Origin of the sequence: Streptomyces sp. NPDC091282 (assembly GCF_044757385.1) — a bacterium.
Lineage (GTDB): Bacteria > Actinomycetota > Actinomycetes > Streptomycetales > Streptomycetaceae > Streptomyces > Streptomyces gramineus.
In genome coordinates this window covers 1-56,368 of the sequence record NZ_JBIVUX010000013.1, presented here as the reverse complement: position 1 = coordinate 56,368, position 56,368 = coordinate 1, and the positions used below count along the sequence as shown (strand labels likewise).

52 protein-coding genes and 1 pseudogene (1 of these 53 cut by a window edge) are annotated in these 56,368 nt (G+C 68.3%); 24 read left to right on the top strand and 29 right to left on the bottom strand.

The window, feature by feature from the left end:
- From ACIQOE_RS38895 to ACIQOE_RS38885, 3 genes are all read right to left on the bottom strand, one after another.
- Positions 1–780 carry the 5' portion of a mercuric reductase gene (locus ACIQOE_RS38895; protein ID WP_401416776.1) on the bottom strand. Its footprint begins 618 nt before the window's first position, so 780 of the gene's 1,398 nt are visible here — the first part of the coding sequence; it begins with the start codon at positions 778–780; the stop codon falls past the left edge of the window.
- A gap of 165 nt (positions 781–945) precedes the next feature.
- The gene (locus ACIQOE_RS38890; protein ID WP_401416775.1) at positions 946–1,830 is read right to left on the bottom strand and encodes an MBL fold metallo-hydrolase; all 885 of its coding nucleotides are present in this window, start codon (positions 1,828–1,830) and stop codon (positions 946–948) included.
- A gap of 94 nt (positions 1,831–1,924) precedes the next feature.
- A complete protein-coding gene (locus ACIQOE_RS38885) occupies positions 1,925–2,467 on the bottom strand; it encodes a carboxymuconolactone decarboxylase family protein (RefSeq protein WP_351327062.1) in 543 nt (180 codons plus the stop codon).
- Here ACIQOE_RS38885 and ACIQOE_RS38880 point away from each other — a divergent pair.
- The 9 genes from ACIQOE_RS38880 (at position 2,454) to ACIQOE_RS38840 (ending at position 12,043) form a co-directional block, all read left to right on the top strand.
- Positions 2,454–3,644: a cupin domain-containing protein gene (locus tag ACIQOE_RS38880; RefSeq protein ID WP_401416774.1), complete on the top strand. Its 1,191-nt coding sequence runs from the start codon at positions 2,454–2,456 to the stop codon at positions 3,642–3,644. The genes ACIQOE_RS38885 and ACIQOE_RS38880 overlap by 14 nt on opposite strands.
- 463 nt (positions 3,645–4,107) lie before the next feature.
- On the top strand, positions 4,108–4,848 hold the full coding sequence (locus ACIQOE_RS38875; protein WP_365573238.1) for a DUF1684 domain-containing protein: 741 nt from the start codon (positions 4,108–4,110) through the stop codon (positions 4,846–4,848).
- A gap of 49 nt (positions 4,849–4,897) precedes the next feature.
- The gene (locus tag ACIQOE_RS38870; RefSeq protein ID WP_401416773.1) at positions 4,898–6,412 is read left to right on the top strand and encodes an ABC transporter substrate-binding protein; all 1,515 of its coding nucleotides are present in this window, start codon (positions 4,898–4,900) and stop codon (positions 6,410–6,412) included.
- Positions 6,412–7,377: an ABC transporter permease gene (locus tag ACIQOE_RS38865; protein ID WP_401416772.1), complete on the top strand. Its 966-nt coding sequence runs from the start codon at positions 6,412–6,414 to the stop codon at positions 7,375–7,377. The genes ACIQOE_RS38870 and ACIQOE_RS38865 overlap by 1 nt, the downstream gene beginning before the upstream one ends.
- Positions 7,374–8,243, top strand: a complete 870-nt coding sequence (locus ACIQOE_RS38860; RefSeq protein ID WP_401416771.1) for an ABC transporter permease — start codon at positions 7,374–7,376, stop codon at positions 8,241–8,243. The genes ACIQOE_RS38865 and ACIQOE_RS38860 overlap by 4 nt, the downstream gene beginning before the upstream one ends.
- Positions 8,240–9,040, top strand: coding sequence for an ATP-binding cassette domain-containing protein (locus ACIQOE_RS38855; RefSeq protein ID WP_401416770.1), 801 nt, complete (start codon positions 8,240–8,242; stop codon positions 9,038–9,040). The genes ACIQOE_RS38860 and ACIQOE_RS38855 overlap by 4 nt, the downstream gene beginning before the upstream one ends.
- Positions 9,037–9,801 carry an ABC transporter ATP-binding protein gene (locus ACIQOE_RS38850; protein ID WP_365555696.1) on the top strand — a complete coding sequence of 255 codons (765 nt, stop codon included), beginning with the start codon at positions 9,037–9,039 and terminating at the stop codon, positions 9,799–9,801. The genes ACIQOE_RS38855 and ACIQOE_RS38850 overlap by 4 nt, the downstream gene beginning before the upstream one ends.
- A 152-nt stretch (positions 9,802–9,953) precedes the next feature.
- A complete protein-coding gene (locus tag ACIQOE_RS38845; RefSeq protein ID WP_401416769.1) occupies positions 9,954–11,219 on the top strand; it encodes a glycosyltransferase family 4 protein in 1,266 nt (421 codons plus the stop codon).
- Positions 11,216–12,043 (top strand): transferase, encoded by an 828-nt coding sequence (locus ACIQOE_RS38840; RefSeq protein ID WP_401416768.1) that lies wholly within the window; start codon positions 11,216–11,218, stop codon positions 12,041–12,043. The genes ACIQOE_RS38845 and ACIQOE_RS38840 overlap by 4 nt, the downstream gene beginning before the upstream one ends.
- 21 nt (positions 12,044–12,064) lie before the next feature.
- On the opposite strand, the gene ACIQOE_RS38835 is transcribed toward ACIQOE_RS38840, so the two are convergent.
- On the bottom strand, positions 12,065–13,579 hold the full coding sequence (locus ACIQOE_RS38835) for a multicopper oxidase family protein (protein ID WP_401416767.1): 1,515 nt from the start codon (positions 13,577–13,579) through the stop codon (positions 12,065–12,067).
- A gap of 802 nt (positions 13,580–14,381) precedes the next feature.
- On the opposite strand from ACIQOE_RS38835, the gene ACIQOE_RS38830 reads away from it, so the two are divergent.
- Positions 14,382–14,954 carry a GNAT family N-acetyltransferase gene (locus ACIQOE_RS38830; protein WP_401416766.1) on the top strand — a complete coding sequence of 191 codons (573 nt, stop codon included), beginning with the start codon at positions 14,382–14,384 and terminating at the stop codon, positions 14,952–14,954.
- 217 nt (positions 14,955–15,171) lie between these two features.
- Here ACIQOE_RS38830 and ACIQOE_RS38825 read toward each other — a convergent pair whose 3' ends face one another.
- Entirely contained in the window at positions 15,172–17,190 is a 2,019-nt protein-coding gene (locus ACIQOE_RS38825; protein WP_401416765.1) for an RICIN domain-containing protein, read from the bottom strand.
- Between the two features lie 815 nt (positions 17,191–18,005).
- Between ACIQOE_RS38825 and ACIQOE_RS38820 the strand changes: the two genes are divergently transcribed.
- Positions 18,006–18,683, top strand: coding sequence for a formylglycine-generating enzyme family protein (locus ACIQOE_RS38820; protein ID WP_401416764.1), 678 nt, complete (start codon positions 18,006–18,008; stop codon positions 18,681–18,683).
- A gap of 125 nt (positions 18,684–18,808) precedes the next feature.
- Here the strand turns inward: ACIQOE_RS38820 and ACIQOE_RS38815 are convergent, their stop codons facing one another.
- Positions 18,809–19,855 (bottom strand): copper resistance D family protein, encoded by a 1,047-nt coding sequence (locus ACIQOE_RS38815; protein WP_401416763.1) that lies wholly within the window; start codon positions 19,853–19,855, stop codon positions 18,809–18,811.
- A gap of 250 nt (positions 19,856–20,105) precedes the next feature.
- Between ACIQOE_RS38815 and ACIQOE_RS38810 the strand changes: the two genes are divergently transcribed.
- A complete protein-coding gene (locus ACIQOE_RS38810; RefSeq protein WP_401416762.1) occupies positions 20,106–20,243 on the top strand; it encodes a hypothetical protein in 138 nt (45 codons plus the stop codon).
- Between the two features lie 731 nt (positions 20,244–20,974).
- Here the strand turns inward: ACIQOE_RS38810 and ACIQOE_RS38805 are convergent.
- Together ACIQOE_RS38805 and ACIQOE_RS38800 are read right to left on the bottom strand one after the other, a co-directional pair.
- Positions 20,975–21,130 carry a hypothetical protein gene (locus ACIQOE_RS38805; protein ID WP_401416761.1) on the bottom strand — a complete coding sequence of 52 codons (156 nt, stop codon included), beginning with the start codon at positions 21,128–21,130 and terminating at the stop codon, positions 20,975–20,977.
- Positions 21,131–22,355: 1,225 nt separating this feature from the next.
- A complete protein-coding gene (locus ACIQOE_RS38800; protein ID WP_401416760.1) occupies positions 22,356–22,544 on the bottom strand; it encodes a hypothetical protein in 189 nt (62 codons plus the stop codon).
- Between the two features lie 258 nt (positions 22,545–22,802).
- Here ACIQOE_RS38800 and ACIQOE_RS38795 point away from each other — a divergent pair, with 258 nt between their 5' ends.
- A complete protein-coding gene (locus tag ACIQOE_RS38795; RefSeq protein ID WP_401416759.1) occupies positions 22,803–23,123 on the top strand; it encodes a hypothetical protein in 321 nt (106 codons plus the stop codon).
- Positions 23,124–24,526: 1,403 nt separating this feature from the next.
- Positions 24,527–24,670 (top strand): hypothetical protein, encoded by a 144-nt coding sequence (locus ACIQOE_RS38790; RefSeq protein WP_401416757.1) that lies wholly within the window; start codon positions 24,527–24,529, stop codon positions 24,668–24,670.
- Between the two features lie 272 nt (positions 24,671–24,942).
- Here ACIQOE_RS38790 and ACIQOE_RS38785 read toward each other — a convergent pair whose 3' ends face one another.
- From ACIQOE_RS38785 to ACIQOE_RS38770, 4 genes are read right to left on the bottom strand one after another with little or no spacing between them, the layout of a single operon-like run.
- Positions 24,943–26,211, bottom strand: coding sequence for a M15 family metallopeptidase (locus ACIQOE_RS38785; protein WP_401416755.1), 1,269 nt, complete (start codon positions 26,209–26,211; stop codon positions 24,943–24,945).
- Complete coding sequence (locus ACIQOE_RS38780; RefSeq protein WP_401416753.1) at positions 26,208–27,689, bottom strand: NUDIX domain-containing protein; 1,482 nt, start codon at positions 27,687–27,689, stop codon at positions 26,208–26,210. The genes ACIQOE_RS38785 and ACIQOE_RS38780 overlap by 4 nt, the downstream gene beginning before the upstream one ends.
- 54 nt (positions 27,690–27,743) lie before the next feature.
- Positions 27,744–28,880: an NUDIX hydrolase gene (locus ACIQOE_RS38775; protein WP_401416752.1), complete on the bottom strand. Its 1,137-nt coding sequence runs from the start codon at positions 28,878–28,880 to the stop codon at positions 27,744–27,746.
- 59 nt (positions 28,881–28,939) lie between these two features.
- Entirely contained in the window at positions 28,940–30,883 is a 1,944-nt protein-coding gene (locus ACIQOE_RS38770) for an ATP-binding cassette domain-containing protein (RefSeq protein ID WP_401416750.1), read from the bottom strand.
- A gap of 317 nt (positions 30,884–31,200) precedes the next feature.
- Here ACIQOE_RS38770 and ACIQOE_RS38765 point away from each other — a divergent pair.
- A pseudogene (locus ACIQOE_RS38765) lies at positions 31,201–31,446 on the top strand (hypothetical protein); the annotation flags it as partial.
- Positions 31,447–31,798: 352 nt separating this feature from the next.
- Here ACIQOE_RS38765 and ACIQOE_RS38760 read toward each other — a convergent pair.
- Entirely contained in the window at positions 31,799–32,803 is a 1,005-nt protein-coding gene (locus tag ACIQOE_RS38760) for a YdcF family protein (protein ID WP_401416749.1), read from the bottom strand.
- 81 nt (positions 32,804–32,884) lie between these two features.
- Here ACIQOE_RS38760 and ACIQOE_RS38755 point away from each other — a divergent pair, with 81 nt between their 5' ends.
- Entirely contained in the window at positions 32,885–33,079 is a 195-nt protein-coding gene (locus tag ACIQOE_RS38755) for a zinc-binding dehydrogenase (RefSeq protein WP_401416747.1), read from the top strand.
- A 388-nt stretch (positions 33,080–33,467) separates the two neighbouring features.
- Here the strand turns inward: ACIQOE_RS38755 and ACIQOE_RS38750 are convergent, their stop codons facing one another.
- The 3 genes from ACIQOE_RS38750 to ACIQOE_RS38740 all read right to left on the bottom strand — a co-directional run bounded on the left by ACIQOE_RS38750 (position 33,468) and on the right by ACIQOE_RS38740 (position 35,679).
- Entirely contained in the window at positions 33,468–34,529 is a 1,062-nt protein-coding gene (locus ACIQOE_RS38750; protein ID WP_401416745.1) for an NAD(P)H-dependent glycerol-3-phosphate dehydrogenase, read from the bottom strand.
- A gap of 453 nt (positions 34,530–34,982) precedes the next feature.
- Positions 34,983–35,198, bottom strand: a complete 216-nt coding sequence (locus ACIQOE_RS38745; protein ID WP_401416743.1) for an e9imm peptide — start codon at positions 35,196–35,198, stop codon at positions 34,983–34,985.
- A 49-nt stretch (positions 35,199–35,247) separates the two neighbouring features.
- Positions 35,248–35,679 (bottom strand): helix-turn-helix domain-containing protein, encoded by a 432-nt coding sequence (locus tag ACIQOE_RS38740; protein ID WP_351327029.1) that lies wholly within the window; start codon positions 35,677–35,679, stop codon positions 35,248–35,250.
- Positions 35,680–35,780: 101 nt separating this feature from the next.
- Here ACIQOE_RS38740 and ACIQOE_RS38735 point away from each other — a divergent pair, with 101 nt between their 5' ends.
- The gene (locus ACIQOE_RS38735) at positions 35,781–36,632 is read left to right on the top strand and encodes an alpha/beta fold hydrolase (protein WP_401416742.1); all 852 of its coding nucleotides are present in this window, start codon (positions 35,781–35,783) and stop codon (positions 36,630–36,632) included.
- 48 nt (positions 36,633–36,680) lie between these two features.
- On the opposite strand, the gene ACIQOE_RS38730 is transcribed toward ACIQOE_RS38735, so the two are convergent.
- Positions 36,681–37,235 carry a hypothetical protein gene (locus ACIQOE_RS38730; RefSeq protein WP_401416740.1) on the bottom strand — a complete coding sequence of 185 codons (555 nt, stop codon included), beginning with the start codon at positions 37,233–37,235 and terminating at the stop codon, positions 36,681–36,683.
- A 641-nt stretch (positions 37,236–37,876) separates the two neighbouring features.
- Entirely contained in the window at positions 37,877–38,794 is a 918-nt protein-coding gene (locus ACIQOE_RS38725) for an endo-beta-N-acetylglucosaminidase H (RefSeq protein WP_401416738.1), read from the bottom strand.
- A gap of 324 nt (positions 38,795–39,118) precedes the next feature.
- On the opposite strand from ACIQOE_RS38725, the gene ACIQOE_RS38720 reads away from it, so the two are divergent.
- Entirely contained in the window at positions 39,119–39,424 is a 306-nt protein-coding gene (locus ACIQOE_RS38720; protein ID WP_401416736.1) for an NUDIX domain-containing protein, read from the top strand.
- Positions 39,425–39,702: 278 nt separating this feature from the next.
- Here ACIQOE_RS38720 and ACIQOE_RS38715 read toward each other — a convergent pair whose 3' ends face one another.
- Both ACIQOE_RS38715 and ACIQOE_RS38710 read right to left on the bottom strand, forming a co-directional pair.
- Positions 39,703–40,032: a DUF6924 domain-containing protein gene (locus tag ACIQOE_RS38715; protein WP_401416735.1), complete on the bottom strand. Its 330-nt coding sequence runs from the start codon at positions 40,030–40,032 to the stop codon at positions 39,703–39,705.
- Positions 40,033–40,110: 78 nt separating this feature from the next.
- On the bottom strand, positions 40,111–40,665 hold the full coding sequence (locus tag ACIQOE_RS38710) for a TetR/AcrR family transcriptional regulator (protein ID WP_401416734.1): 555 nt from the start codon (positions 40,663–40,665) through the stop codon (positions 40,111–40,113).
- A 212-nt stretch (positions 40,666–40,877) separates the two neighbouring features.
- Between ACIQOE_RS38710 and ACIQOE_RS38705 the strand changes: the two genes are divergently transcribed.
- Positions 40,878–42,074: an FAD-dependent monooxygenase gene (locus ACIQOE_RS38705; RefSeq protein ID WP_401416732.1), complete on the top strand. Its 1,197-nt coding sequence runs from the start codon at positions 40,878–40,880 to the stop codon at positions 42,072–42,074.
- A 747-nt stretch (positions 42,075–42,821) separates the two neighbouring features.
- Here the strand turns inward: ACIQOE_RS38705 and ACIQOE_RS38700 are convergent.
- From ACIQOE_RS38700 to ACIQOE_RS38680, 5 genes are all read right to left on the bottom strand, one after another.
- On the bottom strand, positions 42,822–43,472 hold the full coding sequence (locus tag ACIQOE_RS38700) for a class I SAM-dependent methyltransferase (RefSeq protein WP_401416730.1): 651 nt from the start codon (positions 43,470–43,472) through the stop codon (positions 42,822–42,824).
- Between the two features lie 512 nt (positions 43,473–43,984).
- Complete coding sequence (locus tag ACIQOE_RS38695; protein ID WP_401416729.1) at positions 43,985–44,599, bottom strand: TetR/AcrR family transcriptional regulator; 615 nt, start codon at positions 44,597–44,599, stop codon at positions 43,985–43,987.
- Entirely contained in the window at positions 44,599–45,447 is an 849-nt protein-coding gene (locus ACIQOE_RS38690) for an oxidoreductase (RefSeq protein WP_401416727.1), read from the bottom strand. Before ACIQOE_RS38690 ends, ACIQOE_RS38695 begins: the two co-directional genes overlap by 1 nt.
- A 288-nt stretch (positions 45,448–45,735) precedes the next feature.
- Positions 45,736–46,449, bottom strand: a complete 714-nt coding sequence (locus tag ACIQOE_RS38685; protein ID WP_401416726.1) for an SDR family NAD(P)-dependent oxidoreductase — start codon at positions 46,447–46,449, stop codon at positions 45,736–45,738.
- Between the two features lie 133 nt (positions 46,450–46,582).
- Positions 46,583–47,515, bottom strand: coding sequence for an NADP-dependent oxidoreductase (locus ACIQOE_RS38680; protein ID WP_401416724.1), 933 nt, complete (start codon positions 47,513–47,515; stop codon positions 46,583–46,585).
- Between the two features lie 119 nt (positions 47,516–47,634).
- Here ACIQOE_RS38680 and ACIQOE_RS38675 point away from each other — a divergent pair, with 119 nt between their 5' ends.
- A complete protein-coding gene (locus tag ACIQOE_RS38675) occupies positions 47,635–48,201 on the top strand; it encodes a TetR family transcriptional regulator (protein ID WP_401416723.1) in 567 nt (188 codons plus the stop codon).
- 397 nt (positions 48,202–48,598) lie between these two features.
- Here ACIQOE_RS38675 and ACIQOE_RS38670 read toward each other — a convergent pair whose 3' ends face one another.
- Positions 48,599–49,297 carry a TMEM175 family protein gene (locus tag ACIQOE_RS38670; RefSeq protein ID WP_401416722.1) on the bottom strand — a complete coding sequence of 233 codons (699 nt, stop codon included), beginning with the start codon at positions 49,295–49,297 and terminating at the stop codon, positions 48,599–48,601.
- Between the two features lie 280 nt (positions 49,298–49,577).
- Positions 49,578–50,987, bottom strand: a complete 1,410-nt coding sequence (locus ACIQOE_RS38665; protein ID WP_401416721.1) for an FAD-dependent oxidoreductase — start codon at positions 50,985–50,987, stop codon at positions 49,578–49,580.
- A gap of 270 nt (positions 50,988–51,257) precedes the next feature.
- Here ACIQOE_RS38665 and ACIQOE_RS38660 point away from each other — a divergent pair, with 270 nt between their 5' ends.
- Positions 51,258–52,247 carry a helix-turn-helix domain-containing protein gene (locus ACIQOE_RS38660; RefSeq protein ID WP_401416719.1) on the top strand — a complete coding sequence of 330 codons (990 nt, stop codon included), beginning with the start codon at positions 51,258–51,260 and terminating at the stop codon, positions 52,245–52,247.
- A 201-nt stretch (positions 52,248–52,448) separates the two neighbouring features.
- On the opposite strand, the gene ACIQOE_RS38655 is transcribed toward ACIQOE_RS38660, so the two are convergent.
- On the bottom strand, positions 52,449–52,730 hold the full coding sequence (locus tag ACIQOE_RS38655; protein WP_401416718.1) for a hypothetical protein: 282 nt from the start codon (positions 52,728–52,730) through the stop codon (positions 52,449–52,451).
- Positions 52,731–52,894: 164 nt separating this feature from the next.
- Between ACIQOE_RS38655 and ACIQOE_RS38650 the strand changes: the two genes are divergently transcribed.
- On the top strand, positions 52,895–53,227 hold the full coding sequence (locus ACIQOE_RS38650; RefSeq protein WP_401416717.1) for a hypothetical protein: 333 nt from the start codon (positions 52,895–52,897) through the stop codon (positions 53,225–53,227).
- Between the two features lie 464 nt (positions 53,228–53,691).
- Positions 53,692–54,237: a hypothetical protein gene (locus ACIQOE_RS38645; RefSeq protein ID WP_401416715.1), complete on the top strand. Its 546-nt coding sequence runs from the start codon at positions 53,692–53,694 to the stop codon at positions 54,235–54,237.
- A gap of 104 nt (positions 54,238–54,341) precedes the next feature.
- Here the strand turns inward: ACIQOE_RS38645 and ACIQOE_RS38640 are convergent, their stop codons facing one another.
- Complete coding sequence (locus ACIQOE_RS38640; RefSeq protein ID WP_401416714.1) at positions 54,342–54,785, bottom strand: hypothetical protein; 444 nt, start codon at positions 54,783–54,785, stop codon at positions 54,342–54,344.
- Between the two features lie 116 nt (positions 54,786–54,901).
- Here ACIQOE_RS38640 and ACIQOE_RS38635 point away from each other — a divergent pair, with 116 nt between their 5' ends.
- On the top strand, positions 54,902–56,194 hold the full coding sequence (locus tag ACIQOE_RS38635) for an IS256 family transposase (RefSeq protein ID WP_401416713.1): 1,293 nt from the start codon (positions 54,902–54,904) through the stop codon (positions 56,192–56,194).
- The last annotated feature ends 174 nt before the right edge of the window (positions 56,195–56,368 follow it).

Below are 56,368 nucleotides of genomic sequence, written 5' to 3'. Positions count from 1 at the left end.
TTCCTCACCGTTCGGTCCGAGGACGGTCAGGCGTACCCGGCCGTCGTCGGTTTCTTCTACTCGGTCGGGCGCCACGGACGTGAGGACCGTGATGCCCTCGTCTCTCAAAACAGCGGCGACCTCGGCCGAGACGTCGTCGTCCTCGCGTGTCAGCAGGCGCGGACCCGTGTGAACGATGGTGACCTCGCTGCCGAAGCGGCGGAACATCTGCCCGAATTCCAACCCGATGTAGCCTCCTCCGAGGATGATCAGATGCTCGGGGAGTTCGCCCAGTTCCATGATGGACGTGGAGTCGAGAAGGCGGACATTCTCAGAGCCGTTCAACGCGAGCGGCTTGGGCCTGGTGCCGGTGTCGATGACGATCACAGGCGCGGAGAGATTCCGGATGCCGCCGCCGTTCAACGCGACCTGTACCGCATGGGGCCCGGTGAAGCGCGCCTCGCCTTCGATCAGTTGGAGTCCGTCCTGGGAGAGACGGCTCGTGTAGTTGTCCCGGGCCCCGGCCACCATGGCCCTTTTGCGCTCGCGCACGGCGGCCAGGTCAACGGAGACAGGCCCTGTGCGCACGCCGTACTCGGCACCCCGCCTCGCCTGATAGGCCAGACGCGCGCTGGCCACCATGGTCTTGGTCGGCGTGCAGCCCGTGTTGACGCAGACACCTCCCAGGTGACCGCGTTCGACGAGGGCTACTCTCTTGCCGGCCTTCGCCAGATCGAGAGGCAGGAATCGGCCGCCTTGGCTGGTGCCGATAACAATCGCGTCGAAGTTCTCGTCCGTCATGCGGCACAGCATGATCTCGTTGGTTGTCGAAGTCCATCACCGCGGGATGCATGGCGATCCTTCAAGATGGGCCGACGACTCAGGCCACGAAAGGCTCCCACGTTCTGTGCGAACGCCAGGAGTTCACGGCAGAAGGCGGGATTTTGCGCGTACCGTGTCATGGGGTCATTCCGCCAGGGCCGCGGGAATGTTGACGTTGAAGTGAATGAAGTCGTACATGCTGTAGTCGCTGTATTCCTTCATCGCCAGCGCCTCTCGGATCCGCTCTTGCGACATCCCCTGGTCCTTCGCGTCCCTGGCTAGGCTCGTGAGACGTTCGATGTACGAGATCGAGTGCAGAATGTCCGAGCGGTGCATGGTCCCACCGTGGCCTGGAACAATCAGGGTGTCGTCGTCGAGCATCTCGTACAGGCGCCGATAAGTGGCGAGCGAGTCGGCTACTCGACCGTCGAGCAACCACGGGAACGCGGGCGGCGGAGCCTGCAGGGCATTGCCGACGAAAATGACGTTGTCTTCCCGGACACGGACGACGAGATCGCCCTCTGTCTGACAGAAGCCGATATAGGCGATGTCCACATGCTTGCCGCCCAAGTCGACAGAGCATGATTCGGTCACCGTGACGTCCGCCGAGCGGGGCACCACCTCCTCGATGCCCTCCTTCGCGCCGAGCAGACCGATCATGAATTCCCGGTCCTGCTCGAATCGTTCCTCGATGGTGCGCTTCGTCGCTTCGTGGTGGATGATCACCGTCTGGGACGGGAAGGCGAAATTACCGAAGCAGTGATCGCCGTGGAAACTGGTGTTCACCAGGAACCGGATGGGCGCGGGGGTGATCTTGCGCACCTCGCCGATCACCTGTGAGGCCAGGCGTCCGTTGCTCAGCGACTCGATCACCAGAACACCCGATTCGCCGACGACGAATCCGGCATTCGTCGCCGTGTGGTCGGTCTCGTCGACGTCCGCGGCCATGACGGCGTACACGCTCTCGCCGATTTCCCGCGCACGCATGGTGACGTCAGCCAGTTCGAAGGGCTTGCTCTTCTGCTGCATTATCTCTCCGATGATATGGCGAATGGCCTTAAAGGGCTGGGGCCACGCCGCCAGGCTATTTCATACGTGAGTCCCGTGAGGGTAAGGAGGCTTCCTACCGTGGCGTGACGAGCTCGGGGTACTCGTTGGGGGTGTCGTTGAACCGATTGAAGTAGTTGGTCAGGGTATTGAGCGCGATATTGCCGATCACCTCGGCTATCTGCGCGTCCGTGACACCGGCGTCCCGGGCCTCCCGGAGGTCCTCGTCGGCGACCGACCCGCGGCCGCGGGAGATGGCGTCGGAGAGTTTGAGGATGGCGTCCGTGTGAGGTTCGCTGGAAGCGGCATCCCGGGCCATCGAGATTTCGGCCTCGTCCATCTTGGCGACGTTCTTCGCGAGGAAGCTGTGGGCCGACAGGCAGTAGGTGCACCGGTTGTACTCGGCACTGCTCAGGGCCAGTCGCTCGCGGACGGCCGGCGGCAGCACACCCTCCTTGAGCGCTCCGGCCAGCGCGAGCCATGCCTTGAGCACCGCAGGGTTGACGGCCATGTACTGGGCCATGTTCGGGACGGCGCCGATGGTCTTCCGCATCTGGGTGTAGAGGTCCGCGACCTCGTCGGCTGCCTCGTCCGGTGTGACCGGCGTGAGCGTGGTCATCGTTGCTCCTTCTGTGCTTCAGGGGCGGCATCAAGCCTTGCTGAGTCGAGTCTGCGCGGACCAGAATGCGACAGACAGGCTGCTCAGGATCAACTTTCGGCTCGAACGTCTCACAGCACGTACGCGACGGCCGCGCGCCGATGGCCCCGCAGCGGACAAGATCACCACTCAGGACACCGCCTCACACACCGCCTCAACACACCGCCTCGCACTCCGAAAGACACACACGATGGATCCGGTAAGTCACCTCCTTCGCCTGGCAAAGGTCACCGCGACGCTCGACAGGCGTTGCCTGCTGGGCGCAGCCACCAGGATGGACGTGGGCGAGCGGCAATTCCTTGAAGCGCAGTTCCATGTACTTCTGGAGGGCGAGTGCCAGCTGCTCGTGTCCAACATGGTGGTGGACATGAAGCCGGGCGATTTCGTGTTGATTCCCGGCGGGGCGGCACATCGGGTCATTACGCCAGGGAAATATCCTGAGGTTCCGACGGCTGAGGTGGAGGAAGAGTCGTTCATCACCACACACAGTGCGGATGGCGGAAGTCCCGTGATCGACTTGTTCTGTGGGCACTATGCGTTCGATCCCGGAGCCGGCGCCGTGTTGTTCCGTACGCTCCCGGATCCCGTTCATGTTTCCTTCGGTGATTCCGTTGAAACTGACACAATGCTGCGAACCCTCAGCGAACTCATGCGTAGCGAGGCCGGAAACAGAGGGCCGGGGACATCGGTGATCCTCTCCGCCTTTTCCACGGTGCTTCTTGCGATGGTTCTGCGCTCTGCCCGGGGCTCCGCGACCGGAGAAGCCCTCTGGACGGCCTCGTCGGATCCTCGCATCGCGGAAGTCGTGCAGGCGGTCCTGGAAGAACCGGGAAATGATTGGTCCATCTCGCGGCTCGCGCAACTGGCAGCCATGTCGCGGGCAACCTTCCTGCGACATTTCACGCGGGAAACTGGAATGACGGTCGGTGTCTTTCTCGCACGCTCGCGCGTGATGGCGGCGGCGGAGATTCTTTCATCGACGGGAGATACGGTCGCCACCGTCGCCGGCCTGGTCGGATACGGTTCGGAGTCCGCGTTCTCTCGCGTCTTCCGGTCGGAAGTCGGTATGTCTCCCGCCGAGTTCCGGCGTGATCAGGTTCGGCGAGAGAGGAATCTCCGCGGAATCAGGACCAAGTGAAGTGATCGCTGCTTCGCAACAGGTATCCATCACTTCTCGGCCCCCATACCGGCAGCCGATCTCGGGCTCCATGGGGGTGAGGCTGCGGTTACGGCTGCCGCGCCCCTCCTGGGACTTGCCCTCCCGCGTGCACCAGGAGGGCAAGCCGCATCGACGTAGTGCAACCGGACGCACTACACACTGAGAATTCGCAGTGGCGGGGCAGTACGGATGCGGCCACGCGGAGCCGGACCTCCGAAGTCGAGCGACTACGTAGAGTGCCGGGATCTCGCCGACTGTGAGCGTGAACCTCGAATGGCTTCACCCCGAACACCCGTGTCCGTGGCGCGACCAGCCGTGACCTGGTCCATCACCCGTCTCAATGGTCGAGACGGGTGTTTGACATTAGGCGATCTTATGGCGGATAAAGTACTTGCTTTGGCCACGTTGTGACTTTCCGTGGCGGTCCAGCCCTGCTAGCCGAATGAGTACCGACGTGTCCGTCTCCTCCGCCTCCCCGGCCCCCGTCGACCCGCGACAGGAGTGGGACGCCTGGTGTGCCGGGCGCCGTCGTGCGCTCACCTCGCCGACCGGCAACCTCGCCCTCGTCGAGACCCGGTGGCTCCCGGCGGGGGAGGAGGCCGACGCCGACGCCGCCCGCGCCGGGCAGCCCGACACCGTGACGGTCACCACGCTGAGCCGCACCGACCTCGTCACCGGCGAGCCCGAGCACGGCCTGCGCTTCTGGGACGCCGACGCGCCCGCCATCCGCCACTTCGAGGGCGTGGACACCTTCCCGTACGACCCCGCCTGGGTCCTGGAGGCCGCCTTCACCCCGGTCCCGGGCGCCCGCCGGATCGCCTTCGAACACATCCGGGACAACGGCGGCAGTCGCGACCTCGTCGTCCCCGGCGACATCACGCTCACCGTCGACGGCCGCGAGTACACCCTCAGCGCCTTCGACGACGACGGCACCCTCCTGCTCGTCTTCGGCGACCCGACCAACGGGGACACCACCTACGGCGCCGGCCGCTTCCTGTTCGTCGAGCGCACCGCCGACGACAGCCGGGTGGTCCTCGACTTCAACCGGGCCTTCGTGCCGCCCTGCGGCTTCTCCGATCAGTACAACTGTCCGATGCCGCCGCGGCAGAACCGCTTCCACCTGCCCGTCGAGGCCGGCGAGAAGCACCCCGTCTTCCGCGACGGCTTCGCCGCACAGCACTGATCGCCCGACGCCCCCTCCCCGTACCGCAGCACGAAAGCGCACGCACGCCATGAGACTGAACAAGCCCGCCCTGTACGCCGCCGCGACCACCGCATCCCTCGCGCTCGTCCTCACCGCCTGCGGTGGTTCCGCGACCAGCGCCTCCGGCGGCACCTGGGACAAGAACGCCACCGTCAACATCGGCTCCCTGTACGAGCCGCAGAACCTCGACAACACCGCGGGCGGCGGCCAGGGCGTCACCGAGGCGCTCAACGGCAACGTCTACGAAGGGCTCTTCCGTCTCACCGACGACGGCAAGGTCGACAAGCTCCTCGCGAAGGACTACAAGGCCAGCGCCGACGGCCTCACCTACACCTTCACCCTGCGCGACGGCGTGAAGTTCCACAGCGGCAAGGAACTCACCAGCGCCGACGTCAAGTACAGCCTGGAGAAGGTCCTCGCCGACGACTCGCAGTCCGCCCGCAAGAGCAACCTCGAAGTCGTCAAGGACATCGCCACCCCCGACGCGCACACCGTCAAGGTCACGCTGTCCCAGCGGTCGATCTCCTTCGTCTACAACCTCTCCTACGTCTGGATCATCAACTCCCAGGCGAAGAACCTCAAGACCGGCGAGGACGGCACCGGCCCGTACACGCTGGACAAGTGGACGCGCGGCTCCGCCCTGAGCCTGAACCCCTTCGGCGGCTACTGGGGCGACGCGGCCGCCAACAAGCAGGTCGTCTTCCACTACTTCAAGGACGCCACCGCCCTCAACAACGCCCTGCTGACCAACGCCGTCGACGTGGTCACCAGCGAACAGTCCCCGGACGCCTTGGACCAGTTCAAGAGCAACCAGAACTACAAGGTCAACGACGGCAACTCCACCACCAAGCTGCTCCTCGCCTTCAACGACAAGGCCAAGCCCTTCACGGACGTCAAGGTGCGGCAGGCCGTCTCCGCCGCCATCGACGACAAGAAGCTCCTGGAGTCGGTCTGGGGCGGCTACGGCAAGCTCATCGGCTCCATGGTGCCGCCCACCGACCCCTGGTACGAGGACCTCACCAAGGTCAACGCCTACGACGTCACCAAGGCCAAGCAGCTGCTCGCCGAGGCCGGCTACGCCAAGGGCTTCTCCTTCACCCTGGACACCCCCAACTACGACCCGCACCCCACGGCCGCGACCTTCATCAAGGCGCAGCTCGCCAAGGTCGGCATCGACGTCAAGATCAACACGATCACGCCCGACGAGTGGTACACCAAGGTCTACAAGAACCACGACTTCACGGCGACGCTCCAGGAGCACGTCAACGACCGCGACCTGGTCTGGTACGGCAACCCCGACTTCTACTGGGGCTACGACAACAAGCAGGTCACGAAGTGGGTCGCGCAGGCCGAGGAGGCCACCACGACCGCGCAGCAGACCGACCTGCTGAAGAAGGTCAACCGCCAGACCGCCGAGGACGCGGCCAGCGACTGGCTCTACCTGTACCCGCAGATCGTGGTCGCGAGCACCAAGCTCTCCGGCTACCCGCTCAACGGCCTGAACTCCCAGTTCTACGCCTTCGACATCAAGAAGAAGGACTGATGGGGCGCTACCTCCTCAGACGCCTCGCCTTCCTGGTGGTGTCGCTGGCGATGGCGAGCGTGGTGCTCTTCGTCCTGCTCCGCCTGCTGCCCGGCGACCCGGCCAACGCGCTCACCTCGGTGGGCGCCGGCCCGGAGCAGATCGCGGCGGCCCGCCACTCGATCGGCTCCGACCGGCCGCTGCCCGAGCAGTTCACCCACTGGCTCGGGCAGTTGGCCGGCGGCGACCTCGGCACCTCCTTCGTCAGCTCGCTGCCGGTCGGCCCCGAGGTGACCGCCCGCCTGAACGTCACCGTCCCCCTGACGCTGGCCGCGTTCGTGCTGGCCGTCCTCGTCGCCGTACCCGTCGGCTTCGTCGCCGCCCACAAGCGGCACACCTGGTACGGCGCCCTGCTCAGCGGAGTCTCCCAACTGGGCATGGCGGTACCGGTGTTCTGGCTCGGCATGATCCTCATCGCGGTGTTCGCACTGAACGCGGGCTGGCTGCCCTCCGGCGGCTTCCCGCAGGACGGCTGGGCCGCGCCCGCCGACGCCGTCCGCTCCCTGGTCCTGCCGGTCGTGACCATCGCCCTGGTGATGAGCGCCTCCCTGATCCGCTACGTCCGCTCGGCCACCCTCGACGTCCTCGGCAGCGACCACCTGCGCACCGCCCGCGCCCTCGGCGCGTCCTTCCCCACCGCCATGTGGCGGCACGGCCTGCGCAACGCCTCCGTACCGGTGATCTCCGTGCTCGGCATCGAACTCGCCTCCACCCTGCTCGGCGCCGTCGTCGTGGAGTCCGTGTACGCCCTGCCCGGCCTCGGCTCGCTGCTCGCCACCGGCATCGCCCAGCACGACTACCCGGTGATCCAGGGCGTCCTGTTCGTCTCCACTCTCGCCGTCCTGCTGATCGGGTTCGTCGCCGACCTCGTGCAGCGGATCATCGACCCGCGGCTGCGCGGCCGGCTGTCGGGAGGCGCCCGATGACCACGACCGACGTCCTGGACCAGGCCCCGGCCGCCGCACCCGCCCGCGGCCGCCGCCGCTCGGTGACCCTGCTCGCCGGCTGCACCCTCACCGGCCTGATCGCGCTGCTCGCGCTCGTCTCGCTGGTCTGGCTGCCCTACGCCACCGACGACACCTCCGGCGGCCGGCTCGCCGGTCCCGGCGACGGACACCTGCTCGGCACCGACAAGCTGGGCCGGGACCTGTTCACCCAGCTGATGACGGGCTCGCGGATCGCCGTCGAGGCCGGTCTCGGCTCGGTGCTGATCGCCGCGCTGATCGGCGTCACCCTCGGGGTGCTCGCCGCGTTCGCGCAAGGATGGCTCGACGACACCCTCGCCGCCTTCCTCGACATCCTGATCGCCTTCCCGACCCTGCTGCTGGCGATGCTCGTCGTCGCCGCCCGCTCGGCCACCCTCGGCTCCGCCGTCCTGGCCATCGGCCTGGCCCAGAGCTCCGTCGTCGCCCGGCTGGTGCGGATCCTGGTCAAGCGGGTCCTCGCGCAGGACTACGTCACCGCCGCCCGTACCTCGGGCACCTCCTGGCCCCGCACCGTCGCCGGGCACGTGCTGCCCAACATCTGGCCCACCCTCGTGGTCAACCTCGCCCTCCAGTTCGGCCTCGCCGTGCTGGCCGAGGCCGGCCTGTCCTACCTCGGTCTCGGCGCGCCGCCGCCCAACGCCTCCTGGGGCCGCATGCTCCAGGAGGCCCAGGCCACCTTCACCACCGCCCCGGCGGGCGCGCTGGCCCCCGGCGTCCTGCTGGTCCTGCTGGTCGTCGGCGTCAACCTGATCGCCGACGGACTGCGCGACACCCTCGACCCGGCGACCCGACAGAGGCGGTCATGACCCTCCTCGACGTAGACGGCCTGACCGTGCACACCGCCGACGGCCGCACCCTGGTCGACGACCTCTCCTTCCGGATCGACGCGGGCGAACGGCTCGGCCTGATCGGCGAGTCCGGCTCCGGCAAGTCCCTGACCACGCTCGCCCTGCTGGGCCTGCTGCCCGACGGGATGCGTGCCGAGGGGAGCGTGACACTGGCCGGCACGCAGGTCGTCGGCGCCACCGAGAAGCAGCTCACGGCCGTCCGCGGACGCCGGGCGGCCGTGGTCTTCCAGGAACCGCTGACCGCCCTCGATCCGCTGATGCGGGTGGGCCGGCAGATCGCCGAGCCGCTCGCCCGCCGCACCGGCCTCAAGGGCAGGCAGCTGCAGGCCGCCGTGGGGGAGGCCCTGGACCGGGTCCGGCTGCCCGAACCCGGCCGGATCGCCCGCGCCTTCCCGCACGAGATCTCCGGCGGCCAGCGCCAGCGCGTCGCGCTCGCCATGGCCCTCGCCTGCGAGCCCGACCTGCTCATCGCCGACGAACCCACCACCGCCCTCGACGTGTCCGTGCAGGCCGAGGTGCTCGACCTGCTCGACACCCTGGTGCGCGAACGCGGGATGGCCGTGCTGTTCGTCAGCCACGACCTCGCCGTCGTCGCGAAGATCGCCGACCGCGCCCTCGTCCTCAAGGACGGCCGGGCCGTCGAGGAGGGGCCGGTCCTCGACGTGATCGGCACGCCGACCGCCGAGTACACCAGGACGCTCGTCGCCGGAGCCCGCAAGCTGGAGGCCGCCCTGGACCTGAGGAGCGCCCGATGACCCCCGTACTCGAACTCGACGACGTGGCCGTCCGCTACCGGGGCGCCGCCGCCGACGTCGTCCAGGGCGTGTCCCTCGCCGTCGAACCGGGACAGTCGCTCGCGCTGGTCGGCGAGTCCGGCGCCGGCAAGACCACCCTGCTCCGTCTCCTGCTCGGCCTCGCCCGCCCCACCCGCGGCACCGTCCGCTTCGACGGCGACCCCCTCGCCCCGCGCGACCGCCGGCAGCTGCGCCGCTTCCGGCGGGGCGTGCAGTGCGTCTTCCAGGACCCGTACTCCTCCCTGGACCCGCGCCGCCGCGTGGCCGCCATCGTCGCCGAACCGCTGCGCTCCCTCGGCCTGGACAGCCGTACGACCGCCGCGCCGAAGGTGGCCGCCGCCCTGGAGCGGGTAGGGCTGCCCGCCGACGCGGCCGACCGCTACCCGCACGAGTTCTCGGGCGGCCAGCGGCAGCGCATCGCCATCGCCCGCGCCATCGTCTGCGACCCACGCGTGCTGCTCGCCGACGAACCGGTCAGTGCGCTCGACCTCACGACCCGCGTGAAGGTCGTCGACCTGCTCGCCGAACTGAAGCAGGAGCGCGACCTCACCCTGGTCATGGTCAGCCACGACCTGTCGGTGGTCGCCTCCCTGTGCGAGCGCACCGCGGTGCTGGAACGCGGCCGCTTGGTCGAACAGGGCCCCACCGACCGGGTGCTGGGCGCCCCGGAGCACCCGTACACCCGCCGGCTGATCGACAGCGTGCCCCGCCTGCCCGCCTGAGTCAGGCGGCCGGGATCGAGTAAATCCCGGCGAACGTCGGACAGTTCGCCGGGAGAGAGGCCCGCTGTCTCGTCTGGCCGGCACGTGGCCTGCACGGCAACGGACCGGTAACGGCAGGCAACGAAGCGGACTCCGGTGTGGTCTACTCCGCCATGAAGGTCTCATTCCTGCTCCACAACGCCTATGGGATCGGCGGCACGATCACCACCACCTTCAACCTGGCCCAGGCGCTCGCCGACCGGCACGAGGTGGAGATCGTCTCCGTACTGCGACACCGCGAACGCCCGACCTTCGCCCTGGACCCACGCGTATCGTTAAGGCCCCTGGTGGACTTGAGACATGAGAAGGAACATCCACTGCGTCTCAAACCGGCGCGGGTGTTCCCCGCCGCCGAGTACCGCTACCGGCAGTACAGCGAACTGACCGACCTGCGGATCGGCGAGTGGCTGGCACAGACCGCCGCCGAGGTCGTCATCGGCACCCGGCCGGGACTCAACGTGCACCTCGCGCGCCAGGCGCCGGAGCACATCGTCCGCATCGGGCAGGAGCACCTCACCCTCGACAGCCACTCGCCCCGGCTGCGCACCACGCTGCGCCGGGCCTACCGCAGGCTCGACGCATTGACCACGGTCACCGAGGCGGACGCCGCCTCCTACCGACGCAAGATGCGCCTGCCCGGCGTCCGGGTGAAGGCGCTCCCGAACAGCGTCCCCGACCCGGTGCTGCCCGAGGCGGACGGCACCGCGAAGCTGATCGTCGCCGCCGGCCGACTGGTCCCGGTGAAGCGCTACGACCTCCTCGTCGAGGCGTTCGCCCCGGTCGCCGCCGCCCACCCGGACTGGCGGCTGCGGATCTACGGCAGGGGCCAGGAACAGGCCCGGTTGCGGCAGCTCATCGAGGACCTCGGCCTGAGCGACCACGCCTTCTTGATGGGAGCGGCCGCGCCCATGGAGGCGGAGTGGGTCAAGGGTTCGATCGGTGCGACCGCGGCCGACTTCGAACCGTTCGGCATGACCATCGTGGAGGCGATGCGCTGCGGTCTGCCGGTCGTCAGCACCGACTGCCCGTACGGACCCGGCGAGATCATCGAGGACGGCGCCGACGGCCTGCTCGTCCCCGTCGGAGACCGCGAGGCGCTGACCGCCGCCCTGCTGGAACTCGTACAGGACGACGAGCGACGCCGGCACATGGGCCGCAGAGCACTGCAGAACGCCCGACGGTTCGGCCCCGTACCGGTCGTGGAGCAGGCCGAGTGCCTGATCGACGAGGCGGTGGCCGCGCGCGGGTCCGGGCGACGGGTGGCGGCGGAACCCGGACGGCTGCAACGCGCCCTGGTCAGCGAGGGCTTCGCCGTACGTGACGTGACGAGAGCCGTGGCGTCCCGCGCGTTGCACACGGTACGGAGGGGAAGGCGATGACCACCGGACACGGCACGACGACCGTCGCCGACCTCCGAACCGACTGCACGGCCGACGCGGACGGCCGCCTCACCTTCGTGCTGCGGGCACCGTCGGCCACGGGCCGTCTGCTGCTACGACTCCGCCCGAAGAAAGGGCAACCCGAGAAGATCCTCCATGCCCTGGACCTGAAACCGACGGCGGACGGCCGATCGTGCGCCGTCCTGGAGCCGGATCCAGCGCTCGCCGAGGGCCGGTGGGACGTCTACCTGATCCCCGAACCCGGCGCGCCACGGCAACGACTGGGCCCCGGATTCCGAGACCTTCGCACCCTCCTCGACGGCCACCTGCGCGAGCGGCCGTCACCGGTGGCCGTACGTGTCCCGTACGTCACCAGGGACGGCCATCTGGCGGTCCGGACGTGGCTGCGCACCGCCCACGCGGAGGTCGAGGCCGTCCATGTCACGGACCGCTCGATGACCGTCAGGGCACGGCTGCACGGCGCCACCCTCGGCGCGGCTCCGGCCGTGCGGCTGCGCGTGCGGGGCGGCGGCGGCACCGAGCGGACCGTCGTGCCGGCGACAGAGAAGGACGGCCGTGGGTTCTCCTTCACCGTGGACTACGGGGAGTTGGCCGGTGACACCGGTGCCGCCAACCGTGTCTGGGACCTGTCCGTCACGATCGGCGGCAAGACCTCGGTCCGGATCGGCCGCCTCCTCGACGATGTCGCGGAGCGTAAGGACATCTTCGTTCTCCCCACGGCCGCGATCGGCGGCGCGGTCGTTCGGCCCTACTACACGGTCGACAACGATCTCTCCATCCTCACGGAAAGGACCCGACCGTAAGCCCTCACAGTGAGGGCGTTGCTATTCGGCTGCCGGTGCGGGGTCTTGGACGTAGGCGACGGTCTGCATCATGCCGAGGTCCTCATGGTGGAGCTGGTGGCAGTGGGCGAGGGCGCGGCCGGTGAAGTCCTCGTACGCGACGAGGAAGGTGGCGGCGGACTGGCCGGGTGTTCCGCCGGTCAGTCCGATGGTGTCGTGCCAGACGGGCGGGTCGAGTCGCCGGCCGTTCTTGTGGGTGAGGAGAAACTGGTTGGTGTGCAGGTGGAAGGGGTGGTTGAACGTCGGCATGGTCTCGTCGCTGCGGACGGTCCATCGTTCGACGGTGCCCAGGCGCAGGGTGTGATTGGTGTAGCCGGGGTCGAACAGACCGTAGGCCGGGTCGTGGGCGAGGTCGCCGTTCGGGTCTGCCGGCGGGGTCGCCTGGGTACCGAGCATCCGGAAGGCGTTGGGGAACGCTCCTGTGAAGGCGCCGGGGTCGGCGTGGAAGACAACTTCCCGGTCCGCCACAGGATGTGAGATGTCCCGCTCGTCGAGGAAGGGTCTGCCCGGTGGGAGTGAGGCCGGCAGTGTCATCGGCGGGTCGAGCGCCTCACCCGTCACCCGGACCGTCATGAGAGGCCCGGGCACTCCCGTCGCGCGCAGTGTGTAGGAGCCGGGCTCGCCGCCTCGTACGAGGATGTCGGCGCGGTTGCCCATGGCGAGTTCGACCTCTGTCAGGGTGACCGGCTTGGCGAAGGCGACGCCGTCCTGGGCGATCTGGTGCACAGGCAGGTGGCCGTGGTCGTGGATGATCGTGAGCTGGAGGGCGGTGAAGGCGGTTGCGGCGACGACTCTCCACCGCTGGACCTCTCCGGGGCGCAGCGTGATCGTCGGGTTGACCGTGCCGTTGACGGTGAACACGGAAGGGATGTCGGTCATCCAACTGCCCGAGGTGAAGGCGGGGACCTTGCCGTCCTGGAGTTTGAGTTCGTTGATGCAGACGATGATGTCGGCGGCCGCCTTGATCTCGGGCACCTCGTCGATGTCGCCCTCGACGACGATGACCCCGGCCATTCCTCCGGCGATCTGTTCGGCCGTGGATCCGTGCAGGTGAGGGTGGTACCAGTAGGTGCCGGCGGGATGCCCGACCGGAACGTCGATGACCGTCAGGTACCGCGGCTCCGCGGCGCCGGCAGCGACCTGGGCCGCGGTCCGCGGTGCGAACTCGCGCAGGACGTTGTCGGCGTGCCCGGACGGAGAGACGTGCATGCCGTGGGTGTGCAGGTTGAAGCTGTTGGCGTGGTGCGGCCTGTTGTGACCCCCGCTGTGGGGCGAGTTGGGCGGCAGACCGTTGATCTGCGTCAACCGCAGCACGTCCCCGCCGCGCACCCGCAGGGTCGGTCCCGGAATCGTCCCGTTGTAGGTGCGCGTGGTGAGGGGGCCGTACCCGGGGACGGTGACGGTGGTGAATCGAACGTCGAGGATCTGGTCGAGCACCGACGAGAGCCGACCGGGCACCGACCGCGAGGCGACCACGACCGGCTGTGGGAACGACACGGACGGCGCCGTGGGCTGTCTGGCGGGAAGGCCACCTGTGAGCGTTGAGAGGCCCGCAGGAATGGCCTTGAGCACCGACCGACGGCTGATCCCACTGCTTTCTCGCACAAAGCGCAACCTATCGGTACATACTGGATCTCCCTGCGAGGCTCCAGCAGGGAATGAAGACCGCGATGACCTTCGCCGGGGTCGTGACGGCCGACGTCGCCAGCAGGACGGACAGCTCATCGACATGAGCGACAAGGCAACCGCCAAGGGAATGCCGAGCCGGCCAGTCGCGTTACAGGCAGTGTGGTGGTGAAGGGGACAGTGTCCCCGGGCCTCACCAATTGCCCATGAGGACGATCGTTCGGCTGAAGCCTCATGGAGCCTTTCGCCGCGTAGGCGACCGTCTTTCACCACTACACGCTGTCGATGGCCCGCTCCGTGACAGGGGGCGGGCCATCCGCATACGTTCCGGGACCAGCGCGTGCCGGGCTGATCGAGTGCCGCCTGGCGGCGCCGGTCAGCCGCAACACGGCCAGCTGGCGGACCCGGTCGGAGGTCGCCGTGACCATCCCGCGCGCCCCGCGTCGAGCTTGTACGGAGCAAAGGCGGCCGTGGACCAGGGGGGCCCACGAGATCGGAGGGTGCACCCCTGGCTGCACGGCGAACGAATGGTCCTCCACCACGGCACGCGGCTGGGTGAGTTCTCGAGCGGGCCAAGGCGGCAGTTCTGCGCCAGGTCACCGTGCCACGCAGCGCCCGACAGTCCGGGTAAATGGATGGTCGGGGGCGATCGTTGGGCGACAGGATGCTCCACATGACACTGCTCACCCCCGAGCTGCACACCGCCCGCCTGCGACTGCGGCCGTTCACCGATACCGATGCGGCTCCGCTCTACGCACTGCACAGCAACGCCCAGGTGCTGCGGTACTGGGACTCGCCGCCCTGGACCGAACCGGTCCGTGCCCAGCGCTTCATTGCGATCTGCCGGACGATCGAGGAGGAAGGCACGGGAGCGCGGCTGGCCGTCGACCGCGTCTCTGACGGTGCGTTCATCGGCTGGTGTGGCCTGACCCGGTGGAACCCGGACTTCCGCAGTGCGTCCCTGGGTTACGTCTTTGAAGCCGCCGCGTGGGGCCACGGCTATGCCACGGAGACCGCACACGCCGTCCTGGGCTGGGCGTTCGACACCCTGGACGTCAACCGCGTCCAGGCCGAGACCGACACGCGCAACTTGGCGTCGGCCCGGGTCCTGGAGAAGCTCGGCTTCGTCCGCGAAGGCACACTCCGCGAGGACTGCATCGTCAACGGCGACGTTTCCGACTCCTGGGTCTTCGGCCTCCTCCGCCGAGAGTGGCACCCGACAGGCACGCCGACGGTCGGCCGATAAGACCAGATTCCCGCTGTCAGCACCGCTGGAGCTTGGAGCGGCAACATCGTCTCAGGCCTTGGTCGACTCCCGGGGGAGTAGGTGAGCTCCTGGTAGGTGAACGCGGCGCTGGAGCGTGCCGCCGCACCCTGCCCGACCGGCGGTCCCCTTTCCGGGCGGCGCTGCCCCGCGTCCCGCGGCACCGCGGGTGCCGAACGCCGGGCAGCGCCGATCCGGCCTACTGAGCGGTGAGCGTGAAGGACTGGGCGGCACCGCCGGAGCAGCTCCACTGCTGGAGCCGGGCGCCGTCGGCGGTGGAGACGTCGGTGACGTCCAGGCACTGGGCGGGATTGCTGCGTGGCGTCAGGGTGTACGTGCCGCCTGCCCCAGGCACCGGCTTCCACTGCTGGTTGGTACCGCCACCGTAGGCCCAGAGCTGGATCTTCGCTCCGTTGCCGGCGCCCGTCCCGCCGGTGACGTCCCAGACGGCGTTGGTCGCGTTGCGGCTGACGACCTTGTAGTAGCCGCTGTCGGTGGCCTGGAACTGCCACTGCTGGTTGGTGCTGCCGGGCACGCAGGTCCACTGCTGTACGGCGGCGCCGTTGGCGGTCGAACCAGCCGTGTCGTCGACGCACTTGCCGCTGTTGGTGTTGGTGACCGTGTACCACTTCGCGGGGTCGATGGGCCCCGTGCTGCCTGCGCCGACGTCGGGCCAGATGTACGTCGCCACCGTCTTGGCGGGCAGCGTGCTGCTGATCTGCTGGCCGTTGGCGCGCAGCGTGACGGGCTGGTTGGAGGCCGTCTGGTTGACCACGACGGTCACCAGGCTGCCGTCCGGATTGAGGAAGGCGACGTTGGTGACACTGCCGCTGGTCCCGTTGTTCGTCTGGACCCGGGTGGCGCCCCGTGCGATGAACTTCGAGAACTGGCCGACGATGTAGTACTCGGGCAGTGCCCAGTACGTGTCCGGGTTGCTCGGCGACTGGATGAACATGGTCGGGTCGGGTGCCCCGGACCACTGCTCAGGGCTGCGGTTCTGGTCGAGCATGGTGACCCAGTCCTGGTACATGATCGACTGGTTGCGGAAGTACTGGACGATCCGGTCCGCGCCGGCGGTGCCCCACACGGCACGCTCGGTCATGGCCACGTCCTTGGTCGGGTAGCTCGACTTGACCTGGCCCATGGAGGTCGGATCCCCGCCGTAGTCGTGGAAGGCGATGCCGTCGACCGAGTTGAACGCGCTGCTGGGCGAGCCGGGACTGCCGAGGACCCCGGCGGTGTAGGTCGGGCCGTCGCCGAAGTTGTGGTCGAAGGCCCAGATCTTGGTCGCCGACGCTCCGTTGCTGTTCAGCTCGGTGCGCAACGCGGTGGCGATCCTGCGTTCCTGATCGGCGGTGAGCGTCATGCCCGGGTAGTCCGGTGGGGAGAACAGCGGTTCGTTCTGCATCGTGACGGCGTACAGCGGCAGGCCCTGTCCCGCGTAGGCGGTGACGGCCTTGCGCAGGTAGGTCGCGAGTACGGGGATGTTCCCGTCGGGAAGCGTGCCGCCGATCAGGCTGCTGTTGTTCTTCATCCAGGCCGGCGGGCTCCACACGCTGCCGAACAACAGCAGGTTGGGGTTGATCGCCTTCGCTTCCTTGAGGACCGAGATGATGTTGTAGTCGATGTCCTTCTGGATGGAGAACCGCGACAGGCTCGGGTCGGCCGCGCCGTCGTCGTAGGTGTAGAACTGCCGCGAGGTGAAGTCGCTCGAACCCAGCGGGATCCGGGCGATGTTGAACCCGGCGCCGTTGACCGGGTCGACGAGCTTGCGCAGCGCCGCGGTACGCGCGGACGCGCTCATCCGGGACAGGTTGTAGATCGTGGACTCCTCCAGTGAGGAGCCGACGCCGAGGACGGACTGGTAACGGGTGCCCGTGTCGGCGGTGATGGTGGCCGTGCCCGAGGCGGAGACCGCGGTGAGGTCGGACTGCCGCGACAACTGGTACCGGGTCGAGGCCAGCCCCGTCGCCGGGTTGGTGAACCAGTTCGCGTTGGCCGGCCCGAATCCCGACGCGGTCGACTCCGAGCTGAAGTACACCTGAACGGGAGCGCCGGCCGCCTGGGCCGACGGCGCGTTCACTGCGGTCAGAGCGACGGGTGCGAGCAGCGCGCCGACCGCCGTCGCGGTCAGGGCGAGCGTGGCCCGACGGCCGCGCACCACGGGACCGGAGGTCCGGGAGCGCGGTCGCCACCAGTGGGGGTGTCTCAGAGGCACGGGAACTCCTGATCGGGTGGGGGATGTCGCCTGCCGCTCGGTGTGAGCCGGTGAGGCCCGCTCGTCCGACGCCGGGCGGGGGTGCGGGTGCTGGATCGGGCGGGTCGTTCCGACGGCGGGTGGCTGATGCGACTGTGGTGGACGATCAGTGCGGTGAAACAAGGGGTTCACAACTTTTTACAAGTCGTGAACTTAGAGGCGGCGTAGAAGTACCGTCAACCCGCTTGCCTCAACGGCGCCTTCCCCCCAGTGCTTCACCAACGATCCCACCCGGCCTGGCCGGTGCTGGAGATCCAGTCCTCGTTGCTGCGATGGTGGTCCAGCCTCACGGCCTCGAACTCGTCCTCGCCCAGGCCCCTTCGGGCGCCCAGCCGCTGCAGGGCCTGGGAGATGGGGCTGACCGCCCGAGAGAACCACTTCTCGATCGCCTTATCCAGCGGACTCAGCGCCAGTGCACCGTCAGCCCAGACAGCGGCTCGTCAATCGCCGACTCCACCGAAGTACTCGGCCTCCACATAGGCGATCGGACCCGCGGCAGACCACTGAGCCTGCCGAGTGTCGAAGCCGCCCGGCAGCCGCCACCTGGAGCCTCATCCTGCCTGACACATCACGCACGAACCCGCGAGCCTCCCCACTCCGGCGTCCAGCAGGTCACCAATCGCTCACGCTCCCCTCCTGGTCGCCGTCTTCCTCCGTGACGCCCGACTGCTAGCGTCCGCACCATGTGGGCGCAAGAGATCGTGGCAGGCCGGCCGGCTTGGCGGCACACGCCGTCCGGGGTTGTATTTCGAGCCGTACCCGGTGGGACGTTCCGGATGGGCTTGTCCGACGCGGAACTGGACGCCGTTCGCGCCATCGAGCGGGCCGGCGGTGCTAATGACGACCTCGAACCGTTCTTCGCCGGTGCCGACCAGGCCCGGCCGGTGCGGGACGTGCGGCTCGAACCGTTCCTGATCGCCCGGCATCCGCTCACCGTGGCGCAAGTACGGCACTGGCTGCCCGAGTACGAGGACAGCTTCGCCCCCTCGGATACGAGCACGGCCCGCCTTGAGGATGAATTGGACGACCTGCTGCGCATGTTGCCGTTCCGGCTGCCCAGCGAGGCGGAATGGGAGTACGCGGCCCGGGCCGGTACGACCACCCTGAACTTCCGCGGGGACGACAGGCCGGACGAGGACCAGATTCTCGACGACTTCGCCGACGAGCAAGGCACCTCCGCGGCCGAGAACGCCTTCGGGCTGGCGGCGATGGGGTCGGCCAATGAAATCTGCGCCGACGTATGGATCCCGCACTTCAAGGACGCGCCGGTGGACGCACGCCCCCGCACCGGGGACGGACCGCGGGTCGTGCGCGGAGGGGCCAGCGACCTCTCCCCGTGGCAGGGCTGCGGCGAATGGCTGCTGCTGCTCTCCGCCACCCGCTACGCGTCCCATGACTTCACCGCAGTCCGCCCAGTGGCACCCGTACCAACCAGTCAGGGACAGCCGAGGTAGACAAGAGCTGCGCCTTGAGAACTCCGGAACGGCGACAGGCCCCCAGCCGACGCGAGCACCGCGGACAGGGGCCTGTGGGCACGGGCCTAATTCTTCCCTTCCGGGATCTCGGTCCTCCGGGGAATTCAGGCTTCGACGAGACCCCCTCTGGTGGGCTCGTGTTCGGAAGCAGCAGCGGTGCGTCGCCTGGCCAGCACTCCCGAGTACCAGTATCCGCCGATCATCAAGGCGATGAGGACGAGTGTCTCGGTGCTTCCCAGCACCCAGGTGGAGGTGCTGACGGCCTTGTCGGCGAGCCTCGGCAGATCTTCCGGAGAGATCACGGTCGCGGAGTGCTTCGCCGTTTCGGCCTGGAACGCCTGGTTGCGCGCCGAGCCGTGCAGGAAGGGCGCGACGAAGAGGAGCGCCATGCCCAGGAGGGTCTCGACGGTGACCACCGCGGGGAACTGGCGTAGCAGGATGGTGCGCAGCGGGCGTTCGTCACCGCCGGCCCGCAGTGCGTCGATCCTCGGGTGCAGCCAGAACTGGTTGAAGACGCCGAGCAGGAGCAGGGTTCCGAAGATGAGGATCTTCACGCCCAGGACACGACCGTACATGGTGGTGAACAGCTGTGAGGGGCCGTCGACGTGCTCCCAGTACAGGAACAGCCCGGACAGGGTGATGGCGGTGACGCAGCCCATGGCGGCGGCTGAGAAGCGGCGAATGGTGGTGGACCAGAAGGCCGCGCGCTCGGCGGGCGGTACGGCACCGGGAAGGGCCAGCAGGGCCAGTCCCGCCAATCCGCCCAACCAGACGGCTCCGCCGAACAGATGAAGCATCCACGTGGCTGTCTCGAAGACGGTGCGACCCCAGTCGTCGGGTGCCGCGTCCGGGAATTTGGTGGTGCCCAGGGCGATCAGTCCCGTGCCCAGGCCTGCCGTGAGCAGACTCGTGCGCACTCGGCCAACTGCCGCCGCACGGAGGGCGAGTGGGGCGGTGAGTGCCGCGCTGACGAGCAGCATCGTCACCTCCAGCCCGGACAGTCGGCCCGCGTTGGTGCCGTCGTAGAGCAGGTTCCATGCGTCCCGGTAGTGAAATCCGCCGGCCTCTCCGGAGTGAGCGAGGTCGGTAAGCACCGCGACGACCGCCAGTAGGGCCAGGACGACGGCTGTGCGGGCGAGACGGGTCGTCACCGCGCTAAGGGTGTCGGCACCGATTCGACGTGCAGCTGGTCCTGCGGCTGTCAGGGCCAGCGCCGTCACCCCGACCGTTCCCATCAGGGTCACCCACGCCGCCCACGCCACGGCGCTGTCCTCGAACGGGCCGAGCGGGGTCGACGGTGCCGGCGCCGCAAACAGCAGCGAACCGGACGACGGATTCGGCAGGGGCATGACTGGCCACCTCTTGAGAGCGGGGGGATGACAAGAGCGACTTAGGTTAGGCATGCCTTACTTGAAGCGTCAACTGGTTGGGTCGTACGAGTCCGACACGTCGGTGGGGTCGGTGGACTGCGACGAGTTCGCGATGGCCTCGACGCACGAGTCCCGCGGTTTCCCCCACAGCGTGAACCTGGTGACGTAGGGGAGTAAGTGTGCACAGTTGGGCATACTCGCAGACGCCCGTACGGCCACGAACGGGCCGGCCAGTACGGAGCGGTGTGGACGTGCGGCCCTTCCAAGCGTGCTGAAACGGAGGGCATTCACCGGCTTTCCCACTCCCTCGTAGCGCATGCTGGATCGTGACGGCTTCTTCGTGACCCTTCCTGGCTTCGAGCACTGCACGTCGATCGCGACCACCTGCACAGGGAGCAAGATCAGCTGACGTACCCGCGCCCCGACATATGAGGCATGAGAAAGAGGGGGCATACGAACCGGCCCTCTCTCACACCGGAGGTCAACTGGTCAGCGGTTGCCACCGTTCTTCGTACGCCGGGTCCAATCCGCTGCCCCACACCAGCCTCCGCCCACCAGACCGGGTGATCCTGACCGCCGCCGCACGCTGCCGCGAGGATTCCTGACCTGCTCCCATCGGGGCCACCCGACCGGAACGATCGAACGCGAGCCGACGCCGATCACGCCCTGGCCACGGAGCTGCCCCCCCGGGCCCGGGACGCTGGCTTCATTGCTGCATGATTCACGGGTGACGAGATCTACGGCAGCGACCTCCACCTGAGCGCCGAAGTGGAGTGCCGTCAGATCGGCTGGGCGGTTTCGTTTGGATCAATGCGGGGGTGAGTGACGGTGGCGGGTCCCGCCGACCAGCCTGGGGCGATGCGATCTGGAATTGGCGGCACCGAGAATCGCCTGCGTCATCTACTCAATGAGTGGGATCCGATCGGCGTCGCCGACGATGTACAGGACGAGTACGACTGCATGCTCGTCCCCCTTCTTCGCCAGCTCCGGGATGGCGCCGGCCAGACGGAGATCGGTGAGTTCCTGCGGCACGAGCTGGAGGACCACTTCGGACATCCGGGCCCGGACCCGAGGCCCTCGGTGACCCGACCGGCCGCTCGTCCGTGACGGGCAGCGGGGCCAGGGCGTCCCGGACCGGCGGGGTGATCGTCGCACCGGGCGTCCGGTGCAGGGAGGTTGCGCGGCTGCGGGTAATGCCGTGTGGCGTGGGCGGTGATGAGGCTGAGCAGGGCGAGGTGCGCGAACAGCGTTGTGATCAGGACGGGTCGGGTGGGGCAAGGCGCACGGCCGGCGCTCTCGACGTGCTGCGTGGGTTCGTGGAGGCGTCCTTTCACAGGCGAGGATCTGTCGGGTGGCGGCAAGGTTGGGGTCCACTGGTCATTCCCGAGCACCGCACTGGCATCGTCGGGTCGGTTTGTCATTTCGACGAGGTTCGAAACGATGGTTTCTATTTCCAGGAGGTCTCTAACCTGCACGCATCCGCTGTCGGAGCATCATGTGTGTGGAAGGGTGTCATGGGTCTTAACAGAAAGCTCGGCCTCGGAGTCGCATCGAGTCTCCTGGCCGCAGGGGCGACGCTGGGCATTCCGCAGGTCTCCGAAGCCGCGCCCGCGACCATCTCCTGCGCCTACGGGCACGTCTGTGGCGTGGACTGGAACGGTCTTCGGTTCGACTTCTACAAGTGCGGAGTAAACGAGCCCATCGGACTCTCCGGGCCCGGAGAGTTCTACAACCATCAGACCCCCGGAACCGCGGTGAAATGGTTGCGGGCCAATGGACAGCCCTGGGGCGTCGCCAGCTCGGGATCTTCGGGATACATTGACTGGACTGACATCTGGTTCGTGAGAGCCTGTTGATCCAGCTCGCTGACGGGCCCTCAGGCGAGGCCTCCTCAACCCGTGACGGTCACTAGCGCATGTTGAGCGCATGCAGGTCAGTGCGACGTTCCGGGCTCAACGTGCCGGCCCTGCGGCAGCTGTCGACCACGAAGGCGCCCAGCTTCACCACCACCGCTTAGCCGTTGATGCCGTATGCGCCCATTCACACGGTGATCGTCTCGATGTGTGTGGGGGGCCCAGAGATGGCTTCGCATGCGTGGTAGTGGAGGGAGGCGGCGGCGAGGTCGGCATCCCACCGCGTGTTCCGCGATGGGCCGGTACCGGACCATGTCGGGCGTCTCCAACTGCCCCACGTGCGGGCCGCGAAGGTACGGGCTGCGTAATGCCGGGGCTGCTGGTCGGCGACTCAGGCCTCCAACGGATGCCCGCCTGCTCCGGCGGTGTCAGTGACTCAGGAGGCTGGCCGCCGAGAGCCAGAGCGGCGTGCGGTTGAGGTGGTCGGGGTAGAGACGCACCATTTCCTCGAAGAAGGCGGCCGGTTCGTGCTTGGACTCTAGTAGGCGGATGGCATTCTGCAGATAGCCGCGGGTCTCGCCGATGGTCGCGGGCTCGTCGGGCAGTGCGCGGGCCATCCCGCCGAGGTCGCATCGGCCCGCGGCGGCCGCGCGGTGCCCGGTGCACCGGCGGGCCGGTGCGGCGGGGTATATCCGCTGCCAGACCTCGACTGGCGTCGGATCTGGGCCGCCCCCGGCTTTGGTACAGCGGTATCGCGATCGGGGGCAGCTCGTCTACGAGACCGCTCGCCGCGCGGAGATGAGCCGTCCGGAGTACGGACGCACTCCTCGCCGTGATTTGGGGTAGGCGGTGTGGCACCCGACGGAAGGATCCTCATGACCACTTACGTGATCACCGTGCCCGGCACCTTCACCGCAGGCGTTGACGACGCGGCACGGCAGCGGCTTGGGCGGGCGCTGCGGCCCGCAGATCCGCACGGCACCAAATTGGGCAGCGCCGAGGACCTGGACGTGCTCGCCGTCAACGACGACAACACCTTCGCCCTCAGGCTCACCGTGGAGGCGGACACCAGCGCCGACGCGGAACGCGAGGCGCGGCGGCTCGCGGACACCGCGCTGCGGGACGCCGGGCTCGACACGGAGGGAGTGCCACTCGGCCCCGCAGTGATCACCGGCATCGACTCCGAGATCGCCTGACCTGCTGCGGACTGGCCAGACCGCCGCGCGCCCTTGGAAACCTGGGCCGGTGCAGGCACGGCGAGCCGTAGGGGCTGCGCGGTACGGCCAGGAGCAGGAACCCGGTGCCGGGGGCCCTGAGGCTCGGGACGGGGATGGCCCCGTAGGAGATCCGCAGGACGGTGTCGCGGGACCGGCCTGTGTTGAGGTCTCTCGGGCTGTTGTCTGTAGGTGGGCTTCATCCGACTGCCGGTGCGCGCCCGCCCGTGGGCGTGCCGGCCGTAAGCCTGACCTGCAAAAGGGCTTCCCTGGTGGCCGCCGACCCGGACTGCTCGTAGGACTTCGCCTCGGCGACGCGGACGAGACTGTCGTGCGCTGTGGAGGTGAGAGCCGCCGCAGGGTGTCCGTCGGACTCATAGTGAATCCGTAAGCGTCCTACGGGTCGGACAGCAGGTGCCCCGACCGCGGACACTCGCCGGCCTCCTCGTAGGTGCAGTCGGCCAGGAGGACTTTCATCCGGGCACCTGTTTCCGGACCAGCATGCTGTTGCGAGCGTGCGAGCTGTCTGATAAGGGCTCCTTTCGGGAGCGGTTGATTGGTGTCGAGGTCGACCTTGTGCTGACCGAGGGCTCGGCGTCCGTGGGGCTGCGGGAAATGGCCCGTCGGACGGGGGTGTCGCACGGGGCGCGCCGCGTCGGTACTTCCCCACGAAGACTCCGAGTCGGTGCAGTCCTGGACAGCTCCGATACACCGGAGTTCCTCGTCATGATCAAGCCCAGCGATCAGTGACAACGCTTGTGATCAATACAGCTGGGGCGCTCTGGCGGTATCGAGGGGCAACCCGGGAATCGATTATCAGAGTCCGTCGACCAACCGGTTGAGGGACTGGCAGGCGAGGTCACAGTCGACCGTTTCGGGTCGTCGCTGAACATCTCCGCAGGACGGGAAGCGCGGCGTTCGCATCGGGGATCGACCCCAGCAAGACGCGTTCCGGTGACGTCCGTGAAGAACTGGGGTGGACCTTGGCGCGAGTTGCGCCAGAAAATGGGTTGTCCGGGAAATCAAAACTTCTCAGACCCTTCGGGCCGTTCCGCTGAACCCGCTTTTTTCGAGTTCTGAGGAGAATTCCGAAGGGCTGCGTCAGTAAAAAGTACGGGGAGGGAAAATGTTCGACATACTGATCATTATTTGGCCGGACTGGTGACACCGGTCAGCCTACTTCGATAGTTGGGGCCGGGGTCCATTGATGCAAGTGCGGTTTCTATCGCCATGCCCAACGGGCCTCGGTGCCCGATTCCTTGAAGGGGGTCGACGCCTAACCCTGGAGCTCGCGGGATGGCCGGAATTCTCGGTTCCCCGCCCACCGGCGGGCGTCAGTCCCTTGCACGGCGGGAGGGCTGCCGCTGCGGGATTAGTGGGCCACTGTGAAAGAGCTCACTCAGGGCCTTCTTCGCCATCTCCCGGACGCGGTCACTGGCGGTCAGGGCGGCGACCTGCCCGACATCGAGCGAACCGCACTGCATCAGGACATCATCAACCGCTACACCTGCCACGAGCCCATCCCCTGACTGGCTTTGTCCCCGGAAACGGGCTCCGACGGCTTGGCAACCGCAATAGGAAGCGGGTCTTCTCTCATACCGGCCCGCCGGAGAGACAGGTCCACCCGCCGCCCGTGGGGCAGTCGTGCCAGCCGCGATGCTACTACGAAGCCCCGCAATCGTGCCTCCCTTCGATGTCGTTCCGTCTGCTGCGGTCTTGGGATCGCGACCAAGCCGTGGGCACGCCCTCGTGCTTCCAAGTCGCAGTGGGTGGCGATGGAGTGGACGGGAGCGCCGGTGGGTCAGGCCAGTTCGATGGGCCCGTAACTCGCGTGCGGCTCCCTCCGTATCAGCGCGTCGTACCGGTCTGCTGCCGAGAAGTGCCAGAACTCCGTTCCGTAATTGGTGAAGCCCGCGCTCTCCATGGCGTTGAGCAGCAGCGCGCGGTGGTGACGCGCCTCATTGCCGAGGTCCGGGGCGTATGTGAAGCAGGCCCCGTCGCTCTCCTCGGGGGAGGCGTTGACGCGGGTGCCGAGGTCGAGTTCGTGGCCGTCCTGGTCGACGAGGGTGACGTCCACGGCTGCGCCCGCGGAGTGGGGTGCGATCTCCGGCGGCGACACGTAACGGCTGGCCGCCTCGTGCAGCCGTTCAACTGTCCAGCCGGGCTGGGCGACGGCCAGCCCGTCGCGGTATTCGGTGAAGTAGCGCCGCTGGAGGGAGGGCGGCCGGTAGCCCTCGACGAACAGCAGATCGATGCCGGCGGGCAGGAGCGAGCGGGCGTGATGCAGTCGGGCCAGGACGCCCTCGCGGACGTGGGCGAATGCACCTGCCGGATCTTGCTTGCGGGGATCGACACGGAAGTCGTGGTCCCGGACGTCGACGAGCGGTTCCCCGCACTCGCGCACGGGGATCGCAGCGACCCGCGGATCGGACATCAACACCAGAGGGGGCGTCGGGGCTCCGTGTGACGGCCTGCATTGCGGCGGCGGGACGGGGGCGGCAGGGGTCAGATCTGTTTCGCGCACGATCCGCGCGATGGTGTCCTGAAGTGTGCTGTCGGCCTGGATCACGGTCTCCAGACCGCCGGGCAACAGGTCCAGTTCGCGATACCAGGAGGCGAGGTGGGTGCCGGTGACCTGTTCCAGGTAGGCGGCATCTGCCTTCGACGCGTGCCGGATCAGGGTGGTTTCCAGCGGCACGTTCAGGTAGTAGCAGCTGGAGACGCCGCGGTGGTCCCGTACCAGGGACGTGATCATGTGGCCGTAACGGTCGGCGTACATGATCCCTTCGAGCACGACGTGGAAGCCGGCGTTCAGGGCGTCACGCGCGATTCTGCCCAACAGAGCGATGTTGGCGCCGCGCGCGGTGTCGTGTTCCCTGAGAACGTTCCTGCGGATCACGTCCTGGCTCACGATCGCGATACCGCGGCCGTGGTGGTCTCGCAAACCCTGGGCCACGCTTGACTTGCCGGACGCCGAGTTTCCGCGGATCACCACAAGGCGGGTGTCCGGACGTCCGGCCGAGGTGGGAGCGGACACGCGACCGGGTGCGTCGCCGGGTGTGCCGGTCATGCCGGCCAGCCCGTCTCGCTGTACAGCTGCCCGTTCAGGATGTTTCCGATGGCCACCCGGGTGTAGGGGACGAGGTTGTCGGGCAGCGCGGCCGGGTCCCAGAATCTCCACTGGGTGCACTTGTCCGGCTCACGCAGCTCCGGCTCGCCGCTCCAGGCTCGAGCGCGGAAGAACAAGCCCATGCGCGGCCGGTCCCCGGCTCCGTCGATGTGGTGGACGACGTGCACCAGGTCGACGTCCTGGCGCTCGATGTGCAGGCCCGCCTCCTCCCAGGCCTCCCTGATCAGGCAGGCGACGGCGTTCTCCTGCTCGCAGTGACCGGCCAGGACGTGCCAGGTGGACGGAGCGAACGCTGAGTCGGGGTGGCGTAGCCCGAGAAGCACCGTTCCGTCGGGCCGCTCCAGGTAGAGATGGACGCCGATGACATTGAGGACCGTGCCGTGCGGCGAAGCTCCGTGCTCCTCGCGCGGTGCGAGCCCTCCTTTCGCCGCTGTGCTGGCCGAGGAGCCGGCCGCGTGGCGCCGTACGAGGTCGCTGGTGGTGTCTGCGATACGGAGACGGTGCAGGTCATCGGGCGGAAACCAGGCCAGCATCACCCCTTCTGTCAGGCGGAGGTCTCGCGGGTCGCCGTTCCAGCGCCCGGCGTAAATGGCGATGGGCAGGGTCGCGCCTGCGTCGTCGGTGGCGTACTCGGTTCCGAACGGGGTCAGATCGGCGAGGTCGAGGCCGGCTTCCTCGGCCAGTTCCCGCCGCACGGTGTGCTCCAGCGTGGTGTCCTGGGGCTCCCGGCCGCCGCCCAGCAGGGACCACATGCCCGGCTCCCAGATCCGGCCGGGGAAGTAGTCGCGCAGGTGGAGCAGGTACTCGCCGCGGTCGTTGTAGATCAAGGCCGAGGCGTTGGCCGTCTCCGGTTCGGCTTCCGTCGGAAGCTTGAGCAGCTTCTCGCGCAGGGTCGGAGAGGTCACCCGGTCCACGGTCCGCCACTCGATGCCGCCGACCTCTTCCTCGCGCGCCACGACCGGTGCCTCGGGCGTGGTGCGCAGGCGAAAGAGGAACCGGAGGGCGAAGTGTTGAGGGTTGGCTTCGTCATTGCCGGAGCGGGCGTCGATGTCGATGTCGATGTCGAACGGTACGGCCTCGTAGCCGGGCCATGGCGTGACGGACCCGGACGGGATCCCGGTCTTCTCATGGAGCTCTCGAAGTGCGGTCGCTGCCAGGGAGTCGTCGGAAGGCCCGGTGCGTCCGCCCGGGATGAGGACTTTCCCGCTCGCCAGGTGCACTACGTGCAGGACGCGGCCGAGCTGGTCGACGACGACCGCGCCACAAGTGACGTGTCCGGTGAAGCTGGAGCGGTTGGCGATGCCGTCCCTGGTCCGCTCCAGGACTTCCAGGAAGGCGCCGAGCGGCTCGCTCTCGTGAGGGTGGCGAACGAGATATCGGTCGACGGAGGCGCGGATGTGGTCGTACGACAGTGGCATGGGGCTACCTCACAGGGTGTGCGGCGGGAGGAATCGAGGTCGGGCGGGGTCGCGTCAGCTCAGCCGCATCCCCTCTGCGGGGATCTCCTCGACGGCAGCGGCGCGGGCGGCGGGCAGGCCCCACCGCTCACGTGCCGCCTCCATCGCGAGCCGGGCTTGGCGCACGCCGGGCGGGCCCCAGCCCAGCAGGGCGGCAGCCTGGGCGGGGGCCGTGAGGAGGCGGGCGAAGGGGCGGTCGGTGGCGGGGTCGACGGCGGCCGGCCCGATGGCAGTGACCCGTGCTGCCAGGCGCAGCCGCGCGTTGGGCCCCACGCCGCCGTAGACCTCACCGGTCTCGTCCAGCACCCAGCCCAGTCGCACCGGATCGGCCAGGGTGAGCTGGGCTTCCTCGGCGGCCTCGCGGTGCAGGGTGTCCTCGGGCGTCGCGTCGGTGCTCTCCACGGTGCCGCCTGGCAGCATCGGAAGTGCGCCTCGCGGGCCGGGGTCGGCCACGACGACGACCCGGCCGTCGGGGACGAAGCACCACGCCCAGGCTTGCCGCACGGGCAATGGGCCCGGGACGGGGCCCCGGTGCAGAGGGCTGTCCCACAAGGGCCGGTAGCGGACGTGGACGTCCAAGCGGTCCAGGGCCGGGACGTCGAGGATGTGCCGGCCGTCGGCGAGGTGGGCGGTGGCCGTGCTCCCGAGCCGGGCACGGTAGGCGGCGAGCATGATCTTCCCGTCCACGGGACGCAACCGCTGCATCGCATCCCATGTCTCCACGAAGGCGTACTCGGACAGTTCTTCGTGCGGCAGGCGGATCGCCTCCACCTGGTCGGAGGTGAGGATTCCCCCGTCGAAGACGAACCGGACCTCGCCGGGGCAGGGCAGGCCTGAGCAGAAGTCGGGGCGATTCCGGGAGAAGGAGTGGACGGCGAGCACGGCCGACAGGGGCAGATCCAGGCCCAGTTCCTCGGTGATCTCAAGTCGGCAGGTGACGTGCGGGTGTTCACCGGGTTCGACGACCCCTCCGGGCAGCAGCCACGAGTCGTCCTCGCGGTAGGTGGGGTGCACCAGCAGGATCCGGCCGGCCTCGTCGGTGATGATCGCGGCGGCGCCGAGCCACACCGCATGCCGGGATGCGGCGTACCGAGCGGCGGGCAGGGCAGCACGTGGTGAGACGTGATCCGAAGAGGAGAGGGGAGAGGTCACGTATCTATGCCTTCCGAGGCGGTGGACGGATCAGTGGGCAGCGCGGAACGGCGAGGGGGTCATGAGGAGGCGTCGCCGCTCATCCGGCGCTGCAGCTCCCACAGGGTCCGGAAGAGCCCCGGTTCCTGGGTGAGTTGCGTGTAGGTGCCCTCCTGGACGATCCGGCCCTTGTCCAGCACCACGATCCGGTCGGCGACGGCAACGTTCGTGAGCCGATGCGTGATCAGCAAGATGGCTCGGTCCTTGGCCAGTTCGCGCAGACCGGCGAAGATCCGGTGCTCGGCGCGGGCGTCGAGGGCGGCCGTGGGCTCGTCCATCACCAGCAGCGACGCCTGCCGGTGGAACGCGCGGGTGAGGACCAGGCGCTGCCACTGCCCGCCGGACAGCTGCTGTCCGCCGAACCACTCGCTGGTCAGCAGCGTGTTGAGGCCCGAGCGGAGTCCGGGAAGCATTCCCGCGGCGCCGGACGCCTCGCAGGCGGAGAGCAGGGCCGCGTCACTGGTGTCGCCCTGCCCGAAGGTGATGTTGTCGCGCATCGTGAGCGGCAGATACGTGAACTTCTGCGGCACCAGCGCGACATGCTCCCACGACCGCCATGGATCCAGGTCGGCGGTGGAGGCGTGGTCCCAGGCCACGTCACCCTCGGTGGGCAGCAGCAGCCCGCACAGCAGGCGTGAGAGGGTCGTCTTGCCGGAGCCGTTCTCCCCGACCAGCGCCACGATCTCCCCGCGCCGCACGTGCAGGGAGACATCGCTCAGGCTGTTCTCGGGGGCGCCGTCGTAACGGTAGGCGACCTCCCGAACCTCGAAGCGCTCCGGGGGCGCCGTGACGGGTGCGGTGCCGCGGGAATCGGTCATGGCCTGGCCGTGCGCGTTGTCGAGGAAGTTCTGCCAGTCCTGCACGTACCAGCCGGTGCGTACCAGGCGTGCACCGCCGTTGATGATGCCGCGCACCGAGCCGGTGGCGGTCTGGAGAGCGAAGACGGCACCGCCGCCGGCCGCCAGGCTCATCCGCCCGGAGGCCAGCAGCCAGAGCAACGCCGCCCACACCGCGGTCGAGGCGACCCCGCCGGCGGCCGCTCCGGCCAGCCCCATCCAGGCACCGGTGTTCGCGGCCTTGCGTTCGGCGGCGTTGACCGAGGCGGCCAGCCGACGGTACCGGCCGATGAGGAAGGGGCCGGCCAGGCAAGCGCGCATCTCTTCGCTGGATTCCTGGTAGGCCATGTGCCAACGCAGCTTGCCCAGCATCCGGCGCCGGCCGGAGGTCTCGAGTCCGGCGAGGTAGATCACGCGGGCGGAACGGACGTAGGCGGCGGCCTGTGGCAGGCAGGCGAGGAAGAGAAGGGGAAGAAGCAGCGGGTGCAGGACGGTCAGGACGGTGGCGCCGGCGGCGAGCGTGGCAGTGGCGGCGAGGACGTCCTGTGCTTCTTCGACGAGGTCCGGGGTGGCCTGAGCGCCACGGTCAGCGATGTCGTAAGCGTCGTTGTAGCCAGGCTTGTTGTTGGCGGCCAGTTCCGTGCCGAGAGCGGCCTCGATCATCGTCAGTTCCGCTGCCCGCCCGAGTACGGGGCGCAGATGGCCGGTCAGCCAGACCACGGTGATGCCCAGCAGGGCGCGGAGCCCTGCGGCGACGGCGATCACGGCCAACTGCGGGGCGGCGTCCCACAATCGCTCGGTGATGTCGCCCGACGCGACCAGCGCGGTGATCGTTCCCGTGACGGCCAGGAGGCCGAGAGCGGCGAGGACGCCGGTTGCGATCTGGCACACCAGCAGTCCGACAGTCGCGCCTCGGTCCACCTGCCAGGCCATCCGCACCGAGCGCCGGACGAGCGAGGGCAGGCGGCGGGCCATGGTGCGGGAGGTCAGCAGCGCACCGGCCTGGAGCCTCGACGGGTCGCGGTAGAGGAATTCCTCCTCTCGAACACCGGCCTCCTGCGCTTCGTCGTGCGGTGCGGTTCCCCTGGGCGGTTGCGGCGGCTGGTCCTGCGTGATGGCCGAGGTCATCGTTCCCCCTAGAGCGGTCGCTGCGGCAGAGTCGTGAGGTCTAACGACACGGCTGCGATATCGAACACACGTCATTCGGTCGTGCTGGGGAGCCCGCTACTTACTGTGTATCCGGACCCCGCGGGCAAGGGATCCCTGGTCTGGCTTGGACCGCCTGCATGCAGGAAATGGCCGAAACGCCGACGCCTCTACACGGCGGGGGGAGAACGGGAGTTGCTTGGGGTGGCGTCGAGCTGTTGGTCAAGGAAAACGAGGGGTGTTTGGGTCGGGGAGCTGGGCAGCATGGCGGGGTGGCTGCTGGTGCGGCTGCCCGGCGTCGGGTCTGGCCGACTGCCGATGTGCTGGCGATCTTTCGATTCCTTGACGACGAGGTCGTCGACTTCGACACCGACCTGCGGGAGTTGCAGGGGCAGGAACGGCTCGATGTGCTGTGCGGCTTCCTCCGGGAGATCGGGTGGTGGTTGGGTAAACCGGTGCTGATGGGCGCGGAGGGTGCCGATGGTCAATCGATCCTCGGCTCCGATGTCGAGACTGATCGAGTCGTCCTCCTCGTGGAGCGGTAGGTCAGGCGTCTGAGCCCGACGGCTGAGGTTGGCAAAAGGCTCCGTCGCGGAGCATGGCGAAGAGGACGTCGGTCGGGCGTCGGGCGGAGCTGAGCGGGGCCTGGGTGCGGTGCTTGCCCTGGGCCATCTTCTTGTCGGAGCACGCCCGGGAGGCCGCGTCGCCCAGGACGCTGAACGCGGGGAGGGAGAACGCCTGCCGCCACCGGAATCGGTGACACCGCCCGCTCCGGATCATGAAAAGCAAGGGGGCGGGACCCGATGCGAAGGCCGGAGACCCTTTGTGGAGTCACGAAAGTGGGTAACGAGGGCCACATGGATGGGCGTTGGTGGGTGCGCCGGTCAGGGGGTTCGATCAGTGGAGCAGGTACAGAACCGCCCCGCCGAGCAGCAGTGTGAGGCACGCGGCCAGATTCGTCCGCCAGTAGGTGACGGACAGGGCGACGAACTCGCGGATGGCCGCACTGGGCCAGTAGTAGGGGGCAGTGCGTGATCCGACGACGTTGCCCCTGACGCCCTCCCGGCGCGCGGTCACGGCGGCGCGCAGGACGTGGTAGTTGCTCGTGACGATCACGCAGCGGTATCCCGGGCACGCCTCTTCCATGATCTTCCTGCTGAAGCGCAGGTTCTGCTCGGTGCTTGTCGAGCGGTCCTCGCAGGTGAGGGATGTGGCGGGGAAGCCGCGGTCGACGAGGTAGGCGGCCATGGCATGCGATTCGGGGAGTTCCTCGTCCGGTCCCTGGCCTCCGGAGGCGATGAGCACGGGGTGACCGCCGCGCGCGGTGATCCGCTCGTGCATTCTGCGCCCCCGCTCCAGCCGTTGGGCCAGCAGCGGTGGCACCGTGGAGCCATCGATGAGTCCTGACCCGAGGACCACCACGAAGTCCGCTTTACGGTTGAGCGGCAGACGCCCGTAGACGAGGGCGTATCCGAGGAAGCAGAGGAACAGGAAGCCGGCGTATCCGGCGACGGCGGCCGCCGCTGCGGCTGTGGATGTCAGGACAGGGTCGCGTACGGCCGCCGCGGCGGCCACGAGCCCGAGCAGCACCGTCAGGCCGGCGCCTGAGAGCAATGACAGCAGGTTACCCAGGCCGAAGCCTTCCCTGCGGACCATGCCGACGCCGTTGACGAGCAGGAAGCAGGCCAGGGTGACGACGCCCAGGGTCACCACCGCGGCCAGGGCGAGGGAGATGTTCCTGGCGAGTTCGGGTCGGCGTTCCGCGAGGAGCAGCAACGAGCCGGCCACAGCGAACACGAGGAACAGGCCGAGCAGGACGGCGTTGCCGACCTTGCGCCGCTCGCGCACCACCCTTATGCAGAACAGAAGAAGCACCGCGGCCGCCGGGACGTAGATCAGCATGCGGCACATCGTATGCAGAAGCCCTGACGGCGACGTTCCCGGAAGCGCTGCCCGGTCTCCAGGTCGTCTGCTGTTGACGAGTTGGAGGGGGATGAGTGGTTGGCGACAGGCAGCAGTGGGAGCGCGGCAACGCACCGCGACCTGGTGCGTTACGTGGAAACCTATGGGATTCGCCCGGTGATCGATCGTCGGTTCGACTTCCTGGATGCCCCGGCCGCCTACAAGGCGCAGGGCGCCGGAGGACTGTTCGGCAAAGTCGTCATCGAGGTCGGCTGAGCTGTCCTCCAAGGCGAAGACGTAAGTCACAGCGATCGCTCGCACCTTCCGCGAGCCGCGCCCGCACGGGCTCTTTCGTGAGGGGCCCCGCGCTGTGCTGCCGGCGTGGCGGCGGCTGCGGGCGTTTGGGGCATCTTCTCCGGGCGCTTCTTGAAGGAGATGGCGCAGAGCCGGTGCCGTACAGGATCCGGAAGCTGAAGCCGCCCTCGGAGGGTCAGGCCGCGGGACCCTGTCGTGAGGGTGTCAAGCCACCACACGGCCATCCCTCACCTCGATCGGCTGCTGGTCCCGGGCGGGCAGGCACGAGCCGTGTGCGTCGATCCGGTTCCCGCCGCTGCTGAACCGGTGCGAGCGCTGCCTGCAGCTGAGACGGTGCGTCTCCGTGCCGTCACGGAAGGGAGGGGGCGTTCGTGGCGTCGGTGACGCGTGAACGGGCGGCCTGTTCGGGCTTGGGCGGCCGCTGCATCAGCTCAGCGGCCGCAGCGTGCAGGGAGACATTGCCGTGCATTACGGCGTCGACCACGGTGGCGAGCGGCATTTTGACCCCGTAGGCGCGGGACAGGGCGAGGACTGCCTCGGTGCTCTTGACGCCCTCGGTGGTCTGCCTCGTCGCGGCGGCGGCCTCGTCCACGCTCAGCCCGCGGCCCAGGTGTGCGCCGAAGGTGCGGTTGCGGGAGAGCGGGGAGGTGCAGGTGGCGACCAGGTCGCCCATCCCGGACAGGCCGGCGAGCGTGCTCGGGTCGGCGCCCATGGCGACGGCCAGGCGGCTGCTCTCCGCCAGGCCGCGGGTGATGAGCGTAGCCGTGGCGTTGCCCCCGAGACCCATCCCGGCGGCGATGCCTACGGCGAGGGCGATGACGTTCTTCAGCGCACCGCCCATCTCACAGCCGATCACATCGGTGCTGGTGTAGGGCCGGAAGTACGCGGTGTGACAGGCGTCCTGGAAGCGATCGGCGACCGTCTCGTCGACGCAGGCGACGGTGGCGGCCGCGGGCTGTTCCTCCATGATCTCGCGGGCCAGGTTCGGGCCCGACAGCACGGCGACCCGGCTCAGGGGAATGCCGGTTACCTCCTGGATGACCCCGCTGGCGCGTAGCCCGGTGCCGCGCTCGATGCCTTTCATCAGCGACACGATCACTGTCCGCGGCTCGATGTACGGAGCCCACGCGGCCAGGCACTGGCGCAAGGACTGCGCCGGCACGGACAGCACGAGGTAGTCGGCCCCCGCCAGCGCGGCAGCCGGATCGGTCGTGGCCGTCAGGGACACCGGCAGTTCGATGTCCGGGAAGTACCCCTGGTTGCGATGCACGGTGTTGACGGCGTCGGCGATCTCACTGCGCCGGGCGTGCAGGACGACGCTGGTGCCGGCGTCCGCGAGGACTTTCGCGGCGGCGGTGCCCCAGGACCCGGCCGAGAACACTGCCGCACGGGCGGACTGGCGCTGGCTCACGTGAGGGCCCTCTCATCCGGTCCACGGCCGCCGTCGCCGCGACCGGGCCCGGTCATGCTAGCGGCCTCGAAAGCCCTTGCCGGACGCCGGACGCCGGACGCCGCAGAGTCGACAGGGGTGCGCGCCGTGCCTTCAGCGCAGGAAGCCGACAGCACGCGGAGGCCACGTCGTTCTGCGTGTCGCTCTCTCCGGCTTGGCGCGCCGGGGCGTCCGCGCGGCGGATGCGCAGCTGGAGCATCCGTTCCCACGTGTCCGTCTCGTGTGGCGGCCCGTCGTCGTGCTCGACGACGAGCCTGCCCGATTGGCGACTTCGTCAAGGTGGAGGTCGGTGTCGTGCGGTACCGCCCCGGGTACTTGGCCGTGGCCAGCCGCGATGACGAGCGCGGCTGCGTCTTCGTCGGCCCTGCCGTCGGCGCGGCTCTGCTCATCCGGCGTCGGAGTCGAACACCGGCCTCACAAAGCGACAGGCCGGTACGCCAGAGCCTGATCGACTACTTCATCCGCGGAAAGCTCCCGAGCCGGCGGCCAGAAGATCAATCCGCCGACATGACCGGTCGGGCATGCCGGCGCTCTGTCGAGCCGGTCCAGCCAGCCGTCCGCCTCATCGTCCGAGGCGTAGTCCGCTTGCATGATCCGCTGCGCGACCGCGACCGCCTCCGCGCGACTCATCCCCACAGCACTCACACGCCCCGCCGTCGGCTCACCCTAGAGGGAAGTGTCAACGCCCGGACAGGTCCTGGTCGGGGGTTGATGTGTCGGCGAGTTGATTGCTGCGGTCTATCTCCGGCATGTGTGTCTCGGCCCAGACGCGCAGGGCGGAGAGCGGGATTTCCAGGGACAGGCCGAGTTCGGTGAGCCGGTAGTGGACGGCCGGCGGCACGGTGGGCTCGACGCGGCGGGCGACCAGGCCGTCGCGGACCAGACTTTGCAGGGTGACGGACAGCATCTTCTGGGAGATGCCCGGGATGAGGCGCCGCAGTTGTGCGAATCGGAGTTCACCCGGGGCTGCTTCGGCCAGCATCTTGACCGTCATGGACGTCCACTTGGTGCCGATTCGGTCGAGCAGCTGGCGGGTCGGGCATCGTGGATCGAGCAGGTCACCGCGCTCGCCGGGGCGTCGGCTGGAATTGCCGGGCTTCGATGTGGTCACCCGTGGCTCACCACCTGAGGGGAAAGTGCCGTCTTGGACGGACCAGGTTAGTTCCCTAGCGTGACCACGTCACCATTCCTCACCACCTCTGGAGTCCCTCCATGCCCGAGCTGCGGCGTGTCCTCGCCAACGGTGTCGAACTGAACGTCGCCCTCTGCGGATCGGGCCCCGCCGTCCTATTGCTGCACGGCTTCCCGCACACCTGGGAGGTGTGGACGGACGTGATGGCCGACCTGTCGGGCCGTTACCGCGTGATCGCGCCGGACCTGCGCGGGTTCGGCGCAAGCAGCCGGCCAGCCTCCGGATACGACGCGGGCACCCTGGCCGACGACGCCGCGGCGCTTCTCGCCACGCTCGGCGTGTCCTCAGCCGCGGTGGTGGGCATCGACGCCGGTACCGCGCCGGCCTTCCTGCTGGCCCTGCGCCGCCCTGGTCTCGTCCGGCGCCTGGTGGTCATGGAGTCCGTTCTGGGCGCTCTGCCCGGCGCCGAGGACTTTCTTGCCGGCGGGCCGCCGTGGTGGTTCGGCTTCCATTGCGCCGAGCCCGGCCTGGCCGAGACCGTGCTGGAGGGCCACGAGGCCACCTACGTCGACTGGTTTCTGAAGGCCGGCACGCTCGGCGACGGGGTGCGCCCCGCCCTCCGGGACGCTTTCATTCGCGCCTACACCGGGCGGCAGGCATTGAGCTGCGCGTTCTCCTACTACCGGGCCCTGCCCGAGAGCGCGGCGCAGATCGAGCAGGCGCTCGCCGGTGCCCGCCTGACGGTGCCGACTATGGCGCTGGGTGCCCGGCCCGTCGGCGCTGCGCTGGAACGCCAGCTCCGCCCGGTCACCGACGACCTGACCGGACACGTCATCGAGGACTGCGGCCACATCATCCCGCTGCACCGTTCGCGCGCCCTGCTCGCGCTGCTGCGTCCATTCCTGGCAGGCGGGGATGCGACAGCAGCGTAACCGAGGTCAGGCCAGGGGCGAGCTGCCTCAGCCTGTCTGCATCGAGGTTCAGGAGGCGTTGGTCAGCTGGTGCAGGGGAGTGCCCCGTGCCCAGCTCCTGAGGCGTGGGCCGTCGATGAGGTGGGTGTTGTCCTGGCGCCGTGCCCATTGGACGTCGCGGTGAGTGAAGGTGCCCCGGTGGACCACGAGCCGCAGTGAGGTGCCCGTCTGGCGGGCGGACCGTGCGGGCTCCTCGTCGGGCAGGGGCTCGGCCACGGGACGGAAGGCCACTTCGACGCGCTGGCCCCGTCCGTTGCGCGCGCGGACCCGTGGCCGGTCCTGCCCGGTGGGCGGCGGAAGGACCATCCAGCCGTCCCGACGCAGCATCCGGGAGACGGCCAGGACGAGCCCGTCCGTGTCCAGTTCCGCGAGTTCCTCAGGTGTGTAGTGCCCCAGGCGGCGACGGGCCAGTGGGCGATGGTGCCGGACCGCGGCCGGGGTGACAACTGCGAGGAGTGCCAGAGCCGCCACGAGCACGCCGGGTCCGAGTGCGCGGTAGGCCTCGGCGACGCCTGCCGCCACCCCGCACACCACCACCGTGACGCCCGCGAACGCGGGCAGCACTTCCCGCAGGCTGGGCCCGTAACGCCCTTGGTCGCGCAGTGCACGGATCGCGAGTCGCCGCCGGTTACGGCGCGACGGTCCCTTTTCGGCCTCTGGTCCCCTCCATGTCACCCGGGTCGGCTCCTCCCACCCCGCGTGCACCGACGTGCCTGCCGGAGGGATACCCACCTGTGAGGTGCCGCTGGTCCGGAAGGCGGGATTCGGCCAGGAATCCGGCCGAAGTCTTTCGGCGCATGTCACCGGCAGGACAGGAGAGGCCGCTGATGCCTCGAGGGCGCGTCCGTCTCGCCAACTCGGCCCCAGGCCGCCGGGATTCGCAGGAGTGGTTCTGCTCCAGCGGTCACTCGTACGCGACGGGCTCCTCGGCCCTCGCAGGCCATCCGTGACCGGGCAATCCCGAAGCAGAACGTCGGCCGGCCTCGGGCAGTGTTCGTGACGTTGACTGATGCCGGCCGGCTACGGCTTCGCGAAGCGCACGACCAGAGAACAGGCTGGCACCGTGGTGCAGCGCAGGCCACGGCCCTCTGCGACGACCGCGCCCTCGACAACGTTGTCGAAGGCGCGGTCTGCCCGAGGCGCAGCCCTACAGGAAGCGGTGCGTCGCCCCGAGGGGGCAGTGGCTGCCAGGAAGCGTGATCTGGCTACGGCGTATAGCGGGCGTCACTGCCGTACAGCTCCCTGGTGAAGGCGGAGACGTCGGCGCTGCGGTCGGCGGCGTCGAGGTTGTACGTCAGGTAGACGCCGTACCCTTCGCTGACCGTGCGGCGGGCGAGGCTGGCGGACGTGCTTTGTGAGGTTCCGCCGATTTCGACGGCTGCGGGCGACAGTTTCGACTTGGGCAGTGCGATGCCGGGGACCTGCCAGGTGCCGTAGTACGGGTTCCAGGCGTAGTCGAACTTGGAGGAGATGTTGACGCCGCCGTAGGACAGGCGCGATGCGGCGGGGCCGATGTTGTAGAGGCTGATGATCTTGTTCGGCATGTTGGCGCGCAGTGCCGATACGAGGTACACGAACGAGCTGGCGTTGGGCTGGCCGGTGCCGTTGTTGCCGTACTCGGCGTACTCGTCGTCGAAGTCGATGCCGTCGAGGCCGAATTTGGCCACGGTGCCCGACAGTTGTTTCGCGAACGCGGAAGCCGCCTGCTGGGATGGGAAGTTGGCGAAGCCGGCGCCCTGGTGGTTGCCGAGTACGGAGAGGACGACCTTGATGCCCTTTTGCTGCAACGGCCGTATCTGCGTGGCGGCGTTGTCGAGGACGCGCTGCACGTTCTCGTTGAAGTACAGGGTCGCCGACTTGGTGCCCGTGTCGTAGTTGATGTTCGCTGCGAAGATCACGGCGATGTCGAAGACGTTGCCGCCGCCGTTGGCGAGGGTGTACTTGCCGACGCTCAGCATGCTGTTGTTGTTCACTTCGACGTACGCCACCGAGGTGGGTCCCTGTTTCGCGGCAGCGGGAGCCGCTGCCGCTCCGGTCGTGGCGGTCGCGCCTAAGGCGAGGGCCGTCAGGGCCGAGAGCGCGAGCACGGCCGTCCGTATTCTGCTCCGCACTGGATTGGACATCGTTGATCGGTCTCCCATCGCATGGAGCGGCGCCCGACCTGTTTGCGGGTGCCGAGAGAGCCCCCCCGGATCTTTCCGTTCCCATGGCCGGTTCCTCAGAATCATGCGGGAGCTTTTTGAGCCTCCCGGTCGTCATGTTGCAGGTGTGGGCTGGGTGGTGACGGCAGCCGTGCAGCGGACCTTTTCGGAGCTGTGATCGGGGTGGATTGCCAGGGAAACAGGCGCCCCATGGCGGCAGTTGGTCCGTTTCGAGCGCGTTTGAGATGTCGGTCAATGCCGTCGAGGTCTTGATGGATATTTCGGGCACCGCATAGCGTCAGGGCGGTGGAAACAGTGCACCGAACCGCTGCCCGGGTCATCTGTCTGGATGCTGCTCAGCGCCTGCTACTGCTCCGCTGGCGCGATCCGTTCGACGGGGCATGGCTCTGGGAGCCGCCCGGTGGCGGTATCGAGGAGGGCGAGACGCCGCTGGTGGCGCCGCCCTGGTGCCGGATGGTCCGTGGGGTGGTCGGGATCGTGCGTGACGGGCGGTCACAGCGCTCGCAGGGCGAGGGTGAGTTGGTTGACTCGTGGCTGGCAGCGGGCCTGCTGTATCCGATCGTGACCCCACTGCGTGCCTCCGAAGCCTGATCCGGTATTCGGTCCGGTGTCTGCGCTTCTCTGTTTTTCGCGGTCGGATCCACGGGGGCGGCCGTTGCGAGGACCTCTCTGGTGTGCGCTGCGCACAGCCCGGCGTGGGAGCGGGCTGGGCGAGGCAGACGTAGGCGCGCGGGCGGAGCTGTCTGCCGCGGGTCTTCCGGGCCCCGGTACAGCTTGCCGCCACGTCTCTCCATCGAGCTGAAGGTCTCTACGTCGCAGCGGAGTTCGCGGCCGCCCCACGGTAGATCGACTGCGGCCGTGGTGCGTTCTCAGAAGGATCGGAAGATCCCTGCGGCATCGGTCCGGGCGGCTTCGGCGACGTCCAGGTTGGCGATCGGCAGGTTGGCGTGGATGTCGTGGATTGCGGCGGGGAAGGTGCGTACCGATCCGTTGTACGCCTCCCACTCTTCGTCGCTCTCGCACTTGTCCCTGGTCGCGACCGCCACCGCCACCGCCAGCAGTGGCTCTTCATGGTCTTGCATGGTGATGGCATCGGCGAGGAAGACGGCGATCACGTCGTCCGCTGCGGTACCGCCCCAGACTGGATCGTCGACGATGTGGACATGGGGCTCGTAGCCACCGGCGCTCCACAGGGCCAACAGCGTGGCCCGTACGTTCGGGAGGTTGCGGTGCCGGGCGATGTGGGCTGCCGGGCTCGTGCCCGGGGTTTGTGGAGCTTATGTGTCGCTGTCGCTGCTTTGGGCGGGGGTGCGGGTTCTGCGGTGGTTGAGGACGGCGATGAGGTTGTCGACGAGGCGTTCGGCGTCGGTGTCGGAGGGGAGGGGGCGGTCGAGGAGGGCGTGGGTGTAGGCGGGGGCGAGGATGAGTTCGAGTACGTCCTGGAAGTCGAGTTCGCTGGTGCCGCTGGCGGCGAGCATGGCCTGGATCTGGTGGAGGCGGGGTTCGACGAAGGGACGCAGTTCCTCGAATCCGAGGCCGCCGGTGCGCATGGCGGCGGCCAGGGTTTTGGCGAGGAGCAGGTTGTGGTCGGCGCGCAGGTCGGCCAGCAGCTGTCGGGTGTAGGTGAGTGCGTCGGCGCGTAGGTCTCCGGTGACGGGCAGCGGGGCGCGCCGGCTCAGTTCTTCGAAGAGGGTGTCGAGGACGAGTCCTTCGGGTGTGCGCCAGCGGCGATAGAGGGTTGCCGGGTGCACTCCGGAGCGTTCGGCGACCTCGGCGACGGTGACGTTGCCGTCGGGGGAGGCGTCGAGCAGTGAGCGGACTGCCGCGTGCACCGCGTCGCGTGTTCTGGCGGATCTGCCCCCGGGCCGGACGGTCCCTGTTGCCTGCGTCATAGACCCAGACTACCGCGACACTCTCGCGTTAGCTGGCCGTGATCTCGCTCGCGTGGCCGAATCCGACACCCCTCTAACGCGACCGACTCGCGTTAGAGGGGTGTCTCGGTCTACGCTTCAAGCGACAGATTCGCGTTAAGAAGGGTGGAAGCATGCCTCGGGTGCTTGTGGTGGGTGGCGGGATCGCCGGAGACACGGTCGCGCTCATGCTGGGACGCGCGGGATGGGAGGTCACCGTCGCGGAGATCGCTCCCGCGCTGCGGGGCGGCGGCCAGGCCGTCGACCTGCGCGGTGACTGCCGTGAGGTCGTTGCCCGGCTGGGTCTGCTCGACGAGGTCCTCGGCCGTCTGCTGGACCAGCGTGGCGCGGCTTGGGTGGACGGGAGCGGGCGTCGTCTGGCCGCGATGCCGGTGGAGGCGTTCGACGGCAACGGCTACGTCTCGAAGGAGGAACTGCTGCGCTCGGACCTCGCCCGTGTTCTGCACGAAGCGGCGGGCGCGCACGTCACCCATCTGTTCGGCGAGACGGTGGAGGCCCTGGAGGACGTCCCCAATGGTGTGTCCGTGCGGTTCCGGCACGCGCCGCCCGCCGAGTTCGACCTGGTGATCGGCGCGGACGGCGCGCACTCTCGGGTACGGCGCCTGCGCTTCGGGCCCGAGGAGGTCTTCCGGCGCCCTCTGGGGCTGGCGCATGCCTGGTTCACCATGGACGAGACGCCCCGGACCCCGTCGGTCGACGGGTGGTTCATCACCCACAACGCGCCGGGCAGCCGGGCCGTCGAGGCGCGTCCGGGTCATCCCGGCCAGCAGGAGATCGGGTTCACCTTCGCGGCGTCCGGGCTGCCCCCGCGGCATGACCGTGAGGCTCAGTTCGCTCTTTTGGACCGGGTGTTCGCGGACGTGGGCTGGCGAACCCGGGAGCTGCTTGCCGCCGCCCGGCATGCACCCGACTTCGCCCTCGACACCTTCGACCAGATCCAGGTGCCGGCATGGTCCGACGGCCGGGTGGTGCTGCTCGGGGACAGCGCCTGGTGCGCGAGCCCTCTCAGCGGTCTGGGTACGGCTCTGGCGCTTCGCGGCGCGGCGGAGCTGGCCGATGCCCTGGACGCGGCAGACGCCCTGCGGCTGCCGCACCGGCTGTCGGACGCGCTCACCGCGTACGAGGCCGCGATGCGGCCGCGGGTCGATGACGCTCAGCGACTGTTCCCCGGCCGGGTGCGGCAGGCGGCCCCCCGCACCGAACTGGGCATTCACGTAGTCGCGTGGCTGATCCGCTGCATCCAGAGGCCCCCGTTGGCCAAGACGTTCTCCCGCCTGGCGGCCGGGCACGGACAGGGCGCCGCGGCCTGACGGCGACCGGAGACGGGGGAAGCGGCGAGGGAGGCCCGCAGACGCGATGACGGTCTCCACGCCCGCCGCCCGAACCCTGGGACCACACCCGGGGCAACGGCACGAGTGGCACATACCAGCGCGACGAGCCATGGCCAGTTGTCCGCAGGGCTGTTGGGGAACGCCCAGGGGCGCGCCGCTCTACCGCCTCGCCGAGCCTGTCCGCACCACGATCAGGCCGAGGCCGGCCGCGTCCCGTACGGGTTTCTGCCTGCTCGGCTGAAGGATCGCGGTGGTGGCCTGTCGTGCGCCGGGGCCGGACATTCCGGGCCACGCCGGACTCACTGGCATCGTCGATGCGGTACCGGCTGTGAGGCGTCGGGCACATCATCAGACGGCGCACATGGGGCCGTCGTCGTTCAGGGTTTCCCGGCGACGGCTGCGCCACGTGATCCGGGTCGTCGCCGCTGCCGTACGAGAACCAGACGCGGTTCGGCGAGCCGGACCGAGCGCGGGCTCGCAGGCAGCTGCAGCCTCGGCCCCGCCCTTCACCCGCTTCTTCCTCTGTGGTGACGGGCTGGACGCGTGCCGTCGGCGGGTGAGTGCGCAGGGCCATGATCGTGGTGACCGGGGGAGGTGGAGAGTTGCCTGCTCAGCGCCTGCGTTCGGTGAACGTCACCGGGCGGTTGCCGCGACAGACGATAGGTTCCGCGGCCCGCGACAAGGCCACCGTTTCCCGGCGCCGTCACGGGCGAATGGCTGTGACCGTCAGCGTTTGCGGGTCAGCAACTGCACCGCCTGGGACCGGTGGGCGTTCATCGTGGCGACCTCGACCGTGCGTTCCTTCAGCAGATCGAAGCCTGACAGCAGCGCGTGCAGGTGTGTGATGTCGTGGTGCCGGCAAAACTGCGCCGTCCTCCGTGGTGAAGACCCCGTACGGGGTGGGGGGTGCAGGGCGTCGTGGGCTGCATGGCGGTCGCGGTTTCGCTCGTCGTGCTGCAGGAGGAGATCGCTGACGTCCAGGAGTCCGCCGGGGGCCAGGTCGCGGTTGAGTTCGGTGACGAGTGCTTGCTGGTCTTCGTTGTCGGGGATGCAGGTCAGGACCGCGAACAGCAGGACGGCGTCGAAGGCTGCCGGGGCGCAGGCGAGGTGTGGCGGAGATTCGAGGACGCTCAGACGCAGGCCGGGCCTCAGCGTGCGGCCCCGCTCGATCAGCGCCACAGACGGGTCCACGCCGGACACGTCGGAGTAACCGTGATCGCTCAACTCGGCCATGACGCGACCGTATCCGCAGCCTTGGTCGAAAATCCGCGCGTGTGCGCTCACTTCTGCCAGCCAGCCGTGATGCACCGGATGGGTGAACGTCTTGGCCGCGCCGGCGCCGTCCCAGTAGGTGCTTCGATTACCGAGGTCCTTCATGCGGGAGCAGCATATGGCCCGCACCGAAGCCGCCGTCCCCCTGATCCGCCTCCGGTGCAGACGCTGGTTCCACCGGAAACGGGGCGATCACCGTGGGCGCCCGCCGACGAATGTGCAAGCATCCGCCCCTGCGACGGAGATCGCCGGTCCATCCGGCCGGCCCGGGCGTGAGGTGGCTACTCCGGTTCAAGTCGTATGTCGCAGCCAGCGGGCGCGTCGTCGCTGTAGGGCCGAACGTCCTATGGCGCCTGGTACTCCAGCAGCTTCTCGCTATCTGACCAGGCCAGATTACGAAACGCTGCTGGAGTACCAGGACTTAGTGCACGTCTCCCGCGTGGTCACCAGCCGCGACAAGGTCTCTTGGGACCTTTCCCGCCGTGGGGTCGGCTCATCGGCCTCGGCCTCGGCCTGCGGTTCCTCCACCCGCTGCCGTGCCGCTTCTTTCCGAGCCTGAAGCTCTTCCGGCAGGCGAGACCTTGGCCCACGCCTCGCCACGTGCCATGGCAGATACCTCAGGTGATGAGGCCGGCGCTGGTCAGCCAGATGTGTTCGCATGTCATCGACGCCTCCTGAAGCTTCTCGCGGGACTCCTGTGAGGCGTGGTAGAAGGTCCGCTCGATCATCCAGCACAGGGCACGTGCCATCGCTGAGGCTTGTTCTGGTCCGGTGCCGGACTGAATGCCGGCCCGCTCCAGGACGGCGGTGATGGACGCGATGAACAGGTCCGCCGTGTGGTTCCACAGCTCGCCGATCTCCGGCACGGTCAACGACAGGTCGATCGCTGTGCGCATGACCAGGCCGTGCTCGTTCCACAGCTCGACCGTGCGCTGCATGGCCGTCGCGATGGCTCGGCGTGGCTCGTCCGCCTGCGCGGTGATCCGGGACCGTTCCCACAGATGCTCGACAGTCCGGGCCACGAGTGCCGTGACCACTTCTTGCTTGGAGCCGAAGTAGAAGTACAGGGCACCGCGAGTGATACCGGCGCCCTGGGCCACGTCGCCGACGGTCATGGTGTCGTAGCCCTTGCGCTCCAGCAGGGCCTCGCAGGTGTCGAGGATGGCCCGCTCCCGGACATCCCCCTTGCGCTCGGTGGTACGACGGCCGCGCGCGGAAGGCTGGCCGGGCATCAGAGCTGAGCGCCTTCGGCGAAGTCGGTCGTACGCGAGAGCGTCTCCCACGCGCGGATGTCCTCGTCCACGGCCGTGCGCGCGGCCGTGACCAGTCGCAGCGCGTCCGAGCCCAGAACGAGGTGGGCGGGCGGCTGGTCGAGCGAGGTGATGTGCACGACGGCTTCTCCGGCCTTGGCCGGATTGCCCAACTGGTTCCCGCTGGCCTTCTGCCGCGCTTCGCGGATGGGGGCGAACAACGCGTCGTAGTCGTCAACGGTCCGTGCGGCGCGTGTCATGGACCGCCCCGCCCAGTCGGTGCGGAAGGAGCCGGGCTCGATCGCCGTCACATGGATTCCGAACTGTGCGACCTCCTTGCCCAGCGCCTCCAGGATGCCTTCCAGGGCGAACTTACTGCCGCAGTAGGCGGACATGCCGGGCACAGCCATGAGCCCGCCCATGGAGGTGACGGCCATCAGGTGTCCGCGGCGGCGCCTGCGCATGGTGGGCAGTGCTGCCTGCAGGGTGGCCATCGCCCCGAACACGTTGACCTCGAACTGCCGCCGCACCTCGGCCAGTGGGGTTTCCTCGAAGGTGCCCTCCAGGCCGTAGCCGGCGTTGGCGACGACGACGTCCAGAGGACCGACGCTCCGCTCGGCCTCCGCGACCGCGCCGGAGACGGCGTCACCGTCCGTCACGTCCAGGATGCGGCCGTGAGCGTGCCCGGGCCTGAGGCCTTCGAAGGCCCGCAGGTCTTTCTCGGAGCGGACGCTGCCGACCACCGTGTGCCCGGCGGCCAGGGCGGCTTGTGCGAAGGCGCGCCCAAGGCCCGTGCTGACGCCGGTGATGAGCCAGTTCTGCTTCTGCACTGTTCCTCCAGCAAGATCTTGCGAGAGCCGGACCGCTCCCTACGGCAAATAGTCTACACAGTGTCGATTTTTATCATTGCTATGTCGATTCTGATGGGGCTCACGGACGGTTCCCTCAAGATCGACCACCTGCGAGGTCCGGGGCCGCCTGACTGAGGTCCACGGCGCCGCGGTCTCCCGGCCGACCCGGCGTCGCGGAGGGGGGGATGAGCGCGAGTGATCACCCCGAACGCGCACCGCACCCGGCCGTCGAGGTCGCGGCGGAGGGTGCGGTGGGTGCCGTGCGCGTCAGGGGCGGGTGTGGATGCCGATGCCGCCGGAGACGGTGAGGTTGTCGCCGGTGATGTAGCCGGCGGCGTCCGAGGCGAGGAAGGCCACGACCTCAGCGATGTCGGCGGCGACGCCGACACGTCCGAGCGGGATGCCCTGGCCCCAGGAGTCGACCGTTTCCCGGGAGATGCCCATCCTGCCGTAGGCGGGGGTGTTGATCACTCCCGGGCTGACGGCGTTGACGCGGATGCGGCGCGGGGCGAGTTCGAGCGCGAGGGACCGTACGAGAGGCAGCAGGGCACCCTTGGCGGCTGTCATGGCGGCCCCCATCCCTTCGCCTGCGCCCACGGTGAACACGATGGAGGCACCCTCCTTGAGGAGCGGGAGTGCCTTTTGCAGGGTGAAGAAGTTGCCTTTGACATTGATGTCGAACAGGGCGTCGAAGGTGTCTTCGTCGGTAGCTTCGATCGGGCCGGGGCGGGAGACGCCCGCGTTGAGGAAGAGCAGGTCGAGGGAGCCGAACTGCCGGCGCGCCCGGTCTATTGCCTGGTCGATGTCCGGCAGGGACCGTGCGTCGGCCCGCACGACTGTGATGTCTTCGGGAAGCCCGGTGGCGGCGAGATGGCCGAGGCCGGTGACCATGACGCGGTAGCCGCGGGTGTGGAGCAGTTCAGCGGTCGCTTTGCCGATGCCGCTGGTTCCGCCGGTGATCAAGGCCGCAGATGCGGACATGGTGCGTTCCTTTGCGGGTTCCTGGGAGGTGGTGGTGGGGGCTGGGCAGTTGCCGGCCGCGGGGCGAAGGAGTGCGCGGCAACGACCGCTTGGACGAGCCGCGCGCAGGGATGTGACGCCCGTGCCCCTGTGGTCATTCGACCGTGATGATGAGCTTGCCGCCCTTGGGGGTGCCGTCGCGTTCGAGTTCCGTGAGCGCCGCGATCGCTCCCGCGAGTGGCACCGTGCGGGCGATCGGCACCCGCAGTGTGCCGCGACCGGCGGTGCGCGCGACCTCGGCGAGGTCCTCCGTGACGGGCCTGGTGATCAAGACGTTGTACGGGCCCGGCAGCGCGCTCTTGGCGATGTTCACGGGGGTGGGGTGGATGCTGACGATGCGTCCGTCCGGCTTCAGCATCTTCTTCGCCGCGTCGGTCGGGAGCGTGCCGGCGGTGTCGACGACGAGGTCGAATCGGCCTCTGAGCGCCGTCGGGTCGAAGTCGAATTCGACGATCGGGTCGAGGCCGAGGTCGCGCGCGTCTTGCTTTGCGGTGTCGCGGCAGCTGCCTCCTACCGAGGTGCCGTACGCCAGCGCGATCTGGGCGGCGGCTCGGCCGACTCCTCCGAGGCAGCCGTTGACGAAGACCGATTGCCCGGGCCGCAGTCTTCCCTTCTTGACCACGGCTTGGAGTGCGGTGAGACCAACGGTCGGGATGGCGGCGGCTTCCTCGAAGGAGAGTTCCGCGGGTTTCTGCACCACCCCTCTCTCCGCGGCCACGACCATCTCGGCGAAAGCTCCCGATGCTTTGATCGACGCTCCGCCGAGCACTTCGTCGCCGACGGCGAGCCGCGTGACGCCCTCGCCTACCGCTTCTACGACGCCCGCGAAGTCGTAGCCAAGTGCGCGCGGGAACTTCCGCCCGGTCACCATCCGCATGGCACCGCTGCGGATGCCCCAGTCCATCGGATTGGCCGCGGCGGCCCGTACTCGGACGAGAACCTCGCCGGGGCCAGGACGAGTCGGCTCGAAATCCTCCAGACGCATGACTTCGGGTCCGCCGTACTGGTGGTACTGGATGCGCTTCATCGGCTGCCTCCGCCAGTGATGTCACCTACTGACATCAGATTACCACGGTGATGTCAGTAAGTGACATCATTGCGGGCGGAGCGACGGTGTCACGAGGTGACATCACCTACACTCCCGGTATGGGACGGTGGAAGCCTGGGGCCGGCGACCGGCTGCGCGAGGCCGCGCTGTCGCTCTATCTCGAGCGCGGCTTCGAGCAGACGATGGTGGCGGACATAGCCGAGCGTGCGGGCGTCACCGCCCGCACGTTCTTCCGGCACTTCGCCGACAAACGCGAGGTCCTCTTCGCCGACTCCTCCGCCCTGGAGGAGAAGGCGCTGGCTGCTCTCGACGGAATGCCGGCGGCGACGTCGGCGCTGGACGCTGTCGCGGCCGTACTCGACACTGTCGCCCAGATGGTGGGTGGCGACCGTGAGCTCGCGCGGAAAAGGCAGACGGTGATCATGGCCAACGCCGATCTCCGCGAACGCGAGTTGATCAAGCTCACATCCCTGTCGGCCGCCCTGGCCGACAGCTTGCGGCAACGAGGCATCGGCGACCTCGAGGCCAGCCTGGCCGCCGAGACCAGCATCGCCGTGTTCCGCGTCGCCTTCTCGCGATGGGTCACCGCCACCGAGGACCAAGTCTTGCAAGACATCATGCGCGAGACGTTGCACCGACTGCGGGCCCTGGCCGTCGGCGGCTGAACCACATACCGGCTCGCCCACGCCCGTCAGCGGTGAATAGCCGGTCCCCGCCCACTCGCCACCCGTCAACAACGCTCGCGGTCACTACGGCTGGCGGGGCAAGCCGGCCGGGTGGGAGTCAGGTCCGGCCGAGCCGGCGGAGGAAGCCGCGCCCCGTACGGCCGTGGCCTCGGCGATCGCGTCGTAACTCGGGACGCGAAGAGCAGCTGTCCGCCCCGGCCATGTGAGCCGCCGAAGCATGCCGGCCCGACCAGGACCGAGGCGCGGGGAGCAGCGGGGCCGGACAGGTGATGCCCCGCCCGGCCCCACCGTGCGTCCCGTGAACGCCCCGTCCCGGAGCCTCGTGGCAGGTGCCACCAGGGCTCAGGCGGACACCGGGCACTGGCCGTTCCCGTGGTCAGTTCGTGCGACGCGGGCCCGTGAAACGCAGCCGCCCCGGCAGGACCAATAGCAGAAGGCTGTAGTACTGCAGCACCGGTACGACGAGGGCGAGGGCGAACGCCACGACCACGGCGATGACATTGCTGCAACTGCCGGTGTACAAGTGCGCGATCCTCCGACGGGTCTCTTCGCCGTCGTCCTCGACCATCGCCGGGTTGCTCTTCAGGACCTTCAGCATGGCGAGCCGGCACACCATGCCGACCAGGAGCACCGCGTAGTAGAACGCCGCCACGAACCGGTCGCGGCCGAAGGCGCCGATCATCTCCGTCGGGAGAGGGAGTACGACGACCGACAGCAACCACCCCATGTTCCACACCGTCAGGGAGCGGGTGACCGTACTGACCGTCGAGAAGGCCCGGTGGTGCTCCTGCCATATGTTCGCAATGACCGCGAAGCTGAGCAGGAAGCTCCAGATCTGGTCGAGATGACCAGTGATCACCTCACTGGCACCCTCGTGGGCGGACGCCGCTTCGGGGACCAGGTCCACCAGGGGCAGGATCAGCAGAGTGATGGAGATCGCGGTCACCGCGTCACTGAACAGCACCAGCCGCTCGCCCGAGACACCCCTCTCGATCCTGTCCGGCGCGGGAACCGGCTGCTCTCCCCGGCCGACCCGTCCCGTTCCGGTCTCGCCGATCACGTCCTTGCTGTCCATGCGTTCGCACCTCTCTCTTGTCGTGTCCGTCATGCGGGACGCAGCTGCCCACTCGGCCCGTACCGTCCCGTCTTCGAACACCCTTGTGTTCCGGTGATGCCGGGGGCTGCGAAGGCGGCGAAGCGGGCGCGATGGAATGCGGCGGGGGCCGCGCAGCCACGGACTGATGCCGGATCGATTCGGACGATCGCGTCAGGGGCGAACAACATCAGCGATTCTTCGAACGCCGTTTCCGCAGCCCGTTTCGACAGGCCGATGCACCGGTCGATCGGGGTCCCCGTCATTTCGCGCCAGCTTTACCGGTGGCGGCCGCCACCGTTTCCAGGAGCTCCGGATCGAACAGAGTGCCGGGGTGACGCAGCATGTAGGAGACGTTGTTGAAGGCTCGCGACACCTCCGCATCGACGAGGGCGGCGCCGGCGATCTGCTCCATGACCCGGCGCCGCCGCCGTACTTCCTTCGGCACCTCGGTACCGTTCTCGGCGTCGATGCGGGCGGCGTCACCTCCCGCGGACACGGCCCAGGCCGCGTCGACGACCACCTGCTGCAGGCGGAAGAACTCCGTGGCCGCTCTGTCGAGGTCGGTACCGCTGTCGAGGTAGGAGGCCAGGCAGGAGGCGTGCAGAGCGGCGGAACTCATGCCCTGGCCGTAGACCGGGTTGAAGGAGGCCACAGCATCCCCCATGCTGACCAGACGCGCCGGCAGGCGGCCTGCTTCGGTGAAGTGACGACGCCTGCTGTCCGCTTGGCGGTACGTCACCACTCCGCGGGTGACGCCGCCGCTGGTGATGTCGCCGAAGATCGCGGGTAGCGCGGCACAATGTGCGCGGAACGCGTCGATCGACCTGCCGGGCCGGTTGTCGCCGTAGCCCATCAGCATGACGAGCCACTGCTGGTCTTCGACCGCGGTCGCCGCCGCGACGGACACACCGCCCGACGGGTACTGCGGCGTGAACAGCTGCAGTACGGTGGCCACGTCCAGCTCCGGGAACTTCACCGGGCGCTCGAACAGTGCGGTCGCGTAGTTGACCGCAGATTCCAGCCGTTCGAGCCGGGGCTGGTCGTAACCGTCCTGCTCGAGCCAGTTCGACAGCCTGCTGGAGCGTCCCATCGCGTCCACGACGAAGTCCGCCGCCAGGTACCCCTCCGTCCGCTCCCCACTCCCAGGCCCGGCGAAGCGCACGCCCGCGACGGCGCCGTCGCGGTACCGCAACCCGGTCACCTGCCCCCGCAGGACCGAGACATGGGGCAGGGCGGTGACCCGGGCACGGACGAGACTCTCCAGCAGAGGACGTCCGACCGCGAGGAACTGGTGGTCCACGCCGTCCGGCGCCTGCCGGATGTCGTCGTAGCCGACGAACTGCTTGTCCGGTCCGACGAGCGACGCGCCCCGGTCCTGCGCCTCCTGCGAAACGCCGGGAAGCCACCGCTCGATCCACAGCCGGCCGGCCGGCAGCAGTGTGTGCACCTGCTGGTCCTGAGGCACCCCGGAGCGCGACTCGCTCTCCGCCGGTGTGTCGTCCGGCTCGATGACGACGACCCTGCGCGCGCGGTCGGAGAGCACCCGTGCCGCGAGGAGTCCCGCGATGCTGCCGCCCATCACGCACGCCGTACCGAACAGAACGGGTACGTCGTGCGGCGGCTCAGCGCCCACCAGACTCTCGAAGAGAGTCACCACGGATTCGGACACTCAGTACTCCAGTTGATGAGTGAGACAGACCTGGACAGGCGGATCGGCGCCCTGGCTGTCCAGGGCCGCGAAGGTCCGGCGAAACCTGCCCGTCCCGGCAGGGAGAACCCGCTCGTGCCGGGAAGGCGAGAAGGCGCCCGATCATGATGACCAGGCCCGGACGCCGGCGACGTGTACCCGTCGGCCTTGTGCGTTGTACTTCCTTGCCACCCAGACCGCACGGTGATCCTGGCCCGGACGGTTGCCAGGGGCAGGAGTACCTTGGTCCGGATGAGCACCGAAGTCAGCGTGTCTCCTTGGCGGATCGGGAACCCTTCCCCACCCCTGGTCGACGTCACCGTGCCGTACGCGAACGAGAATCGAAACCGTGTGCTACTCAGAGAGTGGCGGCGTCAAGGGGGCGATGCGGTGCCGGCTCCGCCCATGCGGCTGCCGCGACACAGCGAAGGGACATACCGCGCCCGCATCTGGAAGCAGAACCTGCTCGACCTCTTCCTGGAGGACCAGTACAGCGACGCGGTCGCGGGGGGTACCGGGGGCCCGGGTGGGCACCTCGAGGACCGGATCGTGACAAGTGTGACGCTCAGCGGTGAATGGCGCTTCGCCACGAAGGGGCAGCGAGCCACGGCGCCAGCCGGAACGCTGTGCGTGCGAAGGAACGATGGCCTCTGGGACTTCGAGGTCGCCCGGGGTACCCGGGCGATCACCCTGGTCCTTCCTGCGAGCGAGATCCGCTTCCCGGAGAACACAGGGGCAGTCCTTGCGGAACAGGCGTCACCCGCCGCGGCCCTTCTGCTCGCCCATCTCCGTCTCTGGGCGGAACTGGCGGACGGACTTGGTGCGGCCGCAGCCGGGGCCGCCCGCAACGCGACCCTGGAACTGTTCAGGGGACTGATGAACGATCAGGTCATCGATGACGCGGAGTTCGCACCCACGCTCCTCAGGGCGGCGATGGACTGCATAGAAGCCCGGCTGCTCGCGGACCCCGACCTCGACCCCAAGGGGATCGCGGCGGCCCTGAACGTGTCCGTCCGCACCCTCTACCGGGCGTTCGGCCAAGGTGGCACGTCGTCGGTGATGGGCCATGTGCGTGAACGCCGGCTCGAACGCGCCAGGGCGGAGCTGCTCTCGACACGCCTCACCGTGTCCGAGATCGCCGCACGCTGGCACTTCGCCGACAGCAGCCATTTCGTCAAGGCATACAAGAAGCGATTCGCCGAGACCCCCAGCGCAGGCCGGCGGCCCGCACAGAATGATTGATCCAGGTGCATCCCCATATTCAAGTTGCGGACAGCAGCACCACCGGGGCCCGCGGCAAGGTCACCACTGGCTGTAACGTTGTTCAACAACCCCGCATGTTGGCTTTCAGCGGCCCCAATTGGTGAAGGTTCCGTAGCTTCACAACGTCCTGTGGCTCCGGTTATTTGCTGCGTCGGGACCACTGGGGGCGTCGCGGCGCGGTCAGCTCGGTGCCGTCGAGAACGGCATAGCGTCGGCCCATTCCCAGAAGGCGTCTGCTTCGTCGACCTCCCGTCGCGGCAGGGCGAACAGCGGGCTCATATCGGTGCCGGGAGAGACGTCGATGGCGACGAAGCGCTCCCCGTGCCGTTCGCTGAGCAGCCCGGGTTCTTTGACCTCCTTCTTGATGGGGCTGATGCAGCGGCCGAGCCGTTCGGCGTCCGCGCTTGGCCTGAGCAGTGTGCGCAGGACGCGGTGTTCGCTCGTCCGGGCAACTTCGGCCACGTGATCTTCCGGAGATCCGTCGCGGGGAGACGGCCGTCGTCCTTGTGGAGGGTCTTGATGAGGAGACCGGCACCGAGCCCTACCGACTGGCCCAGAACAAAGCCAAGAAACAGCGCGACTAGAAAGCGCATGGAGATCCACGACATCCCTGGCAGGCTGGGAACATGGCGTCTCCCGGCGATCAAGAGCTGAGCGCAGCCGTTCAGGGTGCCGACTCCCCGGACTGGTCTGTTCGCGCGGCGGTCGGTCGGCGGCTCGCGACATCGGACAAGATCGACGAAGTTGCGGACGACCTCCACCGCCTCCTCTTGGATCTCCAAGACGCAGGGGTCACCCAGGAGACGGCCGAGGCCCTGCTCGCGCGCAAGGACACCGCCGGTCTCCGCTGCGTGCTGTTGGCCAGCAGCCAGGCTGTCGAGTTCTGGACTGCAGATCAGCTTGAAGCCGCTCTGGACTGCGACCCCGCGTGGATGTCGACCGAAGCCCGGACCGGCTGATCCAGGAGCTGCACGAGCTGGCTGCGGATGACGACGCCGGGGTCAGGGACGACGCCCAAGGATCCTCTCGCGTCTGCGACCGTGCGAGGAATGGGCACGAGTCTCGGACGACGCCCCGCTCTGATCCGACACGACAGCACAGCCGATCCGTCCCCGACGGGACCACCCCGAGCCGGAAGCTGCCAGTTGTTGGCTGCCGTTAAATATCGTGATGGCTTTGCCACTCACGATGGTGACGTGCGGGGATGAAGAGAGCGACTGGAATCAGGGCTGTGTACTGGCCCTGGTCGCCACCGACTACCTGGGTATTTTCTCGTACACCTTCGCTTGGGCTTTGGTCCACGCCACCGACAAAAGGTAGAAAGCCACCAACCCTTCGGGATGTTCCGGTCCCCGGACCTGACGGTCCGGGGACCGGACTCGTGTGCAATCCCCTGCCGACAGGCGGCCTATATACTATGCGTATGTATGATGATTGGTTCGATGACGAAGGCGCCAATGGGCAGCACAAGGCTTTCCTGGCCGTCATACGAGAATCCGCGCGTATGTGGCCGGAATGCCGCCCCGATGATACTGTCGTGCTCCTGTTCCCGGACCCGGATGACGAAGATCAACAGTTCGTCGCTCCGCACCCTTCCGGGTACGCGGGATATGACGCCGCGTTGCATCATGCTTTTGTCGTCAAGGAACCGGTGCTTGAGGCAATCGTGTACCTCGTCGACTTCGGAGGGAATCTTCGCCTAAAAGTGCTGGGCGCCACGCTGGTCGGCACCAAACTTATCTGCATGGAACGCAACGATAACTTCTGGCCGGAACCCAGCGAAGACGTGCAGACATTGGAAGCTACCGGATCGCCGGAGGAATTGGGGCGGATCGCCGCCGACTGGTTCGAGGAGGTCGTCCGGCGCCCCGTTATCTCGACACAACGCCCTCCGCGCGCCTGGGATTTCGCCACGCCCGCCACGCCTCTGCCGCCCGGACACCGCTGGGCCCGCAACGGGCCGCGGTGAGTGACAGCGTCCACGACCTTCGCGGGCGGCGCCCAAAGGGGCCGCCGCCCGCGAAGTCACCAACAGCCAGGTGGGCGTTTCATCCGAGCACCGGGCAGTGGCCGCTACTCGTCCTCAAGCGCCTGTGAGAATCCCTGGGCCAGCCCCTCCGCCTCTTCCTCGGCTGCTGTCATCGCTTCCTCCTGCGCTTCTGTACTGGCCTTGTTCTGTTGCTGCAGCCACAAACGGCCATTCTCGCGCATCTCGGCCTCTGATGCCCTGAACTGATCCAGCTCCCGGCTCTGCTGGCACCTGACGCGGCTGGAGATCTTCTCATCACTCCGCGCGCCGTTGATCTCTGTGTGCTGCAGAACTTCCTTGGCTGAGCCATTTCTCACGGCCTCTTCATCGCAGTGGTCCTCGGAGCAGACTCTAGCGTCTCCCTTTATCGACGCTTTGTGCGCCGCCCAGTGGAACATTCTCTTGTTCTCGTCCCACGCAACACTGGTCGTGGAGAACGCTTTGAGGCCTCTGTTGCTCAATTCGCCGTCAGCGTTGAGTTGCTGCATACGGGCGGCGACCGTGGAGCATATGCGCCGGACGCATCCAGGTACTGCTGTGTCTCCCCTTTCTCGTCGGGACTGTAAGACGTTCGGTGTAACTCCCGATCATGGAAGATGCATCGATGACCAGTGAGAACGTGTCCGAGCCGACGTCTGTCGAGTCGGCAGAGGCGGTGTCAGCGAAGGCCGTGAACGACCAGTTGATCGACGAGCTGGTGCACCGGGCCCAGGCCGAGGGTCTGCAGCTGACCGGCGAGGGCGGGCTGCTCCAGCAGCTGACCAAGCGGCTGCTGGAGTCCGCCCTGGAGGGCGAGATCACCGACCACCTCGGCTATGACAAACACGATGCGGCCGGCAAGAACGGCGGCAACTCCCGCAACGGCAAACGCTCCAAGACCGTGCTGACCGACGTCGGGCCGGTGGAGATAACCGTGCCCCGCGACCGCGACGGATCCTTCGAACCGAAGATCGTCAAGAAACGGCAGAAGCGCCTGACCGGCGTCGACGAGATGGTCATCTCGCTGGCCGCGAGGGGACTGACGACCGGCGAGGTGCAGGCGCACCTGGCCGAGGTCTATGGAACCGAGGTCTCCCGCCAGACCATCTCCACCATCACCGACAAGGTCCTGGAAAGCATGGCGGAATGGCAGAGCCGCCCGCTCGACCCGGTCTATCCGGTCGTCTTCATCGACGCCATCCGCGTGAAGATCCGCGACGGTGCGGTCGCCAACCGGCCGATCTACGTCGCCCTGGCCGTCACGGCTGAGGGCCGGCGGGAGATCCTGGGATTGTGGGTCGGCGACGGCGGGGAGGGCGCCAAGCACTGGCTGCACATCCTCACCGAGATCAAGAACCGTGGCGTCGGCGACGTGCTGATGCTCGTCTGCGACGGGCTCAAGGGCCTGCCCGACGCGGTCGGGACGGTCTGGCCGAAGACGATCGTGCAGACCTGCGTGGTCCATCTGCTGCGGAACTCCTTCCGCTATGCCGCCCGGCAGGACTGGGACAAGATCGCCAAACTCCTCAAGCCCGTCTACACCGCCCCGACCGAAGAGGCCGCCCTGGACCGGTTCGCCGAGTTCGCCGACGCCTGGGGCAGGAAGTATCCGGCGATCGTGAAACTGTGGGAGAACGCCTGGGCGGAGTTCACCCCGTTCCTTCGGTTCGACACCGAGATCCGCCGCATCGTCTGCACAACCAACGCGATCGAGTCGGTGAACGCGCGGATCCGCCGAGCGGTCAAGGCCCGCGGACACTTCCCGAACGAGCAGGCCGCCCTGAAGTGCGGCTACATGGCGATCATGTCCCTCGATCCCACCGGCAAGGGCCAAGCCCGCTGGACCATGCGCTGGAAGACCGCACTGAACGCCTTCGACATCACCTTCGAGGGCCGCCTCTCAGCCGCCCGACAGTAACCATCAACTACCCGAGTTACACCACTCGTTTGACAGTCCCAAGTCTTCCGGGAACTCTTCCAGGAACTCGCGACGAGCCCGGTTGCGCAGCCCTTGGACCTGCTGTTGTTCAACGCCACCGACGATGCTTACGGCGCCCATGTAGGAGGCTGGGTGAAGGAGGGGCGAGTACTG

Bases quoted from the DNA above. Each gene is read 5' to 3' on its own strand.
- ACIQOE_RS38890 (WP_401416775.1), bottom strand. From the start codon at position 1,830: ATGCAGCAGAAGAGCAAGCCCTTCGAACTGGCTGACGTCACCATGCGT.
- ACIQOE_RS38885 (WP_351327062.1), bottom strand. From the start codon at position 2,467: ATGACCACGCTCACGCCGGTCACACCGGACGAGGCAGCCGACGAGGTC.
- ACIQOE_RS38875 (WP_365573238.1), top strand. From the start codon at position 4,108: ATGAGTACCGACGTGTCCGTCTCCTCCGCCTCCCCGGCCCCCGTCGAC.
- ACIQOE_RS38870 (WP_401416773.1), top strand. From the start codon at position 4,898: ATGAGACTGAACAAGCCCGCCCTGTACGCCGCCGCGACCACCGCATCC.
- ACIQOE_RS38865 (WP_401416772.1), top strand. From the start codon at position 6,412: ATGGGGCGCTACCTCCTCAGACGCCTCGCCTTCCTGGTGGTGTCGCTG.
- ACIQOE_RS38860 (WP_401416771.1), top strand. From the start codon at position 7,374: ATGACCACGACCGACGTCCTGGACCAGGCCCCGGCCGCCGCACCCGCC.
- ACIQOE_RS38855 (WP_401416770.1), top strand. From the start codon at position 8,240: ATGACCCTCCTCGACGTAGACGGCCTGACCGTGCACACCGCCGACGGC.
- ACIQOE_RS38850 (WP_365555696.1), top strand. From the start codon at position 9,037: ATGACCCCCGTACTCGAACTCGACGACGTGGCCGTCCGCTACCGGGGC.
- ACIQOE_RS38845 (WP_401416769.1), top strand. From the start codon at position 9,954: ATGAAGGTCTCATTCCTGCTCCACAACGCCTATGGGATCGGCGGCACG.
- ACIQOE_RS38840 (WP_401416768.1), top strand. From the start codon at position 11,216: ATGACCACCGGACACGGCACGACGACCGTCGCCGACCTCCGAACCGAC.
- ACIQOE_RS38830 (WP_401416766.1), top strand. From the start codon at position 14,382: ATGACACTGCTCACCCCCGAGCTGCACACCGCCCGCCTGCGACTGCGG.
- ACIQOE_RS38820 (WP_401416764.1), top strand. From the start codon at position 18,006: ATGGGCTTGTCCGACGCGGAACTGGACGCCGTTCGCGCCATCGAGCGG.
- ACIQOE_RS38810 (WP_401416762.1), top strand. From the start codon at position 20,106: ATGCCTTACTTGAAGCGTCAACTGGTTGGGTCGTACGAGTCCGACACG.
- ACIQOE_RS38805 (WP_401416761.1), bottom strand. From the start codon at position 21,130: ATGTCCGAAGTGGTCCTCCAGCTCGTGCCGCAGGAACTCACCGATCTC.
- ACIQOE_RS38800 (WP_401416760.1), bottom strand. From the start codon at position 22,544: ATGGCCCGCGCACTGCCCGACGAGCCCGCGACCATCGGCGAGACCCGC.
- ACIQOE_RS38795 (WP_401416759.1), top strand. From the start codon at position 22,803: ATGACCACTTACGTGATCACCGTGCCCGGCACCTTCACCGCAGGCGTT.
- ACIQOE_RS38785 (WP_401416755.1), bottom strand. From the start codon at position 26,211: ATGACCGGCACACCCGGCGACGCACCCGGTCGCGTGTCCGCTCCCACC.
- ACIQOE_RS38780 (WP_401416753.1), bottom strand. From the start codon at position 27,689: ATGCCACTGTCGTACGACCACATCCGCGCCTCCGTCGACCGATATCTC.
- ACIQOE_RS38770 (WP_401416750.1), bottom strand. From the start codon at position 30,883: ATGACCTCGGCCATCACGCAGGACCAGCCGCCGCAACCGCCCAGGGGA.
- ACIQOE_RS38760 (WP_401416749.1), bottom strand. From the start codon at position 32,803: ATGCTGATCTACGTCCCGGCGGCCGCGGTGCTTCTTCTGTTCTGCATA.
- ACIQOE_RS38745 (WP_401416743.1), bottom strand. From the start codon at position 35,198: ATGAGTCGCGCGGAGGCGGTCGCGGTCGCGCAGCGGATCATGCAAGCG.
- ACIQOE_RS38735 (WP_401416742.1), top strand. From the start codon at position 35,781: ATGCCCGAGCTGCGGCGTGTCCTCGCCAACGGTGTCGAACTGAACGTC.
- ACIQOE_RS38725 (WP_401416738.1), bottom strand. From the start codon at position 38,794: ATGTCCAATCCAGTGCGGAGCAGAATACGGACGGCCGTGCTCGCGCTC.
- ACIQOE_RS38705 (WP_401416732.1), top strand. From the start codon at position 40,878: ATGCCTCGGGTGCTTGTGGTGGGTGGCGGGATCGCCGGAGACACGGTC.
- ACIQOE_RS38700 (WP_401416730.1), bottom strand. From the start codon at position 43,472: ATGAAGGACCTCGGTAATCGAAGCACCTACTGGGACGGCGCCGGCGCG.
- ACIQOE_RS38695 (WP_401416729.1), bottom strand. From the start codon at position 44,599: ATGCCCGGCCAGCCTTCCGCGCGCGGCCGTCGTACCACCGAGCGCAAG.
- ACIQOE_RS38685 (WP_401416726.1), bottom strand. From the start codon at position 46,449: ATGTCCGCATCTGCGGCCTTGATCACCGGCGGAACCAGCGGCATCGGC.
- ACIQOE_RS38680 (WP_401416724.1), bottom strand. From the start codon at position 47,515: ATGAAGCGCATCCAGTACCACCAGTACGGCGGACCCGAAGTCATGCGT.
- ACIQOE_RS38675 (WP_401416723.1), top strand. From the start codon at position 47,635: ATGGGACGGTGGAAGCCTGGGGCCGGCGACCGGCTGCGCGAGGCCGCG.
- ACIQOE_RS38670 (WP_401416722.1), bottom strand. From the start codon at position 49,297: ATGGACAGCAAGGACGTGATCGGCGAGACCGGAACGGGACGGGTCGGC.
- ACIQOE_RS38660 (WP_401416719.1), top strand. From the start codon at position 51,258: ATGAGCACCGAAGTCAGCGTGTCTCCTTGGCGGATCGGGAACCCTTCC.
- ACIQOE_RS38650 (WP_401416717.1), top strand. From the start codon at position 52,895: ATGGCGTCTCCCGGCGATCAAGAGCTGAGCGCAGCCGTTCAGGGTGCC.
- ACIQOE_RS38645 (WP_401416715.1), top strand. From the start codon at position 53,692: ATGTATGATGATTGGTTCGATGACGAAGGCGCCAATGGGCAGCACAAG.
- ACIQOE_RS38640 (WP_401416714.1), bottom strand. From the start codon at position 54,785: ATGCAGCAACTCAACGCTGACGGCGAATTGAGCAACAGAGGCCTCAAA.
- ACIQOE_RS38635 (WP_401416713.1), top strand. From the start codon at position 54,902: ATGACCAGTGAGAACGTGTCCGAGCCGACGTCTGTCGAGTCGGCAGAG.